Source organism: Massilia sp. (assembly GCF_032106685.1).
Taxonomy (GTDB): Bacteria; Pseudomonadota; Gammaproteobacteria; order Burkholderiales; family Burkholderiaceae_D; genus Telluria.
In genome coordinates this window covers 304069-361739 of the sequence record NZ_DAMCPG010000001.1, presented here as the reverse complement: position 1 = coordinate 361739, position 57671 = coordinate 304069, and the positions used below count along the sequence as shown (strand labels likewise).

50 protein-coding genes and 1 pseudogene (2 of these 51 only partly in view) are annotated in these 57671 nt (G+C 64.4%); 12 read left to right on the top strand and 39 right to left on the bottom strand.

The window, feature by feature from the left end; all coding sequences use genetic code 11:
• The 26 genes from hisF to RT688_RS01500 form a co-directional block, all read right to left on the bottom strand.
• Window positions 1-43: the start of an imidazole glycerol phosphate synthase subunit HisF gene (gene hisF, locus RT688_RS01625; RefSeq protein ID WP_313703106.1), read on the bottom strand. Its footprint begins 719 nt before the window's first position; only the first 43 of its 762 coding nucleotides appear in the window; the start codon lies at window positions 41-43; its stop codon lies off the left edge, out of view.
• Between the two features lie 19 nt (window positions 44-62).
• Window positions 63-839, bottom strand: coding sequence for a 1-(5-phosphoribosyl)-5-[(5-phosphoribosylamino)methylideneamino]imidazole-4-carboxamide isomerase (gene hisA / locus RT688_RS01620; protein WP_313703105.1), 777 nt, complete (start codon window positions 837-839; stop codon window positions 63-65).
• Between the two features lie 28 nt (window positions 840-867).
• Complete coding sequence (gene hisH, locus RT688_RS01615; RefSeq protein WP_313703104.1) at window positions 868-1509, bottom strand: imidazole glycerol phosphate synthase subunit HisH; 642 nt, start codon at window positions 1507-1509, stop codon at window positions 868-870.
• A 4-nt stretch (window positions 1510-1513) separates the two neighbouring features.
• Complete coding sequence (hisB, locus tag RT688_RS01610) at window positions 1514-2104, bottom strand: imidazoleglycerol-phosphate dehydratase HisB (protein WP_313703103.1); 591 nt, start codon at window positions 2102-2104, stop codon at window positions 1514-1516.
• A 19-nt stretch (window positions 2105-2123) separates the two neighbouring features.
• Window positions 2124-3230 (bottom strand): histidinol-phosphate transaminase, encoded by a 1107-nt coding sequence (hisC, locus tag RT688_RS01605; RefSeq protein WP_409521862.1) that lies wholly within the window; start codon window positions 3228-3230, stop codon window positions 2124-2126.
• A 2-nt stretch (window positions 3231-3232) separates the two neighbouring features.
• Window positions 3233-4051, bottom strand: coding sequence for a site-specific DNA-methyltransferase (locus RT688_RS01600; protein WP_313703101.1), 819 nt, complete (start codon window positions 4049-4051; stop codon window positions 3233-3235).
• The gene (gene hisD / locus RT688_RS01595) at window positions 4048-5364 is read right to left on the bottom strand and encodes a histidinol dehydrogenase (protein WP_313703100.1); all 1317 of its coding nucleotides are present in this window, start codon (window positions 5362-5364) and stop codon (window positions 4048-4050) included. Before hisD ends, RT688_RS01600 begins: the two co-directional genes overlap by 4 nt.
• A 16-nt stretch (window positions 5365-5380) precedes the next feature.
• Entirely contained in the window at window positions 5381-6061 is a 681-nt protein-coding gene (gene hisG / locus RT688_RS01590) for an ATP phosphoribosyltransferase (protein WP_313703099.1), read from the bottom strand.
• 7 nt (window positions 6062-6068) lie between these two features.
• A complete protein-coding gene (gene murA, locus RT688_RS01585) occupies window positions 6069-7319 on the bottom strand; it encodes a UDP-N-acetylglucosamine 1-carboxyvinyltransferase (RefSeq protein WP_313703098.1) in 1251 nt (416 codons plus the stop codon).
• 2 nt (window positions 7320-7321) lie between these two features.
• The gene (locus RT688_RS01580; RefSeq protein WP_313703097.1) at window positions 7322-7558 is read right to left on the bottom strand and encodes a BolA family protein; all 237 of its coding nucleotides are present in this window, start codon (window positions 7556-7558) and stop codon (window positions 7322-7324) included.
• A 56-nt stretch (window positions 7559-7614) separates the two neighbouring features.
• Complete coding sequence (locus tag RT688_RS01575; RefSeq protein ID WP_313703096.1) at window positions 7615-8382, bottom strand: ABC transporter permease; 768 nt, start codon at window positions 8380-8382, stop codon at window positions 7615-7617.
• Window positions 8379-9311, bottom strand: coding sequence for an ABC transporter ATP-binding protein (locus RT688_RS01570; protein ID WP_313703095.1), 933 nt, complete (start codon window positions 9309-9311; stop codon window positions 8379-8381). The genes RT688_RS01575 and RT688_RS01570 overlap by 4 nt, the downstream gene beginning before the upstream one ends.
• 360 nt (window positions 9312-9671) lie before the next feature.
• Window positions 9672-9947 carry an STAS domain-containing protein gene (locus tag RT688_RS01565; RefSeq protein WP_313703094.1) on the bottom strand — a complete coding sequence of 92 codons (276 nt, stop codon included), beginning with the start codon at window positions 9945-9947 and terminating at the stop codon, window positions 9672-9674.
• Between the two features lie 3 nt (window positions 9948-9950).
• The gene (locus tag RT688_RS01560) at window positions 9951-10598 is read right to left on the bottom strand and encodes an ABC transporter substrate-binding protein (protein ID WP_313703093.1); all 648 of its coding nucleotides are present in this window, start codon (window positions 10596-10598) and stop codon (window positions 9951-9953) included.
• Window positions 10599-10683: 85 nt separating this feature from the next.
• Window positions 10684-11475, bottom strand: a complete 792-nt coding sequence (locus RT688_RS01555; protein ID WP_313703092.1) for a VacJ family lipoprotein — start codon at window positions 11473-11475, stop codon at window positions 10684-10686.
• Complete coding sequence (gene mlaD, locus RT688_RS01550) at window positions 11475-11948, bottom strand: outer membrane lipid asymmetry maintenance protein MlaD (protein WP_313703091.1); 474 nt, start codon at window positions 11946-11948, stop codon at window positions 11475-11477. Before mlaD ends, RT688_RS01555 begins: the two co-directional genes overlap by 1 nt.
• 50 nt (window positions 11949-11998) lie before the next feature.
• Window positions 11999-12784 (bottom strand): lipid asymmetry maintenance ABC transporter permease subunit MlaE, encoded by a 786-nt coding sequence (gene mlaE, locus RT688_RS01545; protein WP_313703090.1) that lies wholly within the window; start codon window positions 12782-12784, stop codon window positions 11999-12001.
• A complete protein-coding gene (locus RT688_RS01540) occupies window positions 12781-13584 on the bottom strand; it encodes an ABC transporter ATP-binding protein (RefSeq protein ID WP_313703089.1) in 804 nt (267 codons plus the stop codon). Before RT688_RS01540 ends, mlaE begins: the two co-directional genes overlap by 4 nt.
• A gap of 362 nt (window positions 13585-13946) precedes the next feature.
• A complete protein-coding gene (locus tag RT688_RS01535) occupies window positions 13947-15410 on the bottom strand; it encodes a glutamate synthase subunit beta (RefSeq protein ID WP_313703088.1) in 1464 nt (487 codons plus the stop codon).
• Between the two features lie 189 nt (window positions 15411-15599).
• Window positions 15600-20321: a glutamate synthase-related protein gene (locus RT688_RS01530; RefSeq protein WP_313703087.1), complete on the bottom strand. Its 4722-nt coding sequence runs from the start codon at window positions 20319-20321 to the stop codon at window positions 15600-15602.
• Between the two features lie 300 nt (window positions 20322-20621).
• The gene (locus RT688_RS01525) at window positions 20622-21326 is read right to left on the bottom strand and encodes a transposase (protein ID WP_313703086.1); all 705 of its coding nucleotides are present in this window, start codon (window positions 21324-21326) and stop codon (window positions 20622-20624) included.
• A 249-nt stretch (window positions 21327-21575) separates the two neighbouring features.
• Complete coding sequence (locus tag RT688_RS01520) at window positions 21576-22256, bottom strand: response regulator transcription factor (protein WP_313703085.1); 681 nt, start codon at window positions 22254-22256, stop codon at window positions 21576-21578.
• Window positions 22253-23392, bottom strand: coding sequence for a PAS domain-containing sensor histidine kinase (locus RT688_RS01515; RefSeq protein ID WP_313703084.1), 1140 nt, complete (start codon window positions 23390-23392; stop codon window positions 22253-22255). Before RT688_RS01515 ends, RT688_RS01520 begins: the two co-directional genes overlap by 4 nt.
• Before the next feature lie 340 nt (window positions 23393-23732).
• Window positions 23733-26849, bottom strand: coding sequence for a DEAD/DEAH box helicase (locus RT688_RS01510; RefSeq protein ID WP_313703083.1), 3117 nt, complete (start codon window positions 26847-26849; stop codon window positions 23733-23735).
• A gap of 1005 nt (window positions 26850-27854) precedes the next feature.
• Entirely contained in the window at window positions 27855-28109 is a 255-nt protein-coding gene (locus tag RT688_RS01505) for a hypothetical protein (protein ID WP_313703082.1), read from the bottom strand.
• Complete coding sequence (locus tag RT688_RS01500; protein WP_313703081.1) at window positions 28106-28462, bottom strand: hypothetical protein; 357 nt, start codon at window positions 28460-28462, stop codon at window positions 28106-28108. Before RT688_RS01500 ends, RT688_RS01505 begins: the two co-directional genes overlap by 4 nt.
• Before the next feature lie 778 nt (window positions 28463-29240).
• On the opposite strand from RT688_RS01500, the gene RT688_RS01495 reads away from it, so the two are divergent.
• On the top strand, window positions 29241-31595 hold the full coding sequence (locus tag RT688_RS01495; RefSeq protein WP_313703080.1) for a Tex family protein: 2355 nt from the start codon (window positions 29241-29243) through the stop codon (window positions 31593-31595).
• 372 nt (window positions 31596-31967) lie between these two features.
• Here the strand turns inward: RT688_RS01495 and RT688_RS01490 are convergent, their stop codons facing one another.
• Window positions 31968-32279: a hypothetical protein gene (locus RT688_RS01490; RefSeq protein ID WP_313703079.1), complete on the bottom strand. Its 312-nt coding sequence runs from the start codon at window positions 32277-32279 to the stop codon at window positions 31968-31970.
• Between the two features lie 156 nt (window positions 32280-32435).
• Between RT688_RS01490 and grxD the strand changes: the two genes are divergently transcribed.
• Entirely contained in the window at window positions 32436-32747 is a 312-nt protein-coding gene (grxD, locus tag RT688_RS01485) for a Grx4 family monothiol glutaredoxin (protein ID WP_312548751.1), read from the top strand.
• Window positions 32748-32762: 15 nt separating this feature from the next.
• Window positions 32763-33374, top strand: coding sequence for a UbiX family flavin prenyltransferase (locus RT688_RS01480; RefSeq protein WP_313703078.1), 612 nt, complete (start codon window positions 32763-32765; stop codon window positions 33372-33374).
• On the opposite strand, the gene RT688_RS01475 is transcribed toward RT688_RS01480, so the two are convergent.
• From RT688_RS01475 to RT688_RS01465, 3 genes are all read right to left on the bottom strand, one after another.
• Window positions 33375-33548 (bottom strand): hypothetical protein, encoded by a 174-nt coding sequence (locus RT688_RS01475; protein ID WP_313703077.1) that lies wholly within the window; start codon window positions 33546-33548, stop codon window positions 33375-33377.
• Between the two features lie 118 nt (window positions 33549-33666).
• Window positions 33667-33885: a hypothetical protein gene (locus RT688_RS01470; RefSeq protein WP_313703076.1), complete on the bottom strand. Its 219-nt coding sequence runs from the start codon at window positions 33883-33885 to the stop codon at window positions 33667-33669.
• 474 nt (window positions 33886-34359) lie between these two features.
• Complete coding sequence (locus RT688_RS01465; RefSeq protein WP_313703075.1) at window positions 34360-35412, bottom strand: MBL fold metallo-hydrolase; 1053 nt, start codon at window positions 35410-35412, stop codon at window positions 34360-34362.
• A gap of 128 nt (window positions 35413-35540) precedes the next feature.
• On the opposite strand from RT688_RS01465, the gene RT688_RS01460 reads away from it, so the two are divergent.
• The 7 genes from RT688_RS01460 to RT688_RS01430 all read left to right on the top strand — a co-directional run bounded on the left by RT688_RS01460 (window position 35541) and on the right by RT688_RS01430 (window position 43150).
• A complete protein-coding gene (locus tag RT688_RS01460; RefSeq protein WP_313703074.1) occupies window positions 35541-35963 on the top strand; it encodes a MerR family DNA-binding transcriptional regulator in 423 nt (140 codons plus the stop codon).
• Window positions 35964-36091: 128 nt separating this feature from the next.
• Window positions 36092-37276, top strand: coding sequence for an isovaleryl-CoA dehydrogenase (locus RT688_RS01455; protein WP_313703073.1), 1185 nt, complete (start codon window positions 36092-36094; stop codon window positions 37274-37276).
• Between the two features lie 298 nt (window positions 37277-37574).
• Window positions 37575-39404, top strand: a complete 1830-nt coding sequence (gene aceK / locus RT688_RS01450; protein WP_313703072.1) for a bifunctional isocitrate dehydrogenase kinase/phosphatase — start codon at window positions 37575-37577, stop codon at window positions 39402-39404.
• Complete coding sequence (locus RT688_RS01445; protein WP_313703071.1) at window positions 39397-40596, top strand: acetyl-CoA C-acetyltransferase; 1200 nt, start codon at window positions 39397-39399, stop codon at window positions 40594-40596. The genes aceK and RT688_RS01445 overlap by 8 nt, the downstream gene beginning before the upstream one ends.
• 183 nt (window positions 40597-40779) lie before the next feature.
• Complete coding sequence (locus tag RT688_RS01440; RefSeq protein WP_313703070.1) at window positions 40780-41448, top strand: SDR family oxidoreductase; 669 nt, start codon at window positions 40780-40782, stop codon at window positions 41446-41448.
• A gap of 29 nt (window positions 41449-41477) precedes the next feature.
• Window positions 41478-42605 carry an acyl-CoA dehydrogenase family protein gene (locus tag RT688_RS01435; RefSeq protein ID WP_313703069.1) on the top strand — a complete coding sequence of 376 codons (1128 nt, stop codon included), beginning with the start codon at window positions 41478-41480 and terminating at the stop codon, window positions 42603-42605.
• Entirely contained in the window at window positions 42605-43150 is a 546-nt protein-coding gene (locus RT688_RS01430; protein WP_313703068.1) for a GNAT family N-acetyltransferase, read from the top strand. The genes RT688_RS01435 and RT688_RS01430 overlap by 1 nt, the downstream gene beginning before the upstream one ends.
• Window positions 43151-43192: 42 nt before the next feature.
• Here the strand turns inward: RT688_RS01430 and RT688_RS01425 are convergent, their stop codons facing one another.
• The 3 genes from RT688_RS01425 to RT688_RS01415 all read right to left on the bottom strand — a co-directional run bounded on the left by RT688_RS01425 (window position 43193) and on the right by RT688_RS01415 (window position 49091).
• Window positions 43193-44257, bottom strand: coding sequence for an LD-carboxypeptidase (locus RT688_RS01425; RefSeq protein WP_313703067.1), 1065 nt, complete (start codon window positions 44255-44257; stop codon window positions 43193-43195).
• A 94-nt stretch (window positions 44258-44351) separates the two neighbouring features.
• Window positions 44352-47108: a TonB-dependent receptor gene (locus tag RT688_RS01420; RefSeq protein WP_313703066.1), complete on the bottom strand. Its 2757-nt coding sequence runs from the start codon at window positions 47106-47108 to the stop codon at window positions 44352-44354.
• A gap of 183 nt (window positions 47109-47291) precedes the next feature.
• Window positions 47292-49091, bottom strand: coding sequence for an ABC transporter substrate-binding protein (locus RT688_RS01415; protein ID WP_313703065.1), 1800 nt, complete (start codon window positions 49089-49091; stop codon window positions 47292-47294).
• Window positions 49092-49486: 395 nt separating this feature from the next.
• On the opposite strand from RT688_RS01415, the gene RT688_RS01410 reads away from it, so the two are divergent.
• Window positions 49487-50725, top strand: a complete 1239-nt coding sequence (locus RT688_RS01410; protein WP_313703064.1) for a nucleoside recognition domain-containing protein — start codon at window positions 49487-49489, stop codon at window positions 50723-50725.
• A gap of 8 nt (window positions 50726-50733) precedes the next feature.
• Window positions 50734-52485 (top strand): D-alanyl-D-alanine carboxypeptidase/D-alanyl-D-alanine-endopeptidase, encoded by a 1752-nt coding sequence (gene dacB, locus RT688_RS01405; RefSeq protein ID WP_313703063.1) that lies wholly within the window; start codon window positions 50734-50736, stop codon window positions 52483-52485.
• A 106-nt stretch (window positions 52486-52591) separates the two neighbouring features.
• Here the strand turns inward: dacB and RT688_RS01400 are convergent, their stop codons facing one another.
• The 6 genes and pseudogenes from RT688_RS01400 to RT688_RS01375 all read right to left on the bottom strand — a co-directional run.
• Window positions 52592-53248 (bottom strand): hypothetical protein, encoded by a 657-nt coding sequence (locus RT688_RS01400; RefSeq protein ID WP_313703062.1) that lies wholly within the window; start codon window positions 53246-53248, stop codon window positions 52592-52594.
• A gap of 492 nt (window positions 53249-53740) precedes the next feature.
• Window positions 53741-54367 carry a M15 family metallopeptidase gene (locus RT688_RS01395; RefSeq protein WP_313703061.1) on the bottom strand — a complete coding sequence of 209 codons (627 nt, stop codon included), beginning with the start codon at window positions 54365-54367 and terminating at the stop codon, window positions 53741-53743.
• Window positions 54364-55269 carry a LysR substrate-binding domain-containing protein gene (locus tag RT688_RS01390; protein WP_313703060.1) on the bottom strand — a complete coding sequence of 302 codons (906 nt, stop codon included), beginning with the start codon at window positions 55267-55269 and terminating at the stop codon, window positions 54364-54366. The genes RT688_RS01395 and RT688_RS01390 overlap by 4 nt, the downstream gene beginning before the upstream one ends.
• Window positions 55270-55635: 366 nt before the next feature.
• Window positions 55636-56400: pseudogene (locus tag RT688_RS01385) on the bottom strand (N-acetylmuramoyl-L-alanine amidase); the annotation flags it as partial.
• 23 nt (window positions 56401-56423) lie between these two features.
• Window positions 56424-57347, bottom strand: a complete 924-nt coding sequence (locus RT688_RS01380; protein ID WP_313703147.1) for a BadF/BadG/BcrA/BcrD ATPase family protein — start codon at window positions 57345-57347, stop codon at window positions 56424-56426.
• A 158-nt stretch (window positions 57348-57505) separates the two neighbouring features.
• Window positions 57506-57671, bottom strand: the 3' end of a protein-coding gene (locus RT688_RS01375) for a glycoside hydrolase family 10 protein (protein ID WP_409521865.1). The gene runs 1388 nt beyond the window's last position; only the last 166 of its 1554 coding nucleotides appear in the window; the start codon falls outside the window, past its right edge; it ends in the stop codon at window positions 57506-57508.

Below are 57671 nucleotides of genomic sequence, written 5' to 3'. Positions count from 1 at the left end.
CACCAGTCACGTCCAGGCAGGGGATGATGCGTTTTGCCAGCATAAATAATCTGAGTGATGCCTCAGGCCTGTTCGCCTTCGGTCAGTTCGTCCGCGCGGGCCTGCGCGGATTCCAGGTCGAGCGTGCCCTCGTAGATCGAGCGGCCGCAGATGACGCCTTCGATGCCCTCGTCCTGCACCGCGCACAGCGCTTCGACGTCGGCCAGGTTATGCAGGCCGCCGGAGGCGATGATCGGGATCTTGACGGCTTGCGCCAGGCGCACGGTCGCCTCGATGTTCACGCCGCCCATCATGCCGTCGCGGCCGATGTCGGTGTAGATGATCGATTCGACGCCATAGCCCTCGAATTTGCGGGCCAGGTCGATGACTTCGTGGCCGGACATCTTGCTCCAGCCGTCGGTCGCGACTTTACCGTCCTTGGCGTCGAGGCCGACGATGATGGAGCCGGGGAAGGCGCCGCAGGCGTCGTGCAGGAAGCCCGGGTTCTTCACCGCGGCGGTGCCGACGATGATGTAGCTGATGCCGTCGTCCAGGTAGCGCTCGATGGTGTCGAGGTCGCGGATGCCGCCGCCCAGCTGGACCGGAATCTCCTCGATGTCGTTGTCTTGCGCGTATTCCTGGACGACTTGCAGGATCGACTTGATGGCCGACTCGTTCTTCGGCTTGCCGGCGAAGGCGCCGTTCAGGTCGACCAGGTGCAGGCGGCGCGCGCCCTTATTCAGCCAATGCAGGGCCATTTCGGCGGGGTCTTCGGAAAAGACGGTGGCGAGGTCCATGTCGCCCTGTTTCAGGCGAACGCAGTGACCGTCTTTCAGGTCGATGGCGGGGATCAGCAGCATGGTCGTGGTCGGTAAGTGAACGAAGGGTTCAAGGATTCCAGTGGATGAAATTGCGGTACAAGCGCAGGCCGGCGGCCGCGCTTTTCTCGGGGTGGAACTGGGTGGCGACGATATTGTCGCGTGCGACGGCGCAGGTGTAGAAGCCGCCGTAGTCGGTTTCGCCGATGGTGTCGGCGGCGACCTCGGGCACGACGTAATAGCTGTGCACGAAGTAGAAATAGCTGCCGTCGGCGACGCCGTCCCATAACGGATGGGAGCGCGTCTGGCGCACGCGGTTCCAGCCCATCTGCGGAACCTTGAAGCGCGAGCCGTCGGCCTGGGTTTTGCCGTCCAGCTGGAACCGCACCACCTTGCCCGGCAACAAGCCCAGGCCCGGCGTGCCGCCGTTCTCTTCACTCGCGTCGAACAGCATCTGCTCGCCCACGCACACGCCCATCACCGGGCGGGTTGCGAATGCGCGGCGCAGGGCGTCCTCGGCGCCCGATGCGCGCAGGCTGTCCATGCAGTCGCGCATCGCGCCCTGGCCCGGCAGCACGATGCGGTCGGCCGCGTCGATGTCGGCGGCCTTGTTCGAGACCAGGATGTCGGCTTCGGGCGCGGCGGCGCGCAGGGCCTGCGCCACCGAGCGCAGGTTGCCCAGGCCGTCGACCACTACGATCTTGTTCGTCATAGGCTTACAGGCTGCCTTTGGTCGAGGGAATGATGCCGGCGGCGCGCTCGTCGAGCTGGGTCGCCATGCGCAGCGCGCGCCCAAAAGCCTTGAACACGGTTTCGCACTGGTGGTGGGCGTTCACGCCGCGCAGGTTGTCGATGTGCAAGGTCACGCCGGCGTGGTTGACGAAGCCGCGGAAGAATTCGCCGGTGAGGTCGACGTCGAAGGTGCCGATCATGGCGCGCGTCCAGGGGATGTGCATTTCCAGGCCGGGACGGCCGGAAAAGTCGATCACCACGCGCGACAGCGCTTCGTCCAGCGGCACGTACGAGTGGCCGTAGCGGGTCATGCCCTTCTTGTCGCCGACCGCCTTGGCGATCGCCATGCCGAGGGTGATCCCGGTGTCCTCGACCGTATGGTGGGCATCGATGTGCAGGTCACCCACAGCCTCGACTTCCAGGTCGATCATCCCATGGCGGGCGATCTGGTCGAGCATGTGGTCGAGGAAGGGCACGCCGGTGTTCAGCTTCTGGCGGCCGGTACCGTCGAGGTTGATCGCGACGCGGATCTGCGTCTCGTTGGTGTTGCGGGTGATTTCTGCGGTGCGGGTCATGAAAAGGTGCTCGTTGGGGTCAGGCGGCAGCTTGCGGCGATGCGAGCGCGGCCTTCAGTCCGTTCAGGAATGCGGAGTTTTCCTCCGGCGTACTGACCGTCACACGAATGCAATTGGCCAGCGATGGGTGCATTTTACTCAAATTTTTGATCAGCACCTTCTCAGATAGCAGTTTCGCGCAGACACCGGCCGCGTCCGGCACGCGCAGCGAGATGAAATTCGCCGCCGACGGAAATACTTCGACTCCCGGCAGGGCCGCCAGTTCGGCCGCCAGGCGCTCGCGCTCGGCGTTGATCGAGGCAGCCTGGGCGTCGAGCACCTCGACGTGATCGAGCACGAACTCGGCCGCCACCTGGGTCAGCACGTTGACGTTGTAGGGCGGGCGCACCTTCTCGAACTCGGCCAAGAGCTCCGGCGCGGCCGTCATGTAGCCGAGGCGGATGCCGGCCAGGCCCAGCTTCGACACGGTACGCATCACGACCAGGTTTTCGAACTCGCCGAGGCGGTCCATGAAGGTCCGGCGCGCGAACGGTTGATAGGCCTCGTCCAGCACGGCGATGCCGGTCTCGCCCAGGGCGCGCAGGATGGCTTCGACCTCGTCGGTGGCGAACAGGTTGCCGGTCGGGTTGTTCGGGTAGGCCAGGAACACCACGGCCGGCTTGTGCTCTTCGATTGCCGCCAGCATGGCCGGCAAGTCGAGCGAGAAGTCGGCCTTCAGGGGCACGCCGACGAAGTCGGCGCCCGCGAACTGGGCCGAGCGCGCGTACATGACGAAGGCCGGCACCGGCGCCAGCACGACGGCGCGCCGTTCCTGGCTGGCCACCGTGGTGGTGACGATCTGGATCAGCTCGTCCGAGCCGTTGCCCAGCAGGACGCCATAGCCTTCGGGGATGCCGAGCTTGGCGCGCACCTTGTCCTTCAACGTGGCGTAGGACGCGACCGGATAGCGGTTCAGCACCGCGTCGGCCAGGCGCGTGGCCAGCTCCTGGCGCAAGGCCTCCGGCAGCGCGTAGGGGTTTTCCATCGCGTCGAGCTTGATGTAGCCGCTCGCGTCGGGCACGACGTAGGCGCTGTCGGCGCGGATGTCGGCGCGGATGACGTTGGCAATCAGGTTATCGATGTTCATGCTCATTCCTCGGTGGCGGCGCGGGCGGCGCGCGCGATGCTCTTGCGTTTCTTGATGGTGGGCGCGGGATCGGGGGCGGACAGGCGCGCCTCGATGATCTCGCAATACGCCGGGTTCAGCTCGAAACCGGTAAATTGGCGACCGAGACGCTTGGCCGCGATCGCCGTGGTGCCGCTGCCCATGAAGGGGTCGAGCACCACGCCGCCCGGCGGGCAGGAGGCCTTGATCATGCGCTCGATGATCTCGAGCGGCTTTTGCGTTGGGTGGTCGGCGCGCTCCGGGTGTTCGCGGTGCAGGCGCGACACGCTCCACAGGTCCTTCGGGTTGTAGCCGACCTCGAGCCACTTGGCGCCGACAAAAATCGCGCGCGTGCGCGCCTTCTTGGTCGCCTCGTCGTACGGGACGCGCACCGCATCGAGGTCGAAATAGTAATCCTTGCGGTTGACAAAGAAGCCGATGGTGTCGTGCACCGACGAGAAGCTGCGCACGCTGCCGCCCATCGAGGGCACGCGACGGTCCCAGATGATCTCGTTCATCATCGTCATGCGCTTTTTCAGCATCACGAAGATCTCGGGCGCGAAGCGCCAGGTGAGAAAGATGTACAGGCTGCCGTTGGGTTTCAGCTTGGGCAGCGCCGCGTCGATCCACTGCTCGGTCCAGGACAAATACGCCTCGACGCTCTGCTGGTCCGAGGCGTTGCCGTAGTCCTTGCCGAGGTTGTAGGGCGGGTCGGTCAGGAGCAGGTCAATGGCCCCGTCGGGGATGCGCGCCAGCCCTTCCAGCGCATCCTCGCAGAAGACCTGGTTGACCCAGCCTGTCATGACTGCTGCTTGATCCGCAGTTCTGCGCTGCGCGCGTGCGCCTGCAGGCCTTCGCCATAGGCCAGTTCGGCCGCGACGCGGCCGAGGGTCTGGGCGCCCGCTTCGCTCACCTGGATCACCGAGGAACGCTTCTGGAAGTCGTACACGCCCAGCGGCGACGAGAAGCGCGCGGTGCGCGAGGTCGGCAGCACGTGGTTCGGGCCGCAGCAATAATCGCCCAGCGACTCCGACGAGAAGCGGCCCAGGAACATGGCGCCGGCGTGGCGGATCTGCTCGGCCCACTGCTGCGGGTTCTCGGCCGAGATCTCGAGGTGCTCGGCGGCGATGTCGTTGGCGATCGCGCAGGCCTCGGCCATGTCGCGCACCTTGACCAGGGCGCCGCGGTCGCTCAGCGACGTCGTGATCGTCTCCGCACGCGGCATGGTTGGCAGCAGCTTGTGGATGCTCGCTTCCACCTGCGCGATGTAGTCCGCGTCCGGGCACAGCAGGATGGCCTGGGCCAGCTCGTCGTGCTCGGCCTGCGAGAACAGGTCCATCGCGACCCAGTCCGGGTCGGTGGTGCCGTCGCACAGCACCAGGATTTCCGACGGACCGGCGATCATGTCGATGCCGACCGTGCCGAACACGCGGCGCTTGGCGGCGGCGACATAGGCATTGCCCGGGCCGACGATCTTGTCGACCGCCGGAATCGTCTCGGTGCCGTAGGCCAGCGCGCCGACGGCCTGGGCGCCGCCGATGGTGATCACGCGCGTCACGCCGGCGATCGCGGCGGCGGCCAGCACCATCTGGTTCTTGACGCCGTCCGGGGTCGGCACCACCATGACGATGTCCTTCACGCCCGCCACCTGGGCCGGAATGGCGTTCATCAGCACCGACGAAGGATAGGCCGCCTTGCCGCCCGGGACGTAGATGCCGACGCGGTCCAGCGGCGTCACGCGCTGGCCCAGCACGGTGCCGTCCGGCTCGGTGTAGGTAAAGCCGTTCAGTTCTTGCTTCTGGCGCTCGTGGAACACGCGGATGCGCTCGGCCGCGACCTGCAACGCGGCGCGTTGCGCTTGCGGCAGCGCGGCCAGGGCGGCCTGCAATTCGTCCTGGGCCAGGTCGAAGTCGGCGATGCCGGCCGCATTCACGCGGTCGAAGCGGTTGGTGTACTCCAGCACGGCGGCATCGCCGCGCGCCTTGACGTCGGCGAGGATCTTCGCCACCGCGGTTTCGATCGCATCGTCGGTCGCGGCCTCGAAGGCCAGCAGCGTATGCAGCTGCTGCTTGAAATTCGCGTCGGTGGAATCGAGTTTGCGGATTTGAACTGCCATGATGTTTCTGCCTTGGTTACTGTGCGTTGCGGCGCGATGCGCGATCGAACGCTTCGATGATGGGTTGCAGGCGCTCGCGCTTGAGTTTCAAGGCGGCCTGGTTGACGACGAGACGCGAGGAGATGTCCATGATCTTCTCGACTTCGACCAGGTTGTTGGCGCGCAGGGTGCCGCCGGTCGAGACCACGTCGACGATGGCGTCCGACAGCCCGACCAGGGGCGCCAGCTCCATCGAGCCGTACAGCTTGATCAGGTCGACGTGCACGCCCTTGCTGGCGAAGTGCTCGCGCGCGGTGTGCACGAACTTGGTCGCCACGCGCAGGCGCGCGCCCTGGCGCACGGCGGTCTCGTAGTCGAAGCCGGCGTTCACCGCCACCGACATGCGGCAGCAGGCGATGTTCAGGTCGACCGGCTGGTACAGGCCCTCGCCGCCATGCTCGAGCAGCACGTCCTTGCCGGCCACGCCGAAGTCGGCCGCGCCGTACTGCACGTAGGTCGGCACGTCGGTGGCGCGCACGATCAGCACGCGCACCAGCGGGTCGTTGGTTGCGAGGATGAGCTTGCGCGAGGTTTCCGGATTCTCGGTGACGGTGATGCCGGCGGCTTCCAGCAGCGGCAGCGTGTCCTCGAAGATGCGGCCCTTGGACAGGGCCAGGATCAGGCCCGGTTCCGTGGGCGATTGTGTTGCGATGGTCATAAGGCCCTTACTTGATGCGCACGATGTCGGCGCCGACCGCGGACAATTTGACTTCCATGCGGTCGTAGCCGCGGTCGAGGTGATAGATACGGTCGACGATGGTCGTGCCTTCGGCCGCCATGCCGGCGATCACCAGCGAGGCCGAGGCGCGCAGGTCGGTCGCCATCACCGGCGCGCCGACCAGGCGCTCGACGCCCTTGATGAAGGCGGTGTTGCCTTCGGTCGAGATCTGCGCGCCCAGGCGGTTCATTTCCTGCACGTGCATGAAGCGGTTCTCGAAGATGGTCTCGGTCACGCGGCTCGGGCCGGCGGCGATGGTATTCACCGCCATGAACTGGGCCTGCATGTCGGTCGGGAAGCCCGGGTATTCGGTGGTGCGGAAGGACACCGGCTGCGGACGGCCATCCATGCGCGCGCGGATGGTGTCGTGCCCGATGTCCATCTGCAGGCCGACTTCGCGCAGCTTGTCGAGCGCGACGTCGAAAATGTCGGTGCGGGTGCGGGTCAGCACGATGTCGCCGCCGGTGGCCGCGACGGCGCACAGGAAAGTCGCGGCTTCGATACGGTCCGAGATCACGGCGTGCTTGGCGCCGTGCAGCGACTCGACGCCCTGGATCACCAGGCGGTCGGTGCCGATGCCCTCGATCTTCGCGCCCATCGCGACCAGCAGGTTGGCGAGATCCGTGACTTCCGGCTCGCGCGCGGCGTTCTCGAGGATCGTCTCGCCTTCGGCCAGGGTCGCGGCCATCAGCAAATTCTCGGTGCCGGTCACGGTGATCATGTCGGTCAGGATGCGCGCGCCCTTCAGCTTCTTCGCCTTGGCGTAGATGTAGCCGCCTTCGATCGTGATCTCGGCGCCCATCTGGCGCAGGCCCTTGATGTGCTGGTCAACGGGACGCGAACCGATCGCGCAGCCGCCCGGCAGCGAGACCTTGGCTTCGCCGAAGCGCGCCAGCAGGGGGCCCAGCACCAGGATCGAGGCGCGCATGGTCTTCACCAGCTCGTAGGGCGCTTCCAGGCTGGTGATGTTGGCGCCGTTCAGGGTGACGTTCTCGTCGTCTTGCGTCACCTTCAGGCCGGTCTGCGCGAGCAGCTTGAGGATGGTCTTGACGTCGTGCAGGCGCGGCACGTTGGTCAGTTCGACGTCGCCCGCGGTCAGCAGGCCGGCGCACAGGATCGGCAGCGCCGCGTTCTTGGCGCCCGACACCGGGATCTCGCCGTTCAGGCGCTTGCCGCCGACAATCTGGAGCTTGTCCATGCTTATCCTTGGTACTCTTCAGGGGTGAGGGTCTTCATCGACAGCGCGTGGATCTCTTCGCGCATGCGGTCGCCCAGCGCGGCGTACACCAGCTGGTGGCGCTGGATCGGGCGCTTGCCGGCAAAGGCCGGCGAGACGATCAGGGCCGAGAAATGGCGGCCGTCGCCTTCCACCTGCAGGTGGGTGCATTCCAGGCCATTGGCGATGTAGCTGTGGATCAGTTCTGGGGTGGTCGACACGATAATTCCTAATGAATAAATGTTACTGCGCGATGTAGACTGTCGTTCGGTGCGCTTCAGTGGCGCAGCTTGTAGCCGTGCCGGAGCAGGTTGATCGCCACCGCCGCCAGCACCGCGAAGAACGCGGACACGATGGCGAGGCTGGTCCACGGCGAGATGTCGGACTGGCCGAAGAAGCCGTGGCGGAACCCGTCAATCATATAAAAGAACGGGTTGAAATGCGAGACCGCCTGCCAGAATGCCGGCAGCGAGTGGATCGAATAGAACACACCGGCCAGGAAGGTGGCCGGCATGATCAGGAAATTCTGGAACGCGGCCAGCTGGTCGAATTTATCCGCCCAGATGCCGGCGATCACGCCCAGGGTGCCGAGGATGGCCGCGCCCAGTACCGCGAACACGATGATCCACAGCGGCGCGGCAAAGCTCAGGTGGGCGAACCAGGCGGTAATCGCGAACACGCCGGCGCCGACCACCAGGCCGCGCACCACCGAGGCCGAGACGTAGGCCAGCAGGATTTCCCAGTGCGACAGCGGCGGCAGCAGGATGAACACCAGGTTGCCGGTGATTTTCGACTGGATCAGCGACGAGGACGCGTTGGCGAAGGCGTTCTGCAGCACGCTCATCATCACCAGGCCCGGGATCAGGAAGGCGGTATAGCTCACGCCCGGATACACCTCGACCCGGCCCTCGAGCACGTGGCCGAAGATCAGCAGGTAGAGCATGGCGGTCAGGATCGGCGCCGCAATGGTTTGCGTGGCAACCTTCCAGAAACGCAGCATCTCCTTGTAGAACAGGGTACGGAAACCGACAGAAACGAAATTCACAGTGCACCCTTTCCGGCTTTGGCATCGCCCATGATTTGCAGGAAGATGTCTTCCAGGTCGGCTTGCTGCAACTGCATCTCGTCGACCACGGCGCCGCTTTCCCTCAGGCGCGCCAGGATGGATTCGACCTCGCCCGGCGCATTGATGCGCAGGCTGTAGCGGTTGCCCTTGCCGTTGCCTTGTTCGTCGTGCGACACCAGGTGGCGCAGGCCTTCCGGCAGCGCGCCCTGCTTCAGGTGCACGATCAATTGCGAGCCGGAGACGCGGCGCAGCAGGCCCTGCATGGTGTCGAGTGCCACGACTTCGCCCAGTTTCAGCATCGCCACGCGCTGGCACATGGCCTCGGCTTCTTCCAGGTAATGGGTGGTCAGCACGACGGTGTGGCCTTCGCGGTTCAGGCGCGAGATGAATTTCCACAGGGTCTGGCGCAGTTCGACGTCGACGCCGGCGGTCGGCTCGTCGAGCACGATGACGGGCGGCTTGTGCACCAGGGCCTGGGCCACCAGCACGCGGCGCTTCATGCCGCCGGACAGGGCGCGCATGTTGACGTCGGCTTTATTGGTCAGGTCGAGGTTTTCCATGACCTCGTCGATCCACTTGTCGTTGTTCTTGATGCCGAAGTAGCCCGACTGCAGGCGCAGGGTTTCGCGCACGGTGAAGAAGGGATCGAACACGAGTTCCTGCGGCACCACGCCGAGTTTCTTGCGCGCCTCGCGGAAATCGGACACCACGTCGTGGCCGTGGATTTTCACGCTGCCGACGTCCGGCCGGATCAGGCCGGCGATGGTGGAGATCAGGGTGGTCTTGCCGGCGCCATTCGGGCCGAGCAGGCCGAAGAACTCGCCCTGTTCGATGTTCAGGGAAACGCCTTTCAGGGCCTTGAAGCCCTTGTAGCTTTTCTCGACGCTGTCTATCTGGATCGCTGTCATTCTTGTTCGGAGTTGGCCGCGACGCGAGCGCGCGCGGTCCGGGCGGGGAAACGACCCATTATAGGGGAAATCGTCAATGCAAGAGCTTGGGGGATGGAATCGAAAGGACGGCGATCCGCATTGGCGGCGCTAAGCGTAGGGTGGGGCACGCCGTGCCCACCGGAACGTCGCGTCATCGGCGGGGATGGCGATACAGGCAAGGCCGGCGCAGCCGTTCAAGTTCCAGGGAAAAATCGATAACGCATCAGGCAAGACCAGGCGCTATCGGCGGCGGCTCATTTGACATGCCGCGTGTACGCAGCGTTTATGCGTGGGCACGGCGTGCCCACCCTACGATCGTCCGCGACACAGGTTTGCCGTTTACGACCGCTCCAACAGCCCGTCCAGGCCGTACAGGTTGACCAGCGCATCGACATTCGCCGGCACGTTGATGAAGCTGAGCCTGCGCCCGGCGTCGTGCGCGCGGCGCTGCCAGGCGAGCAGCAGGGCCACGCCGGAAGAGTCGACGGCGCGCACGCCGCCCAGGTCGAACACGGTCTCGCCGGCCTGGATCGCCGCAATGCCCTGCTCCAACGCCGCGTTGGCGTTCTGGAAGGTCAGGGCATCGAGCGAGAGCATGGGATTTGCTTCTGCCATCGATTATTTCGGCGCTTTCAGCGGCTTGCTGGCCAACTGGCGGTTACGCTCGGCCAGGCGGTTGATCAGGCCATCGATGCCGGACTTGTTGATCTCGGCCTTGAAGGTGCCCTTGTAGGTCTCGACCAGCCAGGCGCCCAGCACGTTGATGTCGTAGATCTTCCAGCCCTGGTTGCCCTTGGACAGGCGGTAGTTCAGGGTGATCGGCTCGCCGCGGGTGACGTTCACCTGCGAACGCACTTCGACGTCGGTATCTTGCGGGCTCGAACGCATCGGCTTGAACTCGACGGTCTCGTTCTTGATCTGCGACAGCGCGCCGGAATAGGTGTACACCAGCAGCGTGCGGAATTCTTCCGACAGGCGCTTTTGCTGTTCCGGGGTGGCCTGGCGCCAGAACGGGCCGGCGGCCTGGGCGGTCATCTTCTCGGCATCCACGTGCGGCAGGATTTTCGAGTTGACCAGATCCATGATCTTGGCGCGGTTGCCGGACTGGATGTCCTTGTCGGCCTTGACGGTGTCGATGACGTCGGCGCTGATGCGCTTGACCAGCACGTCGGGGGCTTCGGCGCTGGCCGGCGCCGGTGCGGCGATCACGCTGGTGGCAAAAGCGACGGAAGCAACGGTGGCGATGAGGTGGGCAATGGGTTTCATAGGGCTCTCTTTTCTGTTCGTTGGCGTCTCCGGCTGAAGCGCCGCGTCAAGCGGGACTTCGTGTGCCGGACTATTGTTTTACCAATTACTGCTGCGTCTTTTCCGGTGCTGCCGGTTCCGGCACGACCTGGGTGTTCGAGGTCGGCTCGTCCTGGGCATCGTCACGCTTGCGCTCGCTTTCGCCGTCGAATACCTGGCTCTGGCGGCGCTGCAGGAAACCGTCGCGAATGAATTCGTAACGGTCCAGTGCCGCTTCTTCCATCAGGTTCGATGCGTCGAGGACCGCGGCGCGCGTATCGACGACGCGCACGCCGGTACCGATGTTGCGCCAGTTGACCGGCTCCTTGTGGCTCCAGGGGTCGCCCCACATGTCGCCCGGTAACGCAGCAGTGTCACGTACCGTAGATGGGCCGAAAATCGGCAACATCAAGTAGGGGCCGGAAGGAACGCCCCAGTAACCGAGGGTCTGGCCCAGGTCTTCGTCGTGTTTCTGCAGGCCGGCTTCGGACGCGATGTCGAGCAGGCCGACGATACCGAAGGTCGAGTTCAGCGCGAAACGGGTGAAGTCGGTCATGCCCGCCTCACCCTTGCCCTGCAGGAAGTTATTCACGGAACTCCAGGCATCCGACAGGTTGCCGAAGAAATTACCGACGCCGGTCTGCACGAAGCCTGGCGTGACTTTCTTGTAGGCGGTCGCAGCCGGCTTCAGGGCGACGCGGTCGACCGCATCGTTGAAGGCGAAGCTGGCCCGGTTGAACTTCTCGAACGGGTCTTCCGGATTGCTGGGTGCTGCGCAGCCGGACAACACGGCGCAGGCGGCCATCGCCAGGGCCAGGCCACGCGCGCGCGGCAGGGTCGTCATGTTCTTGCTTTTCATTATTCGCTGCCATCCTTTCCTTCGGCAGCCTTGCTGTAGATGAACTGGTTGATCAGGTCTTCCAGCACGGTCGCCGATTGCGTACGGTTGATTCGATCACCGTCGACGAGGTTGTTGGTGTCGCCGCCGGGTTCGATGCCAATGTATTGCTCGCCCAGCAAACCTGCAGTCAGGATCTTGAGCGACGAATCTTTCGGGAAGTGATAGCTTTGGTCCAGGTCGAGACGCACCATGGCCTGGTAGGTCTTGTCGTCGAACGTGATGTCGCCGACACGGCCGACCACGACACCGGCGCTCTTGACTGGCGCCTGCGGCTTCAGTCCCCCAATATTATCGAACTTGCCTGTGACGGCGTAGGTGTCGGAAAACGAGAGCGTGCTCATGTTTCCCGCCTGGAGAGCCAGGAACAAAACGGCGGCGGCGCCCAACAGGACAAACAGGCCGACCCAGACGTCGATGATTTTGCGATGCATAGTAATTCCTAGTATTCAGGCCGTCTGTGCGCGGCCAAACGAAACAATGTTTATTCGGGGGTGAACATCAGGGCGGTCATGACGAAGTCCAGGCCCAGCACCAGCAACGAAGCGATCACCACGGTACGGGTGGTGGCGCGCGCCACGTCGGCCGGCGTCGGCTTCACGTGGTACCCCTGGAACAAGGCGGTAAAGGTCACGGCGATACCGAACACGAAACTCTTGATGATGCTGCTGATCACGTCGCGGCGGACGTCGACGCCGGCCTGCATTTGCGACCAGAACGCGCCTTCGTCCAGGCTGAGCAGTTTCACGGCGACCAGGTAGCTGCCCATGATACCGACGGCCGAGAACACGGCGGCCAGCACCGGCATGGCGACCACGCCGCCCCAGAAACGGGGCGCCAGCACGCGCTGCACCGGATTGACCGCCATCATTTCCATGGCCGACAGCTCGTCGTTGGACTTCATCAGGCCGATCTCGGCGGTCAGCGAGGTGCCGGCGCGGCCCGCGAACAGCAGCGCCGTCACGACCGGACCGAGTTCGCGGATCAGCGACAGCGCCGTCAGCGAGCCGAGCTTTTCCTCGGCGCCGAACTGGATCAGGTTGACGTAGAACTGCAGCCCCAGCACCAGGCCCACGAACAGGCCGGACACGATCGTGATGACGAGCGAGTAATTGCCGATGAAATGGATCTGCTCGGAAATCAAGGTCGGACGGCGGAAAGCGCCCGGCGAAAAACGGAGCAGGTTGAAGAAGGCGCGCGTGGCGAAGCCCAGGCTTTCGATCGACTCGCGCACGGTGGCGCCGGCCTTTTCAAGGATATTCAGGATCATCGCGGCGCCTCCAGGCCTAGGTCTTCGGCCAGCGACTTGCCCGGATAATGGAAGGGCACGGGACCATCCGGTTCGGCGTTCACGAACTGTTTCACGTAAGGGTCGGTCGACACGCGCAGCTCTTCCGGCGTGCCTTCGGCAACGATCTTGCCTGCGGACATGAAATACACGTAGTCGGCGATGGCAAAGGTTTCCTTGACGTCGTGCGAGACCAGGATCGAGGTCGAGCCGAGGGCGTCGTTCAGGTTGCGGATCAGGTTGGCGGTCACGCCCATCGAGATCGGATCGAGGCCGGCGAACGGCTCGTCGTACATGATCAGTTCCGGGTCGAGCGCAATGGCGCGCGCGACGGCGACACGGCGCGCCATGCCGCCCGAGATTTCGCGCGGCTTGAGCTTCGAGGCATTGCGCAGTCCGACGGCGTTCAGCTTCATCAGCACCAGATCGCGGATCATCTCTTCGGACAGCTCGGTATGCTCGCGCAGCGGAAAGGCGACGTTGTCGAAGATGGTCAGGTCATTGAACAGGGCGCCGAACTGGAACAGCATGCCCATGCGGCGGCGCAGGCGGTACAAGCCTTCGGTATTCAAACGATGCACGACCTCGCCGCCGACCCGCACTTCGCCGCGCTGCGGACGAATCTGTCCGCCGATCAGGCGCAGCACCGTGGTCTTGCCGCAGCCGGACCCGCCCATAACGGCAATTAGCTTGCCGCGCGGGAAGTCCATGCGCAGGTTCGACAGGATCTTCCGATCGCCGTAGCCGAACTCGAGATCGCGTATTTCTACTAGGTTAGACACAGAGGGTTATTCGGTTTTGGGGAATCCCGTATTGTAGTGCAGAAACGGCAACCGCTGCTTGAGGCACCTCGGTTTCGGCCGGCCCCACGACGTATGATTACAACACAAATAACCCGTGGGTCATCTATTTAATGTTGTAAGTAATTGTTTTCCTTAAGATATGCATATATGGCAACATTTCTCTTTTTTGCTTTGAATCAACATTAGCATCCATGAGGCAGGAATTCCCGGCGCGGGCCTGGTCGGCCGGCGCCGTCGCCGGGCGCCCGTTTCGTTGCAATGCGAAAGAACGCTGGTATCGATTTTCACGACAAAAAAAGGGCGCACCGCAGTGCGCCCTTTTTGCTCTCTCCGGCCGGCGTTCAGCGCGGCAGCAACGACGAGCCCATCAGGAACTCGTCCACCGCGCGCGCGCACTGGCGTCCTTCGCGGATCGCCCACACGACCAGCGACTGGCCGCGGCGCATGTCGCCGGCAACGAACACCTTCGGCACCGAGGTCTGGTAGGCGCTCTCTCCGTCGACGGTGGCGCGGGCGTTGCCGCGCGCATCCTTTTGCACGCCGAAGGCGTCGAGCACCTGTTGCACTGGCGACACAAAGCCCATCGCCAGGAACACCAGGTCGGCCTTGATCTCGAATTCCGAATCCGGCACTTCGCTCATCTTGCCGTCCTTCCACTCGACGTGGCAGGCGACCAGTTTTTCCAGCTTGCCGTTCTTGCCTTCGAAGCGCTTGGTCGCCACCGCGAAGTCGCGCTGGCAGCCCTCTTCGTGCGAGGACGAGGTGCGCAACTTGGTCGGCCAGTAGGGCCAGACCAGCGGCTTGTTCTCTTCCTCAGGCGGCATCGGCATCAGTTCGAACTGGGTGACGGAGACGGCGCCGTGGCGGTTCGAGGTGCCGACGCAGTCGGAACCGGTGTCGCCGCCGCCGATCACGACCACGTGCTTCCCGGTCGCCTTGATCTGGTCCTTCAGTTTATCGCCGGCATTCACGCGGTTTTGCTGGGGCAGGAAATCCATGGCGAAATGCACGCCCTTCAAATCGCGGCCCGGCACCGGCAGGTCGCGCGGCTGCTCGGCGCCGCCGGCCATGACGACGGCGTCGAACTGGGCGGCCAGGTCTTCCGGGAAGATGGTGTCGCGCGCCATGTTGCTGACCGTGGTCGGGAAGTCCTTGCCGATCAACACGCCGGTGCGGAAGGTCACGCCCTCGGCCTGCATCTGCTCGATGCGACGATCGATCAGGCCCTTCTCCATCTTGAAGTCGGGGATGCCGTAGCGCAGCAGGCCGCCGATGCGGTCGCTCTTCTCGAACACCGTCACGTCATGGCCGGCGCGCGCCAGCTGCTGGGCGGCGGCCAGGCCGGCGGGACCGGAGCCGACCACGGCGACGGTCTTGCCGGTCTTGACCGCTGGCGGCTGCGGCACGACCCAGCCGTGTTCCCAGGCCGTGTCCGCGATCTTGCGCTCGATCGACTTGATGCCGACCGGGTCGTTGTTGATGTTCAGCGTGCACGAGGCTTCGCAAGGCGCCGGGCAGATGCGGCCGGTGACCTCGGGGAAGTTATTCGTCGAGTGCAGGTTGTCGATCGCGCCGCGGTAGTTGCCGTGGTAGACCAGGTCGTTCCAGTCCGGGATCTGGTTGTTGACCGGGCAGCCGGTGTTACAGAAGGGAATGCCGCAGTCCATGCAGCGTGCGCCCTGCACCTTGGCCTGGCTGTCGCTCAAGGTGAGGACGAATTCCTTGTAGTTCTTGACGCGTGCGGCGGGTTCCAGGTGGTCTTCTTCCTGCCGTTGAAATTCCATGAAGCCGGTGATTTTGCCCATGTTGCTGTTCCTTTTGTTGGCGCCTGATCGGCTCCGCTTTTTTATGCGGTTCGCAGACGTTAGCTGTACGCGTGGGCACGGGGCGCCCACCCTACGTGTGCCAGCGTTAGCTGGACGCGTGGACGGCGGAGCCGTCCACCCTACGAGTTCACGCACGCGTATCGGTCGAAAGATGCGCGTGCGGTGCAGTTACGCCGCGAGTTCGATCTTGTCGTTGGCTTCTTCCATGCTGCTGTTGTGCATCTCTTCCAGCGCGCGCTTGTATTCGGTCGGGAAGACCTTCACGAACTTGCCGCGGCTGTTGGCCCAGTCGTCGAGCAGGTTGCGCGCGCGGGTGGACCCCGTGTGCTTGAAGTGACGCTCGATCAGGCGGCGCAGGATGACCTCATCCGACTCGCGCTCGCCGCCCCGGGTCTGGCTGTGCCAGCCGGAGATGGCGCCCTGCTCTTTCGTCGATACCACCCGCTCGAGGTTGACCATGGTCGTGTTGCAGCGTGCCTCGAATTCGTTCTTCGGATCGTAGACATAGGCCACGCCGCCCGACATGCCCGCCGCGAAGTTGCGGCCGGTCTCGCCCAGCACCACGACGGTTCCGCCGGTCATGTACTCGCAACCGTGGTCGCCCAGGCCCTCGACGACGGCCGTCGCGCCCGAATTACGGACCGCGAACCGCTCACCGGTCACGCCGTTGAAGAAGGCTTCACCGGCGATCGCGCCGTACAGCACGGTGTTGCCGACGATGATGTTGTCCACCGCCCAGCCGCGGAATTCCGTGTTCGGGCGCACGATGATGCGGCCGCCCGACAGGCCCTTGCCGACGTAGTCGTTGCCCTCGCCCACCAGGTCGATCGTGATGCCGGCCGCCAGGAAAGCCGCCGCCGACTGGCCGGCCGTGCCCTGCAGCTGGATGTGGATGGTGTCGTCCGGCAGCCCGGCGTGACCATAGCGCTTCGCGACTTCGCCCGACAGCATGGCGCCGACCGTGCGGTTGACGTTTTTTACCGGCGTGATGAAGGAGACGCGTTCGCCGCGGTCCAGGGCCGGGCGCGCCTGCGCGATCAGCTTGTGGTCGAGCGCGCGGTCCAGGCCGTGGTCCTGCGTTTCGGTGTGGAACAGCTTGCGCGGCGTGTCCGTCTGCGGCTGGTAGAAAATGTTCGAGAAATCCAGGCCCTGCGCTTTCCAGTGCGTGATCGCCTTCGATTTATCGAGCAGGTCCGCGCGGCCGATCAGCTCGTCGTAGCTGCGGATGCCGAGCTGGGCCATCAATTGGCGCGCTTCTTCGGCGACGAAGAAGAAGTAGTTGACGACGTGTTCCGGCTTGCCCTGGAACTTGGCGCGCAGCACCGGGTCCTGCGTGGCAACGCCGACTGGGCAGGTGTTCAGGTGGCACTTGCGCATCATGATGCAGCCTTCGACCACCAGCGGCGCCGTCGCGAAACCGATCTCGTCGGCGCCCAGCATGGCGGCGATCACGACGTCGCGGCCGGTCTTCATCTGGCCGTCGGCCTGGACGCGGATGCGGCTGCGCAGGCCGTTCAGGACCAGGGTCTGCTGGGTCTCTGCGAGACCCAACTCCCACGGCGTGCCGGCGTGCTTCACCGAAGACAGCGGCGAGGCGCCGGTGCCGCCGTCGTGGCCGGCAACGACGACGTGGTCGGCCTTGGCCTTCGAGACGCCGGCGGCGACGGTGCCGATGCCGACTTCCGACACCAGCTTCACCGAGATCGACGCGTTCGGATTCGCATTTTTCAGGTCGTGGATCAGCTGCGCCAGGTCTTCGATCGAATAGATGTCGTGGTGCGGCGGCGGCGAAATCAGGCCCACGCCCGGCACCGAGAAGCGCAAGCTTGCGATGTACTCGGACACCTTGTGACCCGGCAGCTGACCGCCCTCACCCGGCTTGGCGCCCTGCGCCATCTTGATCTGGATCTGGTCGGCCGCGTTCAGGTATTCGGCGGTGACGCCGAAGCGTCCCGAGGCCACCTGCTTGATCTTCGAGCGCAGCGAATCGCCCTCTTCGAGCGGGATGTCGGCCGCGACGCGGTCGGACCCGAGCACCGACGCCAGGGTCTCGCCCTTGCTGATCTTGATGCCCTTGAATTCGTTGATGTAGCGCAGCGGGTCTTCGCCGCCCTCCCCCGTGTTGCTCTTGCCGCCGATGCGGTTCATGGCGATCGCCAGGGTCGCATGGGCTTCGGTCGAGATCGAACCGAGCGACATGGCGCCGGTGGCGAAACGCTTGACGATCTCCTTGGCCGGCTCGACCTCGTCGATCGGGATTGCACGGCTCGGATCGATCTTGAATTCGAACAGGCCGCGCAGGGTCAGGTGACGGCGGGTCTGCTCGTTGATCAGCTGCGCGTATTCTTTATACGTGCTGAAGCTGTTGGCGCGGGTCGAGTGTTGCAGCTTGGCGATCGCGTCCGGCGTCCACATGTGGTCCTCGCCGCGCACGCGGAAGGCGTATTCGCCGCCGGTGTCGAGGGCATTGGCCAGCAGCGGATCGTTGCCGAAGGCGAGATTGTGCAGGCGCAGCGCCTCTTCGGCCACTTCGAACAGGCCGATGCCTTCCACGGTCGACGAAGTGCCGCGGAAGTATTTGTCCACCAGCGACTTGTTCAGGCCGACCGCTTCGAAGATCTGGGCGCCGCAATAGGACATGTAGGTCGAGATGCCCATCTTCGACATCACTTTTAGTAAACCCTTGCCGATCGCCTTGGTGTAGTTGACCATCGCCGTTTCCGGCGCCATTTCGTGCGGCAGGTGCTGGGCCAGGTCGGACAGGGTTTCCAGCGCGAGATACGGGTGCACGGCTTCCGCGCCGTAGCCGGCCAGCAGGGCGAAGTGGTGGGTTTCGCGGGCCGAGCCGGTTTCCACCACCAGGCCGGTCGAGGCGCGCAGGCCGCGGCCCACCAGGTGCTGGTGGATGGTCGACGTGGCCAGCAGCGCCGGGATCGCGACCATGTCGCTTGATACCGCGCGGTCCGAGACGATCAGGATGTTGTGGCCGGATTTCACGGCGTCCACCGCTTCCGCGCACAGCGAGGCCAGCGAGGCTTCGATGCCCTCCTTGCCCCAGGCGACCGGATAGCAGATGTTCAGCTCATACGACTTGAACTTGCCGCCGGTGTGCAGGCTGATGCTGCGCAGGCGCGCCATGTCGTCGAAGCCCAGCACCGGCTGTGACACTTCCAGGCGCATCGGCGGGTTGACGTTGTTGGTGTCGAGCAGGTTCGGCTTCGGGCCGATAAAGGACACCAGCGACATCACCATGCTTTCGCGGATCGGGTCGATCGGCGGGTTGGTCACCTGCGCAAACAATTGTTTAAAGTAGTTATACAAAGGTTTGAGCTTGTTCGACATCACCGCCAGCGGCGAGTCGTTGCCCATGGAGCCGGTCGCCTCTTCGGCCAGCACGGCCATCGGCGCCATCAGGAATTTCAGGTCTTCCTGGGTGTAACCGAAGGCTTGCTGGCGGTCGAGCAGCGTGACGGCCGCCTTTTCGCCCTGCGCCGGGACGTCCTTGACGCGGTTTTGCGCCAGTTGCGATTCGCTCAGCTTGATTTCGTTGAGCTTGATCCGCACCGACTTGATCCAGGCCTTATAGGGCTTGGCGTTCGAATAGGTGTCCTTCAGTTCCTTGTCGTCGATGATGCGCCCGGCTTCCAGGTCGATCAGGAACATCTTGCCCGGTTGCAGACGCCATTTCTTGACGATGCGCGATTCCGGGATCGGCAGCACGCCCGATTCCGAGGCCATGACGACCAGGTCGTCCTCGGTGACGACGTAGCGCGCCGGACGCAGGCCGTTGCGGTCCAGGGTGCCGCCGATGTGGCGGCCGTCGGTGAACGCCATCGCCGCCGGGCCGTCCCAGGGTTCCATCATCGCCGCGTGGTATTCGTAGAAGGCCTTGCGGTTGTCGTCCATGGCGCTGTGGTTTTCCCAGGCTTCGGGGATCATCATCATCATGGCCTGGGCGATCGGGTAGCCGGCCATCACCAGCAATTCGAGCGCGTTGTCGAAGCAGGCGGTGTCGGACTGGCCCTCGTAGATCAGCGGGAACAGTTTATTGAGGTCGTCGCCCAGCACGGCCGACTTCATCACGCCTTCGCGGGCGCGGGTCCAGTTGAAGTTGCCCTTGACGGTGTTGATCTCGCCGTTGTGCGCGATCAGGCGGTACGGGTGGGCCAGCGGCCACTCCGGGAAAGTGTTCGTCGAGAAGCGCTGGTGCACCAGGGCCAGGGCCGAGACGCAGCGCGGGTCTTGCAGGTCCTTGAAGTAGACGCCGACCTGGTCGGCCAGCAGCAAGCCTTTATAGACGATGGTGCGCGCCGACATCGACGGCACGAAAAATTCCTTGCCGTGCAGGAGTTTCAAGGCCTGGATTGCGTGGCCGGACGACTTGCGGATCACGTACAGCTTACGCTCGAGCGCGTCGGTGACCATGATGTCCGGACCGCGGCCAATGAAGATCTGGCGGATCACCGGCTCCTTGGCCTTGACGGTCGGCGACATCGGCATGGCCTCGTCGACCGGCACGTTGCGCCAGCCCAGCACGACCTGGCCTTCGATGCGCACGGCGCGCTCGATTTCCTGTTCGCAGGCGATGCGCGAGGCGTGCTCCTTCGGCAGGAACACCATGCCGACGCCGTATTCGCCGGGCGGCGGCAACTCGACGCCCTGCTTCGCCATCTCGTCGCGGAAATACTGGTCGGGAATCTGGATCAGGATACCGGCGCCATCGCCCATCAGCGCATCGGCGCCGACGGCGCCGCGGTGGTCCAGGTTCTTCAGGATCATCAGCCCCTGGTCGATGATGGAATGACTTTTGTTGCCCTTGATATGGGCGATGAAACCGACGCCGCAGGCATCGTGTTCATTGGCGGGATCGTATAAACCTTGGGCAATCATGAAGGGCTCTCCACAGCTTTTTCAGGGGGTGAAGGCCGAGAATAGTGCAATGCAGCAGACGCATCAAGCAGAACAATTAGGGTCGGAGTCAAATTAACAGGTGACTTACCTCTGACTGCTTTAATTGGGGACAGTATCGATCCAGATCGAAAAGGGTGGATTCGGGCGAAATTTATTCGCATGAAGAGGGGACGCAGGGCAGAAGATTGCGAACAGCTCAGGTCGGTATTGAAAGCGAAAAGGCGAGGCCAAGCCACTGCCCGGCCGTGCAGGCGCGGCATGGCACCGCGCCGGATGGGATCACACCGCGTCGGTGAGCGGCTTCTTGAACGGGCGGCCGCGCTTGGCCGGCAGGATGCGGCGCTGCGTCTTGCGCTCCAGCTCGCGCTTGAAGGCCTCGGTGCCGAGCGGCTGGCCTTTCTGGACGGCGGCGGCGATCAGCGCCAGCTCGTCGGCGGCAATGCCTTGCTGGACCAGGTCGGTGTAGGCGGCCTCGCGCTGGAAAGGCGTGTTGCCCAGTTCCCAGAACAAGGCGTGGTCGGTGATGACCGGATCGGGACGCAGGCCGGCGTGGTGGGCATAGCTCGACCAGGCGTAGTCCTTCGGATCGGCGGCCTGCCCTGCCTGCACGGGCGCCAGCTCGATGAAGCGGCTGCACATCAGGAGGTGCCGGTCGGTATCCACCACCGCTGTGCGGAAGCGCCCTTCGAACAACCCGCCCGAGCGGCCGTATTTCGCGTTATACCAGGGCACGTAGAAGCGGCCGAGCTTCTGCATCATCGCCGCCAGGCTGTCCTCGTCGGGCGGGGTCGCCAGCAGGTGCAGGTGGGTCGGCAGCAGGGCATAGGCGTGGATCGCCACCTTGTAGAACCGGGAGGCTTCCTTCAGCCAGCCGAGGAAACGGGCATAGTCCTCGTCGTCGCGGAACACCAGTTGCGGATCGTTGGCGCGCTGCAGGATGTGGTGGGGCTGCTTGGGGAGGATGAGGCGGGGTTGGCGGGCCATCTTTGAGACGGGAAAACGGTTGGGATGACGTATTCTAGCGTCGGCCGCCCTCTCTGTCCCCAATTATTACATTACGACGCAAAAATCAGCTTAACTCTGTCCCGATTTTCGTAGGGTGGGCACTTGTGCCCACGCGGTGATCGTTATCGGCAAGCCCATCGCGCCCGAGCTCGGAGCCGGCAACCATCACCGCGTGGGCTCGAGAGCCCACCCTACAAAAGCCGGTTACATTGCCGCCAAAGGGAAAAGTCAGGCCAGCGTGAAGCCCGCCGACAGGCTATACCCTTCGCCATACGCACTGCGCAGCGGCAGATCCTGCCCCAGCGCCGTCCGCGCCTTCTTGCGCAGGCGGTACACCAGCATGTCGACGCGCCGGCTGGCGTCCGGATCATCGCCCCCCATGCCGGCGACGATGGTCGCGCGCGGCACCGGGCGGGTGTTGATGGTCAACAAGTGCAGGAAATTGAATTCCTTTTCGGTCAGATCGATCACCTTGCCGCCGAGCTCGAGCTGGCGGGCGCTGACGCGCAGGGTCCATTTGCTCGGCAGCGGCGCCGGTTCGCTCGGGCGCACGCGCCGGCCCAGGGCCTCAATGTGGGCTGCCAGTTCGGGGAACTTGATCGGCTTGGTCAAATAGTGATCGGCGCCCAGCTGCAGGCCGAGAATGCGGTTATCGAAAGCGACGCGCCCGGTCAGCACCAGCAGGCCGATTTCCGGGTAGAGCTGGCGCATGCGCGGAATCACGGTGAAACCGTCTTCGTCGGGCAAGCCCAGGTCCAGCACCACCACGGCGGCCGGGGTACGCGTGAGCGCCGCCCACATCTCGCTGGCGGAGGTGGCGATGGTGACCTCATGGTCGAGTTCGCGCAGGAACTCGGCCATGTCGCCAGCGTAGTCGCCGTTATCTTCAACAATCAATATCTGCGTCATGGGTGGGCCACGTTCTTTGTTTTACTTCTGCCTGTCGTGCCGGCAGGGGCCATTCCCGGAAGGTGCGAGGGATTATCACTGCTGGGTTCAAGCTGCGCAAGCGCTTTGCCCGCGCCCGCCACCGGCAGCCAGATACGGAATTCGGCGCCGCCGCCGGCCGGCTTGACCAGGCTGACGATGCCGCCGTGGACTTCGACGATCGAACGCGCCATGTACAGGCCCAGGCCGCTGCCCGGCAAGCCTTGCGCATTGCGGCCGCGGTAGAACTTGTCGAAGATGTGCGCCTCTTCGTCGCCGGCGATGCCGGGGCCATGGTCGCGCACCGCCAATTCGACGCCGCTGGCGGCCAGCCGGCCGCGCAGGACGATGGCGGTGTTCGCGGGCGAAAAAGCGATCGCGTTGTCGACCAGGATCTTCAGGGCCAGGCGCATGCCGTCCGGTTCGCAGCGCAGCGCGGCCGGCAGTTCGCCGGTTTCGACGCTGGCGAGGCGCCCGGCGGCGCGCACCTGGGCCGCCGCTTCCTCGAGCAGCACGCGCGGGGCGAGCGAATTCGCCTTGCGCTCGCCGCCGATCTCGGCCATGCGTTCCGGCGACAGATAGTCGTCGAGCATGGCGATCAGGCGGTCGGTGGCGAGGGCGATCTTGCGGTAGCGCTGGCGGGTCGGTTCGTCGGCATCCGGGCAGGTCGCCTCCAGGCGCTGAATGGCGCCGTCGATGGTCGACAACGGCGTGCGGAACTCGTGATTCAACATGCTCGCGAAGCGCTTGCGCTCGGCGTCGCGCAGGCGCCGCGGCGACAAATCGCGCACCTGGCCGACCAGGTTCACGGGTTCGCCGGCGGCGTCGCAGATCAGGGCGGAGATGACTTCGACCGGCACCAGGTAGCCATGTGCGCCCGGCAGTTCGGTTTCGCGCACCAGGCGCAGGCGGCTGCGGTCGCCGGCGCGCAGGCGCCGCACCCGTTCCGGCATCCCGGCGCACAGGGCAGCCAGGGCGCTGCCGCGCTGGTCCAGCTGGGCAGCCACCTCGGCGGGGCTATAGCCGAGCAGTTGTTCAATGGAAGGGCTGACGTAAAGCAGGGCGCCGCTGGCGCAATCGATACTAAACGCGATGTCCCCGCCGATTTCGGCGATCACACGGAACTGCTCGGCCAATCCCGGGGCGGTTATGCCGGAACCGTCAACGCTGGCGCTACAGTGCATCACGTCTCATCCAGATAATAAGGTGTCAGGCTGGAATGGCAGAGCCATCCCAGCCTGCGAGTATATCGCCGGGAACGCCTTTTTGTATAGATAAGCGTTGTTACGCTGTTCAATATCTAAAATTGACCATTTACTAAAAATGTGTGAATAATGTTAAATCAACTGGCGAGAAGACCGAATCCTATTCATTTTGCATAGGGCATTCATCAGATTGCGGGGTACAAAATAAAAACGCCCGCGGCGTGGCGGGCGTTCCGTTGAGCAGCGTTGCCGCTTACTGCTCGTCCAGCGGCGCAAAGATCGCCTGCAGGTCTTCCTGCGTCAGCGCCATCTTCTGCGACTCGCCCTCGGCCAGGATCGACTGCGCCAGTTCCGACTTCTTCTGCTGCAGCTGCTGGATCTTTTCCTCCAGCGTGCCCTTGGCGATCAGCTTGTACACGAACACCGGCTTGTCCTGTCCGATGCGCCAGGCGCGGTCGGTCGCCTGGGCCTCGGCCGCCGGGTTCCACCACGGGTCGTAGTGGATCACGGTGTCGGCCGCGGTGAGATTGAGACCGACGCCGCCGGCCTTCAGGCTGATCAGGAAGATCGGCACCGCGCCCTGCTGGAAGGCCGCGACCTGCGCCGAGCGGTCGCGCGTTTCGCCGGTAAGGATGGCGTAGCGGATGCCGCGCGCCTCGAGTTCTTCCTCGATCAGGCCGAGCATGCTGGTGAACTGCGAGAACACCAGGATCTTGCGCCCTTCCTGCAGCAGGTCTTCGACCATCTGCATCAGGTCGGTCAGCTTGGCGGAGACGGCGGCCGTGTTCTTGCGTGATGGCATCGACTTCACCAGGCGCGGGTCGCAGCAGACCTGGCGCAGCTTCAGCAGTGCCTCGAGGATGACGATCTGGCTGCGCGCCACGCCCTTGCGGTCGATCTCCTCGCGCACCTTCTTGTCCATCGCCAGGCGCACGGTCTCGTACAGGTCGCGCTGCGGGCCGCTGATCTCGATGCGGCGCACCACTTCCGTCTTCTCAGGCAGTTCCTTCGCCACATTGTCTTTGGTACGACGCAGCAGGAAGGGGCGGATGCGGCGGTTCAGCAGCATGCGGCGCACCGGGTCGTCCTGGCGCTCGATCGGGTGGCGGAACTGGGTATTGAAAGTTTTTTCCTCGCCCAGCAAGCCCGGCAGCAGGAAGTGGAACTGCGACCACAGTTCGCCCAAGTGGTTTTCCAGCGGCGTGCCGGTCAGGCACAGGCGGTGGCGCGCGTTGAGCGAGCCGGCCGTCTGCGCCGCCTTCGAGCGGGTGTTCTTGATGTAGTGCGATTCGTCCAGGATCACCAGGTGGTACTCGTGCTCGCGCAGCTTTTCCTCGTCGCGCGGCAGCAGGGCGTAGGTGGTCAGCACCAGGTCGGCTCCCTCGATCTGGTCGAACATGTCCATGCGTTCCTTGCCTTGCAGGAGCAGCACCTTCAGGTCGGGGGCGAAGCGCGCGGCTTCTTCCTGCCAGTTGGTCATCAGGCTCGTGGGCGCGATCACCAACGCCGGACGGGTCAGGCGGCCGGCTTCCTTCTCGGTGAGGATATGGGCCAGCGTCTGCACGGTCTTACCGAGACCCATGTCGTCGGCCAGGATGCCGCCCAGGTCGTACTCGCGCAGGAACTGCATCCACGACAGGCCGTCGAGCTGGTAGTCGCGCAGGGTCGCCTGCAGGCCTTTCGGCGCCGCCACCTTCTTCACGGCGCCGAACTGGCTCAGCTTGCGGCCGGTTTCGCGCAATTGCTCGCCGCCGAACCAGCGCATCTCGACGCCGCGCGCCAGTTCTTCCAGGCGGCTCGCGTCCAGCGTCGACAGGCGCACGCGGTTCTTGATCTTGTCGTTGAAGTAGAGCTCGCCAAGCGTGGCCAGGATCGGTTTCACCCGGTTCCAGGGCAGGGCGACGCGCACGCCTTCCGGCAGGGTCGCCAGCATCTGATCGAGCTCGCCGTGGGCGGCCAGCACGGCCGGATCGAACTCAAGCGGCGCGTTGCGGATCAGCTGTACCAGCACCGGCAAGAGCGGCACGCGCTTGCGGTTGACCACGATGCCCAGCTCCAGCTCGAACCAGGCTTTACCTGCTTCCTCGGGCTCGTCGATCTCGGCATACCAGTCCTCGACCGGCACCACGTCGTAGCGGTACTTGGTCGACTTCTGCAGGTGCCAGCCGGCGTCGAGCAGGGCGTCGATGTCGTTCTCGGCAAAGCGCAGCCAGTGCGCCTGGCTTTCCAGTTGCAGCGCGCCGGCCACGCCCGACAGCGGGGTGGTGGCGGGCTTGCGGAAACCGAGCTCGCCCAGTTTATCCAGGGCCGCCGCTTCGGCGTCGGCATCGCGCTCGATGATCTCGGTGACGTCGCCGATCTGGCGCACCACGCGCTGGGCCGGATCGAAGGACACGCGCTGGCCGTCGTAATCAAAGGAGAGCACGGCGAAATCGTGCCAGCGCTGGGTGCCGGTGTCGGCCAATGCCACCGAATCGAGCAGCAGGAAAGGTTGCGGCTTGACGTCGGTGCGCAGGCGCTGGGTCAGCGGCTGCGGCAGCGGCATCAGTTCTTGCAGGCCATGGGCCAGCAGCAGTTGCGAGACGCGCTTCTTGTCGTTGCCGGTCAAGATAGGCGCCTGGGCGACCAGGGCCTGCAACTCGGCCAGCGAAATATCCACGCCGCCACGGTTCAGCGCCAGGGGACCGCAGGACAGGTTGTCGATGTACCACGGCGGATCGGTCGGCAGCATGTAGTCGATCAGGTCCGCGCCAGGATGATTGGCGCCATTCGCCGGCTCCACCGACCAGCCGAGCTTGGCCGCGCGTCCTTCGTCGCGCCAGGCCAGGTTCGCCTGGCGGGTCGGGCCGGCCTGCAGCGGATACACGAGACCGTTCGCCATGTCCTGCCAGGAGTTCGCCCACAGCAGCTTGCCCTGTTCCAGCAGCATCTCGAGCAGGATCGCGCCGACTTTCCCCTTCGGCTCGGTGGCGCTGGTGCTCTGCGAGGAACCGCTGCGCATCGCGATGAAGAAGCGCACCAGGTCTTCGTCCTCGCCTTCGAGGTAGGCGGGCGGGGCGGACAGCAGCGAAAACACTTCGTTGACCGGGCTGGCGGCGGCGACGTCGCCGTTCGGGCGCAGGCGCGCCTTGCACAGGCAGACGGCGACATGGCGGCCGCCGCTCGTCGGGGCCATCACATAGACAAACTTGTACTGGACCGCCTTCGGATCGGCGGCTTCGAGCGTCAGCTTCGGTTGCGGATGGGCTGCCGCTTCGACCCGTTGCAGCCAGGTCGCCACCGGTGCGGGCAGGGCGGGCGCGCGTGCCGGCGTCGCGCGCGGCGCCGGGGCGTCGCTCGCGTGTTCGCGTGGATAATCAACTGTGTGCATGGGTCTCTGGAGTCTGTAAAAAAAGAACAACAAACGCCATTATCTCTCATACGGACGCTTCAGTTTTGTTCGGAATCGCACGTTGCCGAGAAATCTTTACAGCATGAAATTTTCCGAATCGTTAATCCAACACTCTGCCGTCGGGCGGAGGTCTTTCGCTATGGGTAGTCCGGTAGGGCGGAGTGGGAGGTACGCAAAGGGACTCCGGACGGGATGTGTCGATGCCGTCAGCCAGGGCGGTTATGAGGGAGCGAGGTGCGGCCGGGTACGCAGCGGCGTGCGTCGGCTGGCTGATTGGCAATCAAACGGTCATGGCGAACGGCTTCGCCAGAACGTCGTTCGCTTGCACCCTGTGTACGTACCTTCAGGAAGCTGAAGGCATCGCGTGCAGGTAGGCATGAGCCAGAGTTGATTACGAAAGACAACCCATGCGATGACAAGCCTCCGTTCGGCTCTTCTCAGATTACTGCTCCAGGGACGACACAAGCCATCAACAGCCAAAACATACCCGTGCCGTCGTTAGCAAGGCCTACAAAGAGCGCGTCGGCCTTGGAACTGAAGAACGCAACCGGAGGACTTTCTGAGTGGCGTTCCTTGCAGTTGGCCAAAGGGCCGGGTTGGCCTGATTGCTGCAATGGGTTGCTCACGTAGACGAATCTTCCCATCGTTGAAGCCAACTGCTCGATAGGCTGAAAGTGTCTCAGCAAACATCCAGTAGGGCACCGACAGCAAAAACGCAAATCAGGACCAGAACAGCTGCATAAACCCGTGAAACCCAGAGAAGTAAAATTTACCGAAATTCAAACGACTTCCCTGAAGCAGGTTCTCGTTCAAGGCAATCACGATCACCTTATCAATTCCCTATTACTGTTCTTTGACTTGGCTAGTCTGAATTAAACAGGCATATCGCAGTTAGGACATTTCTTTGGCAATTTCCAGCCCCAAACAAACATCATTACCTCCAATGTCTGCTTCTTACGATAGAGTAGCGCAGCCCCGCAATTATTACATTTTAATCGCATCAACCCGATACCTGAGATCAGCAAGAGAGCGAGCAAAGGTATCAAGAAGAATTGCGAGATTTCCACCGCAAGTATTCCAATAAAATACATGAGTGATAATGCCGTAAGACAAGACCAATATTTTTGCTTGATTAAAATTTTCATCATTTTGGCAAGTTGAATTTTGCCACACTGCGGCGACTACCGTGTTCGACTTGGAGACCGAAGCATATCCGCCAGGCAAAATAATGCTATTCACTTCCGATGTCTCTTCCACTTGTGCGTCATGGCTAAAGCCATAAAAAGCGTTACCACAAGGGGAACTGCCACCGCAAATACAGCCACCGAGAAAACTACCGTTATAGCAAGAACCAGATGGCTCGCGCCACCCGGAGAAACCACCATATTCGAAATAGGCAGGGAGACCACGAATCCGAATAGCGCCGCAGGCAAAACCACTATAAACGCACAGGTAGACAGCAAAATTCTCCGCTTCGAAGTCAAATTACGAAACATAGAAATATGCAATAACCTTCTCATAAGAATAGCCAGCCAGATAAAAGCTGTAATTATTCCAACAGGAATTGCAGTGATCGCGTTCAGCTCAAACATAATGAATCGGCCTTAATGGCCACCACGACTCCATAGTGTCAGGTGGGCTTCATGTAACCCCGAGAATACTAACATTGTCCCAAGCCCTGCAAAGAGAAACGCAGGCACGACTGTGGCTTGAACTGCAGACATCCATGGGGACTTCCAAAAAGTAAATTTTACCCTAGCTCCAAAATCCTCCAAGCGGACAGTGGCCAGATAGGCGATACTTATATGGACGCTTTCCGTTTACATATACCACGTTCGCTCCATCGGCTCCCTCGACTGCGCGGAGGCGGAGTCGGCTCCTCTGGAGCAGCGACAGCCTGCAAGGGAATGAGCAACACTAAAACGATAGGAAGTATCTGGCGTGATATAGCTCGAATCATAGTAAGTGTGTTCAACCTATCTGGAATGAGGATGTCAACGAGCAGCGAAAAGCATATTTCTTATTGTATATGCCTCTGACAGTTGGATTCTATTCAATTGTCACTATGCAAAACGGCTACTCCTTTACAAAAAAGGGTCTTGGCGTACTCATTTCGCATAACGCAGGTGTTAATTGATGCACTATGAATTGTGGATAGCAATCAGCGAGCATGGAACGCGAATAACATCAGCTGGCAGGCTTATACTCAGCATTTTTTTGAAACGCTTACGCGCACTCATGCTGGAATTTATCGCCCACGGTGACATGAGCACATGTGCTGGCAGGCAGCTGTGGACGCGTTTTTGTCAAGACTGGTGTTCTTCGAAGGTTTGCGTATCATTGCCCGCCTGACTCACGGATTTTTGTCCCATGCTGCCCTCCATCGAACAACGCCTCGCCACTGAACTTGCCGCCAAGCCGGCCCAGGTTGCCGCCGCCATCGCCCTGCTCGACGAGGGCGCGACCGTCCCCTTCATCGCGCGCTACCGCAAGGAAGCCACCGGCGGCCTCGACGATACCCAGCTGCGCCTGCTGGAAGAACGCCTGCGCTACCTGCGCGAGCTGGAAGACCGGCGCGCGGCGATCATCGAATCGATCACCGAGCAGAACAAGATGACGCCGGAGCTGTTGCAGGCGATCGCACTGGCGGAAGACAAGACCCGCCTCGAAGACCTCTACCTTCCGTACAAACAGAAGCGCCGCACCAAGGCGCAGATCGCAGTCGAAGCGGGCCTGGCGCCGCTGGCCGACGCGCTGCTGGCCGACCCGTCACTGACTCCCGATGAAGTCGCCGCCCAATACCTGCGCGACGCGTTCACGAATGCCGACGGCGTGAACAACCCGGGCGTTCCCGACACCAAGGCGGCGCTGGACGGCGCGCGCCAGATCCTGATGGAGCGCTTCGCCGAAGACGCGACCCTGCTGCAGTCGCTGCGCGAATACGTGCAGGAACACGGCGTAGTCGAATCCAAGGTGGTCGAGGGCAAGCAGGACGAAGGCGAAAAATTCGCCGACTATTTCGATTACTCGGAGCCGCTGGCCACCGTGCCCTCGCACCGCGCGCTGGCCCTGATGCGCGGCCGCCGCGAAGGCATCCTCGACGTCACCCTGCGCCTCGACTCCGAGCCTGAGAAGCCGAAGTGGGACGCGCCGCACAACCCGTGCGAGTCGCGCATCGCGGCGCGCTTCGGCATCAAGGCGCAAGGCCGCCCGGCCGACAAGTGGCTGCTCGACACCGCGCGCTGGACCTGGCGCGTGAAGAGCTTCATGTACATCGAGACCGAACTGATGGGCGCGCTGCGCGAGAAGGCGGAGCTGGACGCGATCCAGGTCTTCGCGCGCAACCTGAAATCGCTGCTGCTGGCGGCGCCGGCCGGCCAGCGCGCGACCATGGGCCTGGACCCGGGCCTGCGCACCGGCGTCAAGGTCGCCGTGGTCGACGCCACCGGTAAAGTCGTCGATACCGCCACCGTCTACCCGCACCAGCCACGTAACGACTGGGACGGCGCGCTGCACGTGCTGGGCCAGCTCGCGGCGAGGCACAACGTCTCCCTGATCTCGATCGGCAACGGCACCGCCTCGCGCGAGACCGACAAGCTGGCCCAGGACCTGATCAAGCAACGCCCCGAGCTGAAGCTGACCAAGATCGTCGTCTCGGAAGCGGGCGCCTCGGTGTATTCGGCGTCGGAATTCGCCTCGCGCGAACTGCCGGAGCTGGACGTGTCGCTGCGCGGCGCGGTGTCGATCGCGCGCCGCCTGCAGGACCCGCTGGCGGAACTGGTGAAAATCGATCCGAAGTCGATCGGCGTCGGCCAGTACCAGCACGACGTGTCGCAGACCCAGCTCGCGCGCTCGCTCGATGCCGTGGTCGAGGACTGCGTGAACGCGGTCGGCGTGGACGTGAACACGGCGTCGGCGCCGCTGCTGGCGCGCGTCTCGGGCCTGTCGTCGAGTGTGGCGCAGAGCATCGTCAACTACCGCGACATGCAGGGCGCTTTCGCCTCGCGTGCGGCGTTGAAAAAGGTGCCGCGCCTGGGCGAGAAGACGTTTGAACAGGCGGCGGGTTTCTTGCGCGTGATCGGCGGCGCCAATCCGCTCGACGCTTCGGCGGTGCACCCGGAATCGTATCCGGTCGTGGAAAAAATCCTGGCCGACATCCAGCGCGAGATGAAGGCGGTGATCGGCGACGCTTCGCTGATCAAGACCCTGAATCCGGCGAAGTATGCCGATGAAAAATTTGGCGTGCCGACCGTGTCGGACATCCTGAAGGAACTGGAAAAGCCGGGGCGCGATCCGCGGCCGGAATTCACGACCGCCACCTTCAAGGAAGGCGTCGAGGAGATTTCCGACCTGCGTCCGGACATGATCCTGGAAGGCGTGGTCACCAACGTGGCGGCGTTCGGCGCGTTCGTGGACATCGGCGTGCACCAGGACGGCTTGGTCCACATCTCGGCGCTGTCGAATACCTTTGTGAAGGATCCGCACACGGTGGTGAAAGCCGGGCAGGTGGTGAAGGTGAAGGTGCTGGAAGTGGACGTGAAACGCAAGCGCATCGCGCTGACCATGCGTCTGTCGGACTCCGCGCCGGCCGCCGGTTCGAAACCGGAGCAGCGCGGCGACCGCCAGGATGCCAAGCGCCTCGGCCAGCACCAGCGCCAGGAGCGTTCGGCGCCGGCACCAGCCGGCGGTGCGATGGCGGCAGCCTTTGCCAAGCTGCGCAAGTAACAGGCAAGCAGGTTCGTGATCGCCTGCGCCGCCTCGAGACGCGGCGCGTGAACGAGCGGGCGGTGGCAGGGTATCGGGTGATACCGAAATACGGCCGGTATGTGGGGCGTGAAGATGCCGTCTGCCTTGGCAAGATGTTGTAGGTTGGGTTCTTGGACCCACCTGATTCATCGTTCGCGGCCTTGCGGCGCAATGTTCGACCCCTCAAGCGGTGTACCGCGTGGGTTCAACAACCCACCCTACATCCCTGGGGAAGGTGTTGTAGGGTGGGCACCTGTGCCCACGCGGATTCACCAGCCACGATCCTGCGGCGTTGTTTCGACCGATCAGGCGGCGTACCGCGTGGACACAGGTGTCCACCCTACCAAGGCATCAGTTAAAAAACGCCGCCAGTTCCGGCACGCGCTTGACCATGATGCCGAAGAAATACAGCGCCAGGCAGGCCAGGCCGATGGTGTTCATGCGCTTGCGCGTCAAAGCCGGGGCGCCGGTCTTCTTGATGTGCAGGGCGTCGCGCAGCAGGGTGGCGGCGTAGATCGTCAGGGCCAGGCCGGTGATGACGACGCCGGCGCCCTCGCCGCGCAGGCCAAGGACGAGGTCGAAGACGCCGATGAAGCCGAGCACCGCGGCCAGCACGAAATTGAAGCCTGCCGACGGGGCGGCATTGGGACGTTGTTGTTGCATGAGCAGGAAGCGACGGTTGAAATGTGGGCGATCATACCCGACCTGTCGTCCTGCCGGAACAGGCGGTGGCCCAAGGCGGCTGCGGGCCGTACCGGCGCCGCCGAATTCTTATAGAATGACGGCATCCAATCCATTTCTACCCCAAGGCAAAATCAAATGAGCGACGTACAAACCTGGATCAAAGACACCGTGACCAACACCCCGGTCGTGCTGTTCATGAAGGGCACTGCGCAGTTCCCGCAATGCGGCTTCTCGGGCCGCGCCATCCAGATCCTGAAAGCCTGCGGTGTCGACAACATCGCCACCGTCAACGTGCTGGAAGATCCGGAAGTGCGCCAGGGCATCAAGGACTTCTCGAACTGGCCGACCATTCCGCAGCTGTACGTGAACGGCGAGTTCATCGGCGGTTCGGACATCATGAACGAGATGTTCGAATCCGGTGAACTGCAGGCGATGTTCAAGAAGTAAATAAAGAAGTACATCATGACCCCAACGCGGCCGCGCCGCATCGTGGTCGCCATCACCGGTGCGACCGGCGCGATCTACGGCGTGCAGCTGCTGCGGCGGCTGGGCGCCGTGCCCGGCGTCGAGACCCACCTCGTGCTGTCCGACGCCGCCTCCCTTACCCTGCACCAGGAAGTCGGCATGCAGCGGCGCGACGTCGAGGCGCTCGCCCACGTCGTGCACAAGAACCGCGAAATCGGCGCCTCGATCGCCAGCGGTTCGTTCCAGACCGACGGCATGGTGATCGCTCCCTGTTCGATGAAGACCCTGGCCGCCGTGGCCCATGGCCTGGCGGACAACCTGGTCGCGCGCGCGGCCGACGTGATCCTGAAGGAACGCCGGCGCCTGGTCATGATGGTGCGCGAAACGCCGTTCAACCTGGCGCACCTGCGCAATATGACGGCCGTGACCGAGATGGGTGCGATTGTGTTTCCACCTTTGCCCAGCTTTTATCACCGGCCGGCGAGCATCGACGAGATGGTCGACCACACCCTGGACCGGGTGCTGGACTTGCTCGGCATCGAGAATCCCCAGGCCGCACGCTGGCCCGGCATGCGCGGCGCCGCGGAGGCGCTTGGCGCAGCGTCCTGATCAGCGTTTATTCGTATAAACGCTGTCGCCAGCTTTCTTCAACTCCCTGGCTTCCTCCAGCATCCTGCGCTGGGCGATGCGCTTGCGCATCACCTCGGCGTGACGTTCGGCGCTCATCGGCGGCGCCGTCATCAATTCCTTCAGCTGGGCGGTGTTCACGTAGTTGCTTTTCATAGGCGGCACGATCCTCGGCTGTGACGAGTTCGATTATGCGCCAGTCGCAGCGGTTTGTAACTGCCTTATTCGGAAGAAAATTTGTAAGCGGAAAAGCAGGCGTGGGGAAGGATTTGGCTTACTTCGGTGGGGATTGGTGGTTGATACGTACCAGCATGCGGATGAATTCGCGCGCCAGCTGGCGATGGTGTTCGTCCAGGCGCTGCAGGTCGGCGATCAGCTTGACGTCGGCCGACTCGAAGCGCGCGCCGCCGGCGCCTTCGCCGCTGTCGCCCGGGTTTTCCGGACCGCCGAAGCGCAGCCAGTCCGCGGGCACACCCAGCCATTGGGCAATCATTCGCAATTTTTCCTGCGTGGGAATGGCTTCGCCCACCAGCCATTTGCGGGCGGCGTGCACGGTGATCGGTCGTCCTTCGAAGCGAATGTTAAATTCGCGTGCCAGTCTGGTCGGGCTGTCCGGTGAGTAATGGGCGTTCTTCAGCGCCTGTTGGAGACGCTCGCTAAAGCTCTCCCGTTCATTCGTGGAATTCATGATGGCACTATTTCATGCTCGACCATAAATGTCAGTCTCTTGTCCTTACAGACCAGTTGTGACATTTTACGAATCGAAAAGTAACAAAGATGTGAGAATTGACGATACTCTGCTTTGTGACATCATGCCACAAAATTTCCACACAGAATCGTCTTATTCAACCTGCATATACATTGATGCAAATGTTTGTCGCGTGGGGGCCACGCGTGTCCGGCCGATTGCCGTCAAGTCGGGGCCGGGTGGGCTGGGGAAGCCCAAAAGAAATCCGGCTCTGGCCCGTCAGATCAGTTGGAAACGGATGATCCCGTCGACGCCAGTTACTCGCTTTAACATACCATCATTCCAAAGTTTGTGCAGGTGCGCGAGTGCTTCGCCGAGCGCGAAACTGAGTTGGTGGGCATCCAGTTGCCGGCGGAACATGATTGGCACGATGTCGACCGCGCTTTGCGGCTCCTGGCAAGCCTCGAGCACCTCGGCCAGGCGCGCCACGTGGTGCTGGCGCAACTGAGCGATACGGGTATGCAGGCCGCGGAAGGGCTTGCCGTGGGAAGGCAGCACCAGCACGTCCTCGGGCAGGCCGGCGAACTTGCCGAGCGAGTCGAGGTATTGCTGCAAGGGGTTGCCTTCCGGCTCGACGGCGAACACCGAGACGTTCGTCGAAATGCGCGGCAGCACCATGTCGCCCGAGACCAGCACGTTCAGCGCCTCCGAATACAGCGACGCATGCTCCGGCGAATGGCCGAAGCCGGTGATCACGCGCCAGCGGTGGTCGCCGATCGCGAACTGCTGGCCATCCTGGAGGCGGGTATAGGCGTCCGGCACGCTCGGCACCAGCGAGGGATAGTAATTGCGGCGGCTGCGCATCTGTTCCAGCATGCCCTGGTCGACCAGGCCGTGGCGCTCGAAGTGGGGGATCGCCGACGGACCGTCGACGCCGGGCAGGGCGGCCGCCATCATGCGCGCGAAACCGAATTCGCCGGCGGTGAGCCAGAACGGCGCATCGAAACGCTCGCACAGCCAGCCCGAGAGGCCGACGTGGTCCGGGTGGCAGTGGGTGGCGATCACGCGCAGGATCGGCTCGCTTGCCAGCGGTCCATCGAACACCTGTTCCCAGGCGGCGCGGGTCGTGTCGGTGGCCACGCCGCAGTCGATCACGGTCCAGCCGGCGCGGCCCTCGCGCTCGTCCTTCAGCGCCCACAGATTGATATGGTCGAGCGCGAACGGCAGCGGCATGCGCAGCCAGCCCAGGCCGGGTGCCACTTCCTTCACCGTTCCCGGCGCGGGCAGTTCGTCGGCGAAGGGATAGGTCAGCTGGGACTCGAGCGGATTCATGGTTCAAATCTTTCGTATTCGGAGATAAGCAGGCGCGCTACAATGTGCTTGACGTTGACGTAAACGGAAAACGTCGAAGATCAATTCTAAGCGATTGTCGCAAGCTGCACTTTCACCTCCGTTTTTTCATGGCCACCACCTACACCATCGCCGAACTGGCGCGCGAATTCGATATCACCGCGCGCGCGATCCGTTTCTATGAAGACCAGGGCCTGTTGAGCCCGAAACGCGAAGGCGTGGGCGGACGCAGCCGCGTCTACACCCCGCGCGACCGCACGCGCCTGAAGCTGACGCTGCGCGGCAAGCGCCTCGGCCTGACCCTGTCTGAAATCAAGAGCATCGTCGACATGTACGAGTCGCCCAGGGACACGGTGGCCCAGATCAACCGCTTCCTCGGCGTGCTGGCCCACCAGCGCGAAACCCTGGAACAGCAGCGGGCCGACATCGAGATGGCGCTAGAGGAAATTTCCGCCCATGAGGAGGAATGCCGCCGCCTGCTGGCGGAAAACGCCTCGCCCGACCCGGCGCCTGGCGCCAGCAAGGCCGCCTGACACGCACGAGTGCCTGATGGCGCTCATCCGCCCGCTACTTGACGTTTACGTTAACGTCACACGCGAGTATCATGCCGAGTGCTCAATCGCTAATGCTCCATCGCTAACCCGTTCACCGAGAGGACGACATGCTGCATCTTCCAGGCTTGACCTTTGACCATGGCGAAGACATCGCCGCGCTGCGCGAAGCAGTGCAACAATTTGCGGCGGCCGAGATCGCGCCGCGCGCGGCCGAGATCGACCGCACCGACCAGTTCCCGATGGACCTGTGGAAGAAGATGGGCGAACTCGGCCTGCTCGGCATCACCGTCAGCGAGGAATACGGCGGCGCCAACATGGGCTACCTGGCCCACATCGTGGCGATGGAAGAAATCTCGCGCGCCTCGGCCTCGGTCGGCCTGTCCTACGGCGCCCACTCGAACCTGTGCGTCAACCAGATCAAGCGCAACGGCAACGAAGAGCAGAAGCGCAAGTACCTGCCGAAGCTGATCTCGGGCGAGCACGTCGGCGCCCTGGCCATGTCCGAGCCGAACGCCGGTTCCGACGTGGTGAGCATGAAGCTGCGCGCCGACCTGAAGGGCGACCGCTACGTCCTGAACGGCACCAAGATGTGGATCACCAACGGCCCGGACGCCGACACCCTGGTGGTCTACGCGAAGACCGACATCGAGGCTGGTCCGCGCGGCATGACCGCCTTCCTGATCGAGAAGGGCTTCAAGGGCTTCTCGATCGCGCAAAAGCTCGACAAGCTGGGCATGCGCGGCTCGCACACCGGCGAACTGGTGTTCGAAGATTGCGAAGTGCCGCTCGAGAACGTGCTGGGCGGCGTGGGCAAAGGCGTCAACGTGCTGATGTCGGGCCTGGACTTCGAGCGCACCGTGCTGTCGGGCGGTCCGCTGGGCATCATGTCGGCCTGCATGGACGTCGTCGTTCCCTACATCCACGAACGCAAGCAGTTCGGCCAGGCAATCGGCGAATTCCAGCTCATGCAGGGGAAAATTGCCGACATGTACTCGACCATGATGGCTTGCCGCGCATACGTGTACGCGGTCGGCCAGGCCTGCGACCGCGCCGACAACGCGGCCGCCGTGCGCGCCCTGCGCAAGGACGCCGCCGGCGCCATCCTGTACAGCGCCGAAAAGGCGACCTGGATGGCCGGCGAAGCGATCCAGACCCTGGGCGGCAACGGCTACATCAACGAGTACCCGGTCGGCCGCCTGTGGCGCGATGCGAAGCTCTACGAGATCGGCGCGGGCACCAGCGAGATCCGCCGCATGCTGATCGGCCGCGAGCTGTTTGGCGAGACGGCGTAAGGATCGGTACGTAACCCGTAGGGTGGGCACCCTGTGCCCACGCGAACGGTCGCGTTGTGTTGGCCTTGTTTGGATGTTGTGATTTGAATTGGTACACGGTATCGAAATGAATGCCACGCGGTCCGAACACGGCCAACACCGTGCGACGTTCCGCGTGGGCACGGGGTGCCCACCCTACGGTCGCGGTCACGGACATCGGTTACGCAACAATGATTTTCGCGTCCCAATACTACGCCAACACCGCTACGTTGCAATGCAATAAAATGGCCGCTCAACGGACACCCGCGCGAGACGAACGATGACCGAAGTGACGTTCCCCAGACTGCTGTCTTCCCAGATCGCATTCGACATCGCGCGCACCATCCTCGACGGCTTCGACAAGCATTACCGCCTGTTCCGCGAAGCCAGCAAGAACGCCAAGCGCCATTTCGAGGCGGCCGACTGGGCCACCGCGCAGCAGGCCGCGCGCGAACGCATCGACTTCTACGACAAGCGCGTCCAGGAAGCCGTGCAGGTCCTGGAAGAACATTATGCGCGCGAGGAATTGACCGACCGCGTATGGCGCGAAACCAAGCTGCACTACATCGGCCTGCTCTCGGAACACAAGCGGCCGGAACTGGCCGAGACCTTCTTCAACTCGGTCAGCTGCCGCATTCTGCACCGCAGCTATTACCACAACGACTACATCTTCGTGCGCCCGGTGATCTCCACCGAGTACATCGAGAGCGAGGAACTGCTGCCGACCTACCGCGTCTACTACCCGGCGGCCGACGGCATGCGTTTCGCGCTGAACCGCATCGTCTCGAATTTCCAGCTCGCACGTCCCTTCGCCGCGCTCGACCGCGATACGCGCCTGGTCGAAGCGCGCATGGTCGAACAGTTCGGCCTCGACCAGCCCGAATCGAACCTGCAGTTCCACGTCCTGTCGAACCTGTTCTTCCGCAACAAGGGCGCCTACATCGTCGGCCGCGCCATCAACGGCGCGCGCGAGTACCCGTTCGTGATCCCGGTGCTGCACAACCGCCGCGGCCAGCTGGTGCTGGACACGGTGATCACCGACCCGGAACAGATCACCCTGCTGTTCTCGTTCACGCGCGCCTACTTCCTGGTCGACATGGAAGTGCCCTCGGCCACTGTGCAATTTTTACGCAGCCTGATGCCGCGTAAACCGCGCAGCGAGATCTACACCGTGCTCGGCCTGCAAAAGCAGGGCAAGACGCTGTTCTACCGCGATTACCTGCAGCACCTGAAGCACAGCTCCGACCAGTTCCAGATTTCGCCCGGCATCCGCGGCCTGGTGATGCTGGTGTTCGAGCTGCCGTCCTTTCCGTATGTGTTCAAGGTGATCAAGGATTTCTATCCGCCGCCGAAGGACACCACGCGCGACCGGATCAAGGAAAAATACCTGCTGGTCAAGCACCACGACCGCGTCGGGCGCATGGCCGACACGCTGGAATACTCGGACGTCGCCTTTCCCTTGTCCCGATTTTCGGAAGAGTTGCTGGCCGAGCTGCGCCAGCACTGCCCGTCGCAGGTCGAGATCGAGGGCGAGCGCATCATCGTCAAGCACCTGTACATCGAGCGCCGCATGGTGCCGCTGAATATCTTTCTCGCCAACGCCGAGCGCGCTGGCGATGCGGGCCTGCTGGAACACGGCGTGTTCGAATACGGCAATGCGATCCGCGACCTGGTCGCCGCGAACATTTTCCCGGGCGACATGCTTTATAAAAATTTCGGCGTCACCCGCCACGGCCGCGTCGTGTTCTACGACTACGACGAGATCGAATACCTCACCGACTGCCAGTTCCGCGATATTCCGCAAGCGCGCAACGAGGAAGACGAGATGGCGGCCGAGCCCTGGTACCCGATCGGCAAGCATGACGTGTTTCCGGAACAGTTCGGCCGTTTCCTGCTCGGGAACCCGAAGATCCGCCAGGTTTTCATGAAACACCACGCGGACCTGTTGACGCGTGCCTGGTGGCAGGCGCACAAGGACCGCATCATGGGAGGCGAAGTGGAAGACGTCTTCCCTTACCCGCAACACATCCGCTTCCACAACCAGACCACACCACCGGCGCCGCATCCGCATGCATCGCCACCCTATTTGGAGAACCTACACAATGAATGATCCAGTCGTTATCGTTGGCGCCGCCCGTACCCCGATGGGCGCGTTCCAGGGCGATTTTTCCTCGAAAACGGCGAGCGACCTCGGCGCGGTGGCCATCAAGGCGGCGGTCGAGCGCGCCGGCGTCGATCCGCAAACCGTCGAACACGTCTATTTCGGTAACTGCCTGATGGCGGGCCAGGGCCAGGCGCCTGCACGCCAGGCGCTGATCAAGGCCGGCCTGCCGCTGTCGACCGGCGCCGTGACCCTGTCGAAGATGTGCGGCTCGGCGATGCAGGCGGCGATCTTCGCCCACGACCAGCTGGTCGCGGGCAGCGCCGACATCGTCGTCGCCGGCGGCATGGAGTCGATGACCAATGCGCCCTACCTGATCCCGAAGGCGCGCGGCGGCTACCGCATCGGCCACGGCGTCATGTTCGACCACATGATGCTCGACGGCCTGGAAGACGCCTATTCGCGCAACGAAAAGACCGGTGAAGGCCGCTCGATGGGCACCTTCGCCGAGGAATGCGTGGCGACTTACCAGTTCACCCGCGAAGACCAGGACAACTTCGCCATCACATCCGTGAAGCGCGCCCAGGCCGCCAACAACGACGGCAGCTTTTCCTGGGAAATCGCCCCGGTGACGCTGGCCACCCGCACCGGCGAACTGGTCGTCGAAAAGGATGAAGGCCCGCTGAAGGCCAAGATCGACAAGATCCCGTCGCTCAAGCCCGCGTTCAAGAAGGAAGGCACCGTCACCGCCGCCTCGTCCTCGTCGATCAACGACGGCGCCGCCGCCCTGGTCATGATGCGCGAATCGAAGGCCAAGGAACTCGGCCTGACCCCGATCGCGCGCGTGATCGGCCACGCCACCCACGCCCAGGAACCGAACCTGTTCACCACCGCTCCGATCGGCGCGATGCGCAAGCTGTTCAAGAAGACCGGCTGGACCCCGAACGAGGTCGACCTGTTCGAGATCAACGAGGCGTTTGCCGCCGTGCCGATGGCCGCCATGCGCGACCTCGAGATCCCGCACGAGAAGGTCAACATCCACGGCGGCGCCTGCGCCCTGGGCCACCCGATCGGCGCCTCGGGCGCGCGCATCGTCGTCACCCTGCTGGGCGCGCTGAAGAAGACCGGCGGCAAGCGCGGCGTGGCCTCGCTGTGCATCGGCGGCGGCGAAGCAACCGCGATGGCGATCGAGATGGTGTGATGGTGCATACCGGGAGCCGGACCGTTCAGGTTTCCGGTTTCCGGTTACGATGTTTGTTTGGACACGTTGTACCGCGTGGGTTCAAGAACCCGCCCTATAAAAGCGGGTCTTCGTAGGGTGGGTTCTTGAACCCACGCGGTCGTACATATAAACACCCCAGACACCACACGGAGAGACACCACCATGCCCACCGCTTTGATCATCGGCGCCTCGCGCGGCATCGGCCACGAACTGGCGCGCCAATACCGCCAGGACGGCTGGCGCGTGATCGCCACCGCCCGCCAGCAGCAAGACCTCGACAACCTGGCCGCAATGGGCGCCGAGCCGCACGCGCTCGACGTCACGGATGCCGACGCCATCGCCGGTCTCGGCTGGAAGCTCGACGACGAGAAGATCGACACCGCCTGGCTGGTCGCCGGCGTCTACGGCCCGCGCCACGACGGCTTCCCGACCCAGCAGGACTTCGACGCCGTGATGCACACGAATGTCCTGGCCGCGATGCGCCTGCTGCCGATCGTCGCGCCGCTGGTGGCCGCCACCCGCGGCAAGCTGGGCGTGCTGTCCTCGCGCATGGGCTCGATCGGCGCGCGCAGCAGCGCCAGCGGCTCGCTCTACCGCGCCAGCAAGGCGGCCCTGAATTCGGTCCTCGCCGACACCGCGCTCACCTACGGCCCGCAAGGCGCGACCTGCATCGCCTTCCACCCCGGCTGGGTGCAGACCGACATGGGCGGCAGCGGCGCGGCGATCAGCGTCGAGCATAGCGTGCGCGACTTGCGCGCCACCCTGGCGCAAGCCAAGGTCGACGCCAACGGCAGCTTCCTGAACTACGACGGCGATCCGATCCCCTGGTAAGCCGCTACAACAACTACACACGAGACACCATGATCCTGACCGAAGAACACCAGATGATCCGCGACGCCCTGCGCAGCTACGCGCAGGAGCGCCTGGCCCCGAACGCGGCGCGCTGGGACAAGGAACACTATTTCCCGAAAGCCGAACTGAAGGAACTGGCGCAACTGGGCGCCTTCGGCGTCGCCGTGCCCGAGCAGTACGGCGGCGCGGGCCTCGACTACGTGTCGCTGGCGCTGGTGCTGGAAGAGATCGCGGCCGGCGACGGCGGCACCTCGACCATCATCTCGGTCAACAACTGCCCGGTCTGCTCGATCGCCATGATGTACGCGAACGACGCGCAGAAGGAACAGTGGCTGCGTCCGCTGGCCCAGGGAGACATGCTGGGCGCCTTCGCCCTGACCGAGCCGCACACCGGCAGCGACGCCTCGGCGCTGCGCACCACCGCCACGCGCGACGGCGACGACTACGTCATCAACGGTTCGAAACAGTTCATCACCAGCGGCAAGTACGGCGACGTCGCCATCGTGATGGCGGTAACAAGCAAGGCCGCCGGCAAGAAGGGGATCAGCGCCTTCTGGGTGCCGACGAATACCCCGGGCTACATCGTCGCCGGCCTGGAACAGAAGATGGGCCAGCATTCGTCGGACACCGCCCAGATCGTGTTCGACAACTGCCGTATCCCGGCCGCGAACCTGATCGGCGAAGAGGGCATGGGCTACAAGATCGCCCTGTCGGGCCTGGAGGGCGGGCGCATCGGCATCGCCTCGCAATCGGTCGGCATGGCGCGCGCGGCCTTCGAGGCGGCGTTGGCCTATGCGAAGGAACGCGAGAGCTTCGGCAAGCCCATTTTTGAACACCAGTCGGTGCAATTCAAGCTGTCGGAAATGGCGATGAAGATCGAGGCGGCGCGCCAGCTGATCCTGCACGCGGCATCGATGAAGGATGCGGGCCTGCCCTGCCTGAAGGAAGCCGCGATGGCCAAGCTGTTCGCCTCCGAGATGGCCGAGCGCGTGGTGTCCGATGCGATGCAGATCTTCGGCGGCTACGGCTATGTCGCCGACTTCCCCATCGAGCGCATCTACCGCGACGTGCGCGTGTGCCAGATCTACGAGGGCACCAGCGACATCCAGAAGATCCTGATCGCGCGCGCGCTGTGATGGGCGCGCCGGCAATCCACGCGGTCGCGCAGGAAGACCTGCCGGCGCTGTTCGTCTACCTCGACGACCACCTGCGCGACAACGGCAAGGGCGCTGCCCCGCTGTTCCAGCCGATGCCGCGCGCCGAGTCCTTCTTCCCGGTGGATAAGCGCGCCGGCTTCGCGCTCGGCCTGGGCACCGCCGTCGGCGCGCCCGGCTGGCGGCGCGGCTGGATCGCGCTGGACGAAGACGGCGCCATCCGCGGCCACATCGACTTGCGCGCCCGCCCCGAGCGCACAGCCAGCCACCGCTGCCTGCTCGGCATGGGCGTGCACCGCGACGCGCGCCGCCTTGGCCTGGGCGCCAGCCTGCTGACCCATGCCCTGGAGTGGGCGCAGACACAGGGGCTGGCCTGGGTCGACCTCGAAGTCCTGGCCGACAACGGGCCCGCGCGCCGGCTCTACGAGCGCAGCGGTTTCGTGCAGACCGGCGAGATACCGGACCTGTTCCGGATCGACGGCGAACGGCACGGCTACGTGTTTATGACGCGCCGCCTCCAGGCCTGAGCGATCCGCCTTCACCAGGCCCGAGCGGGCCGGGCCGCGCCCTCAGCTGACCGCCGGTTCCAGCAGCGTCACCGTCTGCCGTTCGGTATCGAGCCTTGCGCGGATCCCCATCGGGATCGTGAACTGGTGGCGGATGTGCCCGATCGAATAACCGGTCACGGCCGGAACCGAGAGCGGCTGCAGGTGGATGTCCAGGGTCTGGTCGAGCGTGAGCGAGATGTCCTCGTGCTCGGGACCGCAGCCCTCGCAGATGCCGACCATCAGCGCCGCCGCTCTATCCAGCCCGACGGACAGGTCGAGCTGGGTCATCCAGCGGTCGATGCGGTAGGGCGCCTCGTTCACCTCTTCCAGGAACAGGATGGCGCCGCGGAAGTCGGCGGCATACGGCGTGCCGGCCAGCGCCGACACCAGGCTCAGGTTGCCGCCCATGAGCGGCCCGGTGGCGCTGCCGCCGTGCACGGTGCGCATGGCGAAATGCGGTTCCTCGACGGCGCGGCGGCTGTTTTCCAGCGCCATCGGGATCGTGTATTCCGGCTGCGGGTCCATCAGCACGGCCAGCATGTGCTCGCGCGGGTAATCCGCCAGCGTCGACGCGGCCACCGGGCCGTGGAAAGTCACCAGGCCGGTTTTGTTGTGGATCGCCAGGTGCAGGGCGGTGATGTCGGAGTAACCGAGCAGGATCTTCGGGTTCTTGCGGATCAGGTCGTAGTCGAGGTGGGCCAGCAGCGAGATGCAGCCCGAGCCGCCGCGGATCGGCCACAGCATGTTCACTTCCGGATCGGCGAACATCGCGTGCAGGTCATATAAACGCTGCTGCACGCTGCCGGCGTAGTTCCCGTTCACTTCGCGCAAATACGTTCCTTCGCGCACCTTCAGGCCCAGGCTTTCGATGTTGGCGCGCGCCTTGGCGATCGATTTCTCGGTGGTGTAGCCGCCCGGCGCGATCAGGCCGACGGTGTCGCCGCGGCGCAGGCGCGGGGGTTTGATCAGTTTCATGGGACGGGGGGAAGGACGCTTGCGGACACGCGGGCGGGGCGCGGCCTCGGCGGCAGGCAGCACCGCGCAGGCGGCGAGCCAGGCGGCAAAGGCGCGCCTGCTGATCTTCATGCTGCTCGACATGCTGTTCGCATTTATAAAATGAAAAACCCGCGCTCGGAAAGCAGAGGCTTTCCGGGCGCGGGCCGCTTGAACCAGGTACAAATCAGAAGAACTTGTACTGGACGTTGAAGGTGAAGGCACGGCCACGCGGATCGGCCACGCGCGGATCCCAGCCGGCGCCGACCACGTCGTCGACGTTGTGGGCGGTGAACGGCGGATCGCGGTCGAACAGGTTCTGCACGCCCACGGTCAGCTTCGTGTTCTTGAAGCCGCTGTAGGTGGTCGACAGGCCGAAGCGGGTGTAGCTCGACACGTCCGGATCGAAGCCGGCCGGCAGCGCGCCCTTGCCGCCGTTCGGCAATTGATCCTTGTAGCCCGAGGCGAAGTTGTTGCTCAGCAGGACATTCCAGTCGCCACGGCTCACGCTCAGGGTCGCCGAGTGCTTCCAGCGCAGGTAGAGGTCGCGGGTGAAGAATTCGCCGACGTATTCCTTGTACGGCTGGCCGTCGACTTCGGCGAACTGGTAGCTGCCGGTCCAGGTGCCGTCCAGGGTGGCGCTCCACTTGTAGCCGTCGCCGAACTTGCCGTCGCCGCGCAGGCCGAGGTCGATGCCGCGGGTCTTGGCGCCCGATGCATTGAACCAGCGCGCATCGACGAACTCGATCAGGCCCTCGCTGTTACGGTAGATGTTGGCGCCATAGACCGTCGGGTTGCGCAGGACTTCGGTTGCGCTGCGCTTCAGGATACGGTCCTTGATGTTGATGGCCCACCAGTCGAGCGATGCCGAGAAGCCCTTGAACGGTTCGACGACGATGCCCAGCGTACCTTGCTTGGAGGTCTCGGGCTTCAGTTCCTCGTTACCGCCCGACACATAGTCGAAGCGTTCCGGGGCGCAGAAGCGCGGATCGCCCGGGTGGGCCGCGCAGCCGACCGTATCGGTCACGCCGCTCGCCAGTTCCTGGCGCAGCAGGCCGGTGTAGAGCTGGGTGAAGCTCGGCGCCAGGAAGCCCTTGTTGGCCGAACCGCGCAGCAGCAGCCAGCTCGTCGGCTGGTAGCGGAAGGCGATCTTCGGATTGGTGGTGGCGCCGATCACGCTGTAGTCGTCGCGGCGCACGGCCAGCTGCAGTTCCAGGTCCTTGGTGACGGGAACGATGAATTCCGCGAACAGCGCCTTCACGTTGCGCGTGGCCTTCGGCAGGTTGTCGTTGCCCGGCGACAGCAGGATCGGCTCGGCCGCCACGTCCTGGCTGTACATGTAGCTTTCGCGGCGGAAGTCGAAGCCGGCCGCCATCGCCAGCTTGCCGGCTGGCAGGTCGAACAGCTCGCCCGAGATGGTGCCGTCGAGCTGGGTCATGGTGGTCTTGCCGGTCTGGAAGGCGCCGCGGTATTTCGTCGCCTCGATCGCGTCCATTGCCGCCTGGGTCTGGCTGCCGTCGAGCGACCATGGGTTGACGATGCCGCTGCCCAGCACGTCGTAGAAGGCACGGGTGTTGGCATAGCCGTCGAGCAGGTCCATGTGGGTCGTGCTCTGCGCCTTCGACAGGCCCAGCTTGTAGTCCCAGTTCTGGATCATGCCCTCGAAGCCGACCAGCAGGCGGCCGCTCTTGGTGGTGTTTTCCTGGGTGCGGTTACCCAGCGGATTGGCGCGCCATTTGTAGATGATCGGCAGGGTCGGGTTGTAGGTCGGGATGTAGGCCGACAGGTCCTGGTAGTACTGGCCGCCCACCGGGTAGGCGTTCTTGTTGGCGAGCGAGGTCGAGATCTGGGCCGGGGTCAGGATCGAAATGACTTCCGAGCGCGAGCCGATCGCCTCGACGAACATCGTGTGGTCCGGCGCCAGTTTATAGGTGCCGCGCAGCAGCAGGTTCGCCTGCTCGGACGGCGACTGCATGATGTAGTCGCCACCGTAGTCGTAGGCGCAGGAATAGGTCGAGCGCAGCGGCGAGGTGACGTCCTTCCACAGCGCGGTCTGGTACTGCGACATGCCCTCGACCGTGTCGCACTTGCCGTCGAAGCTGAGCGGGTTGGCCTGCAGGTAGGTGTTCGGGTCGTTCGGCCGCTTGAAGCCGGTGCCGAGCGCGGTGCCGGCGCCGGTCAGCTGGTTCGCGTACGGGGTGCCGGTGGTGTCCGGCGACAGGCCGCGCCAGGGCTGGAAGCCGTTGGCGAAATCGCGCTGCTTCGACGACAGCTTCTCGTTCTTGGTGAACGACAGCGTGGTCATGACGTTGAAGCCGTCCGCTTCCAGGTCGCCGGTACCGGCGACCAGCGAGCCGCGGTGGATGTTGCCGCCGCCTTCCTCGGTGACGTTGGTGTAGGCCGAGACTTCCGCGCCCTGGTAGTCCGAGCGCAGGATGATGTTCATCACGCCGCCGATCGCATCGGTGCCGTAGATCGCCGAGGCGCCATCCTTCAGGATCTCGATGCGGGCAATGGCCGCCATCGGGATCGAGTTCAGGTCGACCGCCTTGCCGCTCTTGCCGTGGGTCGGCGCGCGGCGGCCGTTGATCAGGACCAGGGTGGCGTTCGGACCCAGGCCGCGGAACGAAGCGAAGGAAGCGCCGCCACTGACGCGGTCGGCGTCGGCGCCGAACACGTTATTGCCCGAGGTCGGGTTGTCGGTGCCGGTGCCGTTCGCCGAAATCGTGGCCATCAGCTGTTCGGCCGAGGTGATGCCCTGCTTTTGCAGGGTGTCGGCGGTGATCACCTGCACCGGCAGCGCGCCTTCCTTGGCGACGCGTTTGATGCTACTACCGGTGACCTCGACGCGGGCCATCGGGGCATCCTGCCGCACTTCCTGTGCAACAGCCGGGCCTGCTACGCCGATCAGGGCAATCAGTTGGGCTAGCTTCTTTAACTTCACGCGTCTCTCCTAAGGTATTGGGCGATTCAGGCCGGTGGGCAGATCGTTGTTGCCTTTTTGTAATGTCATGGCATTACGTTATGCTTTTATTTCGAGGGTAAGCCCAAGCATTTGGCGCTATCCAATGAAATAACCGGCGGGAAGTATAACTTCCGGGAATGTTTATAACCGGAAATCGTATACTTACTTCCGATGCACCTTGGATAAACGTGACCTTTCCGCAACATCGACATCCAGATAACGCCAGGACGTGAATTCCACCGGGTGACGCTTGTAGTTTTTTAACCACGGATGACGGAGATCGGCCGAGAGCACATGGGTCAGCGGCACCCAGGGGTTGTAGGCGTGGATCAGCTGGTTCATCTCGAAATAGAGCTGCTGGCGCCGCGGCCCATCGGTGAGCTGGCGCGCCTGTTCGTAGCGTTCGTTATAGGCCGGCAGGTTGAAGCGCGCGTAGTTGGCGCGCCCCGCGTTCGGGCCGTAGAGGAGCTGATAAAAATTGTCGCCGTCGGGGAAGTCGGCGATCCAGTTGCTTTCGAACATGGTGACCTTGCCGAGGCGCGAAGCCTTGATGATCTCGGTCTTCTTGTCCGACTTGAACACCACGCGCAGGCCGATCGCGTTCAGGCACTTGCGCCATAGTTCGTCACGCAGGCGGCCGCTGACCGTCGCCTCGCTGTGCATCGTCAGCGTCAGCGGCTTGCCGCCGGGCGCCAGGCGGAAACCTGCGGCATCGCGCTTGCCGTAGCCGTGGCGGTCGAGCAGGGCGTTGGCCAGCGCCGGGTCGTAGGGCACGGGGCTGCGGTAGTCCGGGTCGTAGCCGAGCACGTTCGGCGGCAGCGGCGATTCCGCCTTGATCGCAAATCCCTTCTTCAGCAGCGCAATGTCCTCGGCGCTGTCGTAGGCCAGCGAAATCGCGCGGCGCAGGGCGATCCGGTCGCGGCTGTAGCCGCCCAGCACCGGATCGTCCATGTTCATCCACATGTAATAGGTCTGCAGCACCGGGAAGCGCGACAGGCGGATGCCGCGCGCCTTCAGGTCCGGCTTCAGTTGCCCGCCCTCGATCACCATGTCGGTCATCGATTCCGGCACCTGCTCGAGGTAGTCGTACTCGCCGTTCAGGAAGCCCAGCATGCGGCCCTGGAATTCCTCGGCAATTTTCACCTCGACCCGGTCCACGCGCGGCAGGCGCTTGCCGGCCAGGGCGGCGGCGATTGCCTGGTCTTCCGGATCATTGCCGGGCGTGCCCTGGAACACCGCCGTCGAATAGGGATTGGCCAGCAGCACGATGCGGTCGCTGCGCTTCCATTCGCCAATCATGAAGGGGCCGGTGCCGACCGGGTGGTTGCCGGCCTGGCCGGGATGGGCCTCGATCACTTCGCGCGCCACCACGCTTGATGCCGGGGTCGCCATGTAGAACAGAAAATTATTGTCCGGCTCTTTCAGCACGATGCGCAGGGTGTAACGGTCGAGCGCCCGCAAACCGGCGACTGACGTATCGACATCGAAACGCTGCTTCAAGGCCTCGTCGCCGACGATCTTGCCGTCGAACATGTAGGACCAGGGCGATTTCAGGGTCGGGTCGTACAGGCGCTTGATGCTGTAGACGTAGTCCTGGGCCGTCATCTCGCGCTTTTGCCCCTTGAACGCGGGATCGTCGGTGAAATGGATGCCAGGGCGGATGCGGAAGGTGTAGGTGCGGCCATCCGCGCTCACTTCCGGCAACGCGCTGGCCGTGTTCGGGCGCAGTTTCACGGGACGCGCCAGGTAGTCGTAGCGCAGCAAGGGATCGAAAATGTTTTCCAGCAGGGAGAGCGTCGCGATGTCGGACGCCGCCGCCGGGTCGAGGCCGGTTTCGCTGGTGGACAGGAACAGGCGCAGGACTTTTTTGCCGGTCTCGGCTTGCGGCGCTTGCGCAGCCGAGGGAAGGACCAGAGCGCTGGATGCCAGCACGAATGCTGAAAGAGTGGAGCGAAATTTCATGTGTGCATGTCCTGTTGAGCCATGCGTATCATAGGCGGGGCATTTCGAAGAGGCAAACGTCGATGATGTAGGGTGGGCGCCCCATGCCCACGCGTGAAGCCGGCGTCATGTTGGCGTTTGAAAGGCTGCGTCTGCTCATCGTTCACGCGTGGGCACGTCCTTGATGCCCCCAGCATCAAGGACCCCACCCTACGATCCGCTGCCAACAATGGTCGGCGTTGACGCGCGGGCGCGGGGGCGTCCATATAACTTCCGGGCATGACGCGGCTGCATTCTTTCATCCTTGCAGCTTGCTCTGCGCCTATACTCTCCGCTGCACAATCGTGCAGGCATGCCGTGGCGCATTGTCCACGGCGGATGAACCCGCGGCGATCAATCGCCCTTTCGGACTGAACATGGCTTTAAATTACATCTGGACCGGTTTCTTCCTCGTCGGCTTCGTGGCGGCACTCGCGCAGTGGCTGTTCATGGGCGACGCCGAGATCTTCAAGCGCATCATCGACGGTACCTTTTCCTCGGCCAAGATGGCGGTGATGGACATCGCCCTGCCGCTGGCCGGCGTCATGACGCTGTGGCTGGGGATCATGAACGTCGGAGAAAAAGCCGGCGCCATCAACCTGTTCGCCCGCATCATTGCGCCCTTCTTTTCGCGCATCTTCCCGGAAGTGCCGCGCGACCACCCGGCCAACGGGCACATGGTGATGAATTTTTCGGCGAATATCCTCGGCCTGGACAATGCGGCGACGCCCTTCGGCCTGAAGGCGATGGAAAGTTTGCAGACCCTGAACCCGCGCAAGGACGAGGCCAGCAACGCCCAGATCATGTTCCTCGTCATCCAGACCTCGGGACTGACCGTGATTCCGCTGGCGATCATGGCCCAGCGCGCGATTTTGGGCGCGGCCAACCCGGCGGACATCTTCATTCCGACCCTGATCGCGACCTTTTGCTCGACCCTGACGGGCATCGTCGCGGTCAGCCTGCGCCAGGGCATCAACTTGCTGCACCCGGTCGTGTTCGGCTGGATCGGCGGCCTCTCCGCCGTCATCGGCGGCCTCGTGCTCTACATTACCAATTACCTCGACAAGGCCCAGATCGAGCAGGTCTCGGTGGTCGCCGCCAATTTGATCCTGTTCTCGATCATCGCCGCCTTCATGATCGCGGCGCTGGTCAAGCGCGTCAACGTGTTCGAGTCCTTCATCGAGGGCGCCAAAGGCGGCATCGAGACCTCGTTGAAAATCATTCCCTACCTGGTCGGCATGCTGGTGGCGATCAGCGTAGTGCGCAACTCCGGCATCCTGGGCATGATCGTGAGCGCCTTCTCGTGGGTCTTCACCCAGCTCGGCCTGCCCACCGATTTCGTCGGCGCCCTGCCGACGGCGCTGATGAAGCCGCTGTCGGGCAGCGGGTCGCGCGCGATGATGATCGACGCCATGACCACCTACGGGGTCGACTCCTTCGTCGGCCGCCTGGCGTCCATCCTGCAGGGCGCGGCCGACACCACCTTCTATATCGTGGCCCTGTACTTCGGCTCGGTCGGCATCCGCAAGACCCGCTACGCGATCGGCTACGGCCTGATCGCCGACCTGGCCGGCGTCATCGCCGCCATTTTCGTCGCTTACCTCTTCTTCGGTTAAGGATTGCCATGTTTTCTCGTCTCGCGCTTGCCGCCGCCGTTCTCGCCAGCCTGTCCGCCTGCGCCCCATTGCAGCAGGCGCCAGCCGGGTTGCCGCAACAGCAAACGCCGCCGCAGCAGCCACAGCAACCGCCTGCCCCCGTGGCGCAGGCGGTGGGCGGCCTGCCGGCGCCGGTGCTGCAGTTGCTGGGCCAGCACGGCATCGCGCCGGAATCGGTGAGCGCGCTGGTGCTGCGCGGCGACCAGGTGCTGCTGGCCCACCACGCCGAGCGCCCCATGCAGCCGGCCTCGACGATGAAACTGGTGACGACCCTGGTCGGCCTGGAGCAATTGGGCCCGGTGTTCCGCGGCCGCACCGAACTGTTGAGCAATGGCGACGTGAAGGACGGCGTGCTCAAGGGCGACCTGGTGCTGAAGGGCGGCGCCGACGTCGACCTGTCGGGCGAGACGCTGGAAGCGATGCTGCGCGCGCTGCGCCTGTCCGGCATCAAGCGCATCGACGGCAACCTGGTGCTCGACCGCGCCGTGTTCAATCCGGCCCGCGGCGACCTCGACCTGCCGCCCTTCGACGAGGCGCCCGAGGCATATTACAACGTCATCCCCGACGCGCTCCTGATCAACAAGAACATGCTGCAGGTCGACATGCGCTCGGACGGCAAGCGCCTGGAACTGGACATGCAGCCGGCGCTGGCCGGCGTGCGCATCGAGTCCGCCATGAAACTGGTCGAGGCCGACTGCGCGAAATGGGAAGACGGCTGGAAGCTGCCGCAAGCGGTCAAGCAGCAGGACGGCCGCATCAAGGTCGTACTGAACGGCACCTTCCCGAAGAATTGCACCAAGACCTACAGCATCAACGTGGTCGACCGCGACGACTACATCGACGGCCTGTTCCGCCTGAAGTGGAAACAGCTCGGCGGCAAGCTGGACGGCAAGACGGTCGCGGGCAGCGCGCCGCTCGATGCGCGCCTGCTGGCCGCGCACACCGCGCGCGCCTTGCCGGAAATCGTGCGCGACACCAATAAACCCTCGGACAACGCGCTGGCGCGCACCCTGTTCCTGAGCCTGGGCGCGCTGGAAGCCGACCCGGTGCTGGGCAGCCGCCCGCTGCCGCCCATGCCCGGCCAGACCACCCATGCGCGCGCCGACGGGGCGGTGCGCAACTGGATGCGCGGGCACGGCATCGACGACAGCGGCCTCGTGATCGAGAACGGCTCGGGCCTGTCGCGCATCGAACGCATCAGCCCGCTGCAGATGGGCGGTTTGCTGAAGGCCGGGCTGCGCAGCAACTGGGCGCCGGAATTCCAGGCCAGCATGCCGATCGCCGCCATGGACGGCACCCTGCGCCGCCGCCTGCAAGGCACCGCCGCCGCCGGCCGCGCGCGCCTGAAGACCGGCACGCTGCGCAACGTGGTGGCGCTGGCCGGCTATGTGCCGGACGCCAGCGGCGCGCAGAACGTGGTGGTGATCATGGTGAACGACGAGCGCGCCGGCGAAGGCCGCGGACGCGCCATCGCCGACGCCCTGGTCGACTGGGTGGCGCGCTCGGGCGCGGCGCCCGGCGCGGGCACGGTACAGGCAACGGTGACGGCGCCGGGCGTATCTCCGGGCCTGGCGCCGGTAATGACAACCGCATCGGCAACCGCACCGGCAACCATGCCGGCTACGGCGCCGGCGGCAGCAGCATCAACAGCAGGAGCAGCAAGAGCGGCGGCGGCGGAGCCGGCAGGCATGTCGGCCGCACCGGCGCCTGCGCAACGCTAGGCGGACACCACGGCCTGCTCACCCAGCAGGAACGTGCAGGCCGGACGTTCATCAAGGTGAAATATTCTTTCAATAATGGCAGCCTCATGAAAGGATATTTCAGGCATCAAGGTTTCGACGTCTGGCTGCCACGTGGCGCCACGCCGACCGGCTCCAGCCAGGGCGCCCCTGCCACTTCGGGCTTCGCTTCGACCAGCGCCACCTGCGCATTCGTGGTTTCGCGGATCGTGCGCACGATGTCGAGCATGGTCCGCTCCGCATACTTGTCCGGCGTGCCGAGCACGTAGTTGGCCGCGCGCCGCGGCCATTCCATCCAGCCGCCTTCCTTCTTGACGAAGGCCGCGTACATGTCGAGGTGGTAGCCGCCCTTGTAGGGGAAGAGGCAGGCGACGATGTTCATGTCCTGCCCGCCGCGCACGTCGGGCGCGGCCTTGGCCGTCCAGCTGGCGCCTTCGCAACTCGGGCCGCGCGCCGGCACCGTGCCCGGCGGCGCGCCGGCCAGGTCGGGCATCTTGAAGCGGCCCGGCTGGTCCTGCACCTCGGCGTTCTCCGGCACCGGCGTGGCCAGCGTGGCGTTCTTGACGTTGCGGCTGAGGCCCTCGCTGGCGGCGCGCGCCACCAGCTGGCCCTGGGCATCGGTCTTCAGGTCGAAGACGCGGATGTATTCGACTGTGCGGTCGCGCGACGCGAACATGTTGCCGCTGCCGGTGCTGCAGCCCGCCAGCGTGGCGGCCACGGCGACGGCGATCATCGAAGCTTTCATTACGCACCTCTCTGTCCGTTGGGGATGGGATGTTTTCGCGGGGAAGAAGCGGCCTGGGCAGTCAAGCAGGCGCGTCAAATCTTCCCTGGGTATTCATCGATTGTCCGGGCGGGATGAGGAGGAAGGCTGAGAAAACTCAAGTGTGTGCGGGCGCACGATAGCGCCGGATGGAGATGGCGTGGTGTGGCCGATGGCGAGAATTCGCCGTCATGCAAAGGGGGACCGCGTGGACACAGGTGTCCACCCTACGAAACTTCGCCGTCATGCATACGGTGAGACCGCGTGGGCACAAGTGCCCACCCTACGAACCCCATCATGCGCCGGAGCGCAGCGCCGTAGGGTGGGCGGCTGCACCCTGGTGCGTGCGGGAACGCGGCGCAAGCGCCGCCCACGCGTTCAACGGCCGCCCGCAAGATCGCGGTACGCGCAGAATTGTTGAACGCGTGGGCACAAGTGCCCACCCTACGCGAAGCAAACGCCGCCGGCGAACCTTTACAGCACGCGCCGGAAGGTCGCGCGCACCAGGTCGCGGTCGCCGCAATCGAAATGCCACCACTCGGTGCGGATGCCGACGAAGCCGGCCTGGAACATGGCGTCGCGCAGCAGCTGGCGGTTGGCGACCTGCTGTTCGGTCAGCTTGCCGGCGACCAGGAACCCTTCTTCCAGCGCCGGGTGCGACAAATCCGTCATGTCGTCGAAGCCGGTGCCCATGTCGAGCTCGCGGCCGGCGGGGTCGAGGATGGTGATGTCGAGCGCCATGCCGTAGGAGTGGATCGAGCCGCGCGCCGGGTCGGCCAGGTACATTTGCAGGCCGGTGCCCGCCAGGGCGTCCCACAGCTGCTGCTGCACGCGCTGCGGGCGCAGGGCGTCGAGCACCAGCGCCGTGTGGCCGGGCGCGCGTTCGGCGAGATAGGCCACCACCTGTTCCAGGGCGGCGGCGGCGTCGCGGTGCAGCCAGGCGCAATCGAAGGGCGAATACAAGTCGCGGCCGACGAAGTTGTTGGCGCCGGCGTAGCGCAGGTCGACGCGGATGCCCGCGATCGACGACAGGTGGCGGAACTCCGGACTGCGCGCGATCTCCTCGCTGGCGACCGTCGCACCTGTTATTTCCATACTCATGCACATCCTCGTTCGAGACAGGCGCGGGCGGTGGCGCCGATACAGTTGGCCAGTTCGCGCGCGCCGTGCGACAGCGGCGCGTGGCTGGCGGTCAGCAGGTAGAGCTGGACCGGCATCGCGGGCGCCCACTGGCGGCGCTGCACCTTCTCGGGCGCGGCCGAGGCGGCCGTGAACGGGTCGAGCACGGCGGTGCCGGCGCCGGCTTCCACCAGCGAGCGCGCGATCTGGTAGGTCTGCACCACGGTGCGGAACACCGGCTGCACGTCCTGCGCTTCGCAGGCGGCGACCACGATCTCGCCCAGCGGGTCGTTGTCGGCCAGGCCGATCAGTTCGCCCGTCAGGCATTCCGGCCCGATCGGCTGGGCGCACTCGGCCTCGGTCCAGGTGCCGGCTGGCGCCATCACCGTCATCATGCCCTGCGCGATCGGCTCGGCGACGATGCCGGGGTGGCGCGGGTCCTGCAGCGACAGGGCAAGATCGGCTTCGCCCAGGCGCAGCGCGTTGACGATCTCGCTGGTGTGGAAGGTCGCCAGCTCGCAGCGCGTTTCCGGGAAGTCGCGCCGCCACAGCGTCATCGCCTGCGGCAGCACGCTGATGGCCAGCGTCGGGGTCGACACCAGGCGCACCGTCTCGTGGGCGCGGCCCTTGAGGCTGGCGGCCAGGCGGCGGATGCCCTGCAGGTCGCGGTTGAGCTTTTCGGTTTCGGCGAACAGGCGGTGCGCTTCCGGCTTCGGATACAGCTTGCCGCGCACGCGCTCGAACAGCGGCATGCCCAGTTGAAGCTCGGCGTGCTGCAGCACTTTCGTCACTGCCGGCTGGGAGATGTGGAGAACTTGGGCGGCACCGCTGATGGTGCCGACCTGCATGATGGCGTGGAAAACTTCGATATGACGCAGGCGCATTGCTTCAATCCTTCAATGAGACGTCCGCGCCGGGCGCGGACCGCTCGAAGGATACAGGGAATACCCAGGCATGGCGAGGCGTCACTGTTGGCTTGCCGCAACCGGCGCGGCCGGCACGGCGGCTGGCGCGGCCGGGGTGGTGGTCGGCGGCGGCAGCGGCGGCACGCTCGGCACCGGGACCGCGGGCTGGGCCGGCGCCGAAGGCGGGATGGCCGGCGCCGGCGGAACGTCAGGCACGGGCGGTGGCGTCACCGGCGGCACTGGCGGCGTCGGGTTTACCGGCGGCACGCCCGGCACCGGCACCGGGATCACGGGCGCGGCCGGCGCCACCGGCACCGGCGGCAGCGGCGCGTTGGCCGGGGTGGTCAGCACTTCGAGCATGGCCGCGGTTTCCGCATCCGGCTCGCCGGCGATGTTGGCCGGGCGGTATTTCATCTGGAAGGCGCCGATCACGGTGCGGGTCGGCCCGTCGAACACGCCGCTCTGGGCCAGCGCGAAGCCGTGCTGGGCCAGCTTCTTCTGGAACCAGGCCGCGTCCGGCACCGCGATGTCGAACACCTGGCGCACGGCGGCGACGCGGTTCGCGTCCGGCCACACCACCAGGCCGGCCTGGGCCAGCTGGTACCAGGGGAACAGCGGACCCGGGTCCTGCTTGCGCAGCGGGGCGATGTCGCTATGCGCGACCACGTTCTCCGGCGCGATCTTGTGGCGGGCAACGATGTCCTTCACCAGCGGGAGCAGGACGTCGATCTGAGACTGCGGGAAGGGCGCGAAGACGCGGCCCTGCGGCGTGTCCTTCCAGCCGGCGTTGACGATCTCGATGCCGATCGAGCTGTTGTTCAGCTGGGTATAACCCTTCCAGCTCGAGATGCCGGCGTGGTAGGCGCTGCGGGTCTCGTCGACCAGGCCATAGACGACCGGGTTCGGGTCGTCGGTGACCAGGTAGTGCGAGCTGACCTCCTTCTCGGTCAGGATCTTCAGCGAGGCCGGCTTGTCGGACACGGTGTAGTGCAGCACCAGGAAGCGCACGCGGCTGGCCTGGCCTTTCGCCGTGTAGGTCTTGTCGATGCGCGGCCCGGTGGCGCAACCGGCGAGCAGGGCAATCAGGAGGGTGGCACACAGTTTTTTCATCGCAGGTCCGGATAAGTGAATGTTCATTGGGCGGCGCCATCGCGCGCCGCCAGGCGGGCGGCGGCATGGTGGGCGCGCGTGGTGGTCTGGGTCAGCGCGACTCCGGGCGGCAGGGTGGCGCGCATGGTGGCGGCGATCGACGGATGCAGTTCGGCGGCGCGGCCGGCCAGCGCCACCGGACGCGGCCCGAAACGCGCGATCAAGGCATGCGCCAGGCGCGCAAGCTCACGACCGGCATCGGCGAGGATCGCCGATGCCGCGGGGTCTTGCTCGGCGCTGGCGGCAACGGCCAGCGCCAGCTTGCCGATTTCGCCGCGTTCCTGGCCGTAGATGAACTGGCGCGAGTATGCCCAGTCCGATCCGCCGACGTGGTCGAACACGGCATGGGCCATGGGCGAGCTTTCCCAGCGGCCCGGGCATTCGTCCTCGTTGCGCCAGATGTGGCGCAGCGCTTCGCGCGCGATCCAGAAGCCGCCGCCGCCATCGTCGAGCACGACGCCGCGCCCGCCGGCGCGGTGGAATTCGCCATGGGTGTCGATGAAGGCGCCGATCGAGCCGGTGCCGGCATACACCAGGTAGCCTTCGCCGGGCGCGAAGCTGGCGCGGTAGGCGATCTCGATGTCGTTGCAGAGGACGATGGCGCCCGGCGCGACGCCGAGCAGTTCGGCCAGCCAGGACTGCAGTTGTTCGCCGTCGCCGCCGAAGCCGGTCAGGCCGGCGCGCACGCGCTGCGGGCGGGCACAAGCGAGCACCTGGCGCGCCAGTTCCTCGAACGTGGCGCGCACGGCCTGGCGGCCGTCGCTGCTGCCCATCTGCAGGGCCGACAGGCCGGGTACGATGCCTTCGGCCAGCAGCGTGCCGTCGGCCTGGGCCAGGGCCCAGCGGGTCTGGGTGCCGCCGGCGTCGATGCCGAGGCCGATGGCGGGTGCTTGGTGGTGGTTCGACATGGTGCGCAGTGTAGTCTTGCGGGTGGCTGGGCGGGTCAAGGGTGGAGTTGTCGTGGTGTGCTGCGTGTCGTACCGCGTGGGTTCAAGAACCCACCCTACCAAACGGGTTTTCGTAGGGTGGGTTCTTGAACCCACGCGGTCTCACCGCATGATCAACGCTACTGCTTGCGATACACCTGCACCCGCTCGCTCTCGTTCCCGAGCCGGTCGACCGCCCCGACGAACACCGCATCGGCGGCGCCGAGGCGCGCATCGTCAGCCAGCTTCCAGTCCGCCATCGACGCCGGCAGCACGTGGAACTTCCACTCCTTGCCGTGGCGCTCC

Excerpts from the sequence above, each read along its gene's own strand:
- hisA (WP_313703105.1), bottom strand. The coding sequence starts at position 839 with ATGCTGCTGATCCCCGCCATCGACCTGAAAGACGGTCACTGCGTTCGC.
- hisH (WP_313703104.1), bottom strand. The coding sequence starts at position 1,509 with ATGACGAACAAGATCGTAGTGGTCGACGGCCTGGGCAACCTGCGCTCG.
- hisB (WP_313703103.1), bottom strand. The coding sequence starts at position 2,104 with ATGACCCGCACCGCAGAAATCACCCGCAACACCAACGAGACGCAGATC.
- hisC (WP_409521862.1), bottom strand. The coding sequence starts at position 3,230 with ATGAACATCGATAACCTGATTGCCAACGTCATCCGCGCCGACATCCGC.
- RT688_RS01600 (WP_313703101.1), bottom strand. The coding sequence starts at position 4,051 with ATGACAGGCTGGGTCAACCAGGTCTTCTGCGAGGATGCGCTGGAAGGG.
- hisD (WP_313703100.1), bottom strand. The coding sequence starts at position 5,364 with ATGGCAGTTCAAATCCGCAAACTCGATTCCACCGACGCGAATTTCAAG.
- hisG (WP_313703099.1), bottom strand. The coding sequence starts at position 6,061 with ATGACCATCGCAACACAATCGCCCACGGAACCGGGCCTGATCCTGGCC.
- murA (WP_313703098.1), bottom strand. The coding sequence starts at position 7,319 with ATGGACAAGCTCCAGATTGTCGGCGGCAAGCGCCTGAACGGCGAGATC.
- RT688_RS01570 (WP_313703095.1), bottom strand. The coding sequence starts at position 9,311 with ATGACAGCGATCCAGATAGACAGCGTCGAGAAAAGCTACAAGGGCTTC.
- RT688_RS01565 (WP_313703094.1), bottom strand. The coding sequence starts at position 9,947 with ATGGCAGAAGCAAATCCCATGCTCTCGCTCGATGCCCTGACCTTCCAG.
- RT688_RS01560 (WP_313703093.1), bottom strand. The coding sequence starts at position 10,598 with ATGAAACCCATTGCCCACCTCATCGCCACCGTTGCTTCCGTCGCTTTT.
- RT688_RS01555 (WP_313703092.1), bottom strand. The coding sequence starts at position 11,475 with ATGAAAAGCAAGAACATGACGACCCTGCCGCGCGCGCGTGGCCTGGCC.
- mlaD (WP_313703091.1), bottom strand. The coding sequence starts at position 11,948 with ATGCATCGCAAAATCATCGACGTCTGGGTCGGCCTGTTTGTCCTGTTG.
- mlaE (WP_313703090.1), bottom strand. The coding sequence starts at position 12,784 with ATGATCCTGAATATCCTTGAAAAGGCCGGCGCCACCGTGCGCGAGTCG.
- RT688_RS01535 (WP_313703088.1), bottom strand. The coding sequence starts at position 15,410 with ATGGGCAAAATCACCGGCTTCATGGAATTTCAACGGCAGGAAGAAGAC.
- RT688_RS01530 (WP_313703087.1), bottom strand. The coding sequence starts at position 20,321 with ATGATTGCCCAAGGTTTATACGATCCCGCCAATGAACACGATGCCTGC.
- RT688_RS01525 (WP_313703086.1), bottom strand. The coding sequence starts at position 21,326 with ATGGCCCGCCAACCCCGCCTCATCCTCCCCAAGCAGCCCCACCACATC.
- RT688_RS01520 (WP_313703085.1), bottom strand. The coding sequence starts at position 22,256 with ATGACGCAGATATTGATTGTTGAAGATAACGGCGACTACGCTGGCGAC.
- RT688_RS01510 (WP_313703083.1), bottom strand. The coding sequence starts at position 26,849 with ATGCACACAGTTGATTATCCACGCGAACACGCGAGCGACGCCCCGGCG.
- RT688_RS01500 (WP_313703081.1), bottom strand. The coding sequence starts at position 28,462 with ATGTTTGAGCTGAACGCGATCACTGCAATTCCTGTTGGAATAATTACA.
- RT688_RS01495 (WP_313703080.1), top strand. The coding sequence starts at position 29,241 with ATGCTGCCCTCCATCGAACAACGCCTCGCCACTGAACTTGCCGCCAAG.
- RT688_RS01490 (WP_313703079.1), bottom strand. The coding sequence starts at position 32,279 with ATGCAACAACAACGTCCCAATGCCGCCCCGTCGGCAGGCTTCAATTTC.
- grxD (WP_312548751.1), top strand. The coding sequence starts at position 32,436 with ATGAGCGACGTACAAACCTGGATCAAAGACACCGTGACCAACACCCCG.
- RT688_RS01480 (WP_313703078.1), top strand. The coding sequence starts at position 32,763 with ATGACCCCAACGCGGCCGCGCCGCATCGTGGTCGCCATCACCGGTGCG.
- RT688_RS01475 (WP_313703077.1), bottom strand. The coding sequence starts at position 33,548 with ATGAAAAGCAACTACGTGAACACCGCCCAGCTGAAGGAATTGATGACG.
- RT688_RS01470 (WP_313703076.1), bottom strand. The coding sequence starts at position 33,885 with ATGATTGCCCAATGGCTGGGTGTGCCCGCGGACTGGCTGCGCTTCGGC.
- RT688_RS01465 (WP_313703075.1), bottom strand. The coding sequence starts at position 35,412 with ATGAATCCGCTCGAGTCCCAGCTGACCTATCCCTTCGCCGACGAACTG.
- RT688_RS01460 (WP_313703074.1), top strand. The coding sequence starts at position 35,541 with ATGGCCACCACCTACACCATCGCCGAACTGGCGCGCGAATTCGATATC.
- RT688_RS01455 (WP_313703073.1), top strand. The coding sequence starts at position 36,092 with ATGCTGCATCTTCCAGGCTTGACCTTTGACCATGGCGAAGACATCGCC.
- aceK (WP_313703072.1), top strand. The coding sequence starts at position 37,575 with ATGACCGAAGTGACGTTCCCCAGACTGCTGTCTTCCCAGATCGCATTC.
- RT688_RS01445 (WP_313703071.1), top strand. The coding sequence starts at position 39,397 with ATGAATGATCCAGTCGTTATCGTTGGCGCCGCCCGTACCCCGATGGGC.
- RT688_RS01440 (WP_313703070.1), top strand. The coding sequence starts at position 40,780 with ATGCCCACCGCTTTGATCATCGGCGCCTCGCGCGGCATCGGCCACGAA.
- RT688_RS01435 (WP_313703069.1), top strand. The coding sequence starts at position 41,478 with ATGATCCTGACCGAAGAACACCAGATGATCCGCGACGCCCTGCGCAGC.
- RT688_RS01430 (WP_313703068.1), top strand. The coding sequence starts at position 42,605 with ATGGGCGCGCCGGCAATCCACGCGGTCGCGCAGGAAGACCTGCCGGCG.
- RT688_RS01425 (WP_313703067.1), bottom strand. The coding sequence starts at position 44,257 with ATGAAGATCAGCAGGCGCGCCTTTGCCGCCTGGCTCGCCGCCTGCGCG.
- RT688_RS01415 (WP_313703065.1), bottom strand. The coding sequence starts at position 49,091 with ATGAAATTTCGCTCCACTCTTTCAGCATTCGTGCTGGCATCCAGCGCT.
- RT688_RS01410 (WP_313703064.1), top strand. The coding sequence starts at position 49,487 with ATGGCTTTAAATTACATCTGGACCGGTTTCTTCCTCGTCGGCTTCGTG.
- dacB (WP_313703063.1), top strand. The coding sequence starts at position 50,734 with ATGTTTTCTCGTCTCGCGCTTGCCGCCGCCGTTCTCGCCAGCCTGTCC.
- RT688_RS01400 (WP_313703062.1), bottom strand. The coding sequence starts at position 53,248 with ATGAAAGCTTCGATGATCGCCGTCGCCGTGGCCGCCACGCTGGCGGGC.
- RT688_RS01395 (WP_313703061.1), bottom strand. The coding sequence starts at position 54,367 with ATGAGTATGGAAATAACAGGTGCGACGGTCGCCAGCGAGGAGATCGCG.
- RT688_RS01390 (WP_313703060.1), bottom strand. The coding sequence starts at position 55,269 with ATGCGCCTGCGTCATATCGAAGTTTTCCACGCCATCATGCAGGTCGGC.
- RT688_RS01380 (WP_313703147.1), bottom strand. The coding sequence starts at position 57,347 with ATGTCGAACCACCACCAAGCACCCGCCATCGGCCTCGGCATCGACGCC.